This window comes from Streptomyces sp. NPDC007896 (assembly GCF_042959425.1).
Lineage (GTDB): Bacteria > Actinomycetota > Actinomycetes > Streptomycetales > Streptomycetaceae > Streptomyces.
This window is the reverse complement of record NZ_JBIBKX010000003.1, coordinates 54,994-112,664: the sequence shown is the minus strand read 5'-3', so window position 1 is coordinate 112,664 and position 57,671 is coordinate 54,994. Positions and strand designations below refer to the sequence as shown.

The following is a 57,671-nucleotide window of genomic DNA, read 5'->3' as shown; positions in this document are numbered from 1 at the left end:
TCATCGCGGGCGCCGGATCGAGGGGACACCGCCCGCGCCTGTCGATGTCATGGTCCGGAACGTCCCCAGAGGTTTCGCTCGTCGCATTTTCTACTGCGCTGGTCACTGCTTACTCTTCGCTCATCAGGGGCCAGCAAGGAATCGTCGAGTCCGTTGGTTGGTCCGGCCATGCCGGTGCGTACGCCGGAGCAGGCCAACCCGTGGAGCGCGGCCAGGAAACCGCTCACGGCCTGGGCCTCACGCCCGCCGGGAAGGGCGTGTTCGAGATCCGGCCGCCACGGAAAGGCGAGGCAGTCCCGCACACCCTCGTGGTGGCCGAGCGGCCACCGGTGACCGGTCGGCCACCACGCTGTGGTCCACGGTCGCTGCGCCACGGCCGACGCCAACGCACGCCCTGCGCGCGCCGGTTCGGCATGCCCCGGCACGGGCGCCAGGGTCATTCGACTGCCCACGCCAAGGGCTGGTACGAGCCTCGCGCGTCGCCGCCGGCGGCCACTCCGTCTCCTTCGACTCGACGCCCCCGGAGGTCCAGGCAACACCATCCAGCGACTTAAGTCAACCCGTTGATTTAGTTTCCCTGTCGCCTCGCAGCGACATGCCGAAGCGGTCCGGCGGTTACGGCCCGCCTGGTGGATCAGGTCGCAGAAGAGCAACAGCGGCCGGCAAGCGCAGGCGAAGCCTGCTGAAGATCTCGACAACACCCCCGGTTTGCACCGATTCGACCCGATTGGCCAAGCCGGGCTACTGGCGTCAAGAGGCTCCTGGCCGAGCGCGTGACCGGTGCCTGCCGCAAGGCAGCGACGGCGTCGATCAGACTGTGCGCCGTCTCGCGCCAACTGGCGCGGGACGCCGACCCGTTGCCCGCGAGGGCACGCTCACGCTCGGCCGCCATCTGCGTGACGAGACGACGCGTCATGGTCGTACGTTCGGTCTGCACCTCAGCCGGGAGGTCAGGCAGACAGCGCTTCAGACCCTCCAGCAGCTTCTGCATCGACGGCGAGGCGGCCACGAACTCCTCGGTCGTGACAGCGCGCAGGACCGGGTCGTGGTCGCTCACCACCTCGTCCTGGCCAACTTCCGGGCCTGTACCGTTCCTTGGTTGTTGCGCCTGCAACTCGACGAGGCCGATCACATCTCCGCCGGCCTCTCCGTAACCGTCTCCATGGCACTGAGTGAACTCAAGGCCACCGCCGGTCTGCTGCGCGGCGCGGGTGACAAGGACAACGCTCGGGGACCCACTCCCGGAGTTGCCGGACTTCCCGATCTGGTCGACTCGTCCAGAAAGGCCGGAATCCCGTTCACGGTCATCGGCGAAGGAGATCCCCGGCCGTTGAGTGCCCCGACAGACCTCACGTCGTGTCGCACCCTGCGGAAGGCGCTCACCAACGTCACCAAGCACGCGGGCACCGGCATGACCAAGGTGCGGCTCACCTACGACGGCGACCGGTTGCGGGTCACCGTCGTCAATGGCGGTGCGGTCGAATCCCCGGTGCCGGGCAGCGGTATCGGTCTCCTCGGCGTGCGCGAGCGCGCCCCTGCCGTCTCTGGCCGGCAGCACGCCGGCCTCGCCGTGAAGGCGGTTTCGAGGTGGTCACCCAACCTCCGCTGCACTCCCCCGCCGCAGTGGGTGCCGCTCGAAGAAGCGCCACATGACGTCCGTGGCGTCGACCTCGGTGGAGACCTTGCCAAGGCCTGGGAAGGCGGCCGGGTAGGGCGATCCCGGCCAGGTGTGTCCACCGTCCGCTATCACGTACATGCTCACGTCCGTGCCACGACGGCAGGCCCGATAAGTGCGGAGAGTGACGTGTTCGGTAAGCCGTGTGCCCTGCGGTCCGATGCGACAACCGTCGAGTTCCGCCCAGCGGTCGAAGGCCGCGGGAACCGAGTACTGCCAGTACGCGGGGCCACCACCGGCATAGGGATTGACCATGTCCTCCTGCCCGTGGAAGGCCAGGACGGGGACCGGACGCGAAGGGACACCGCCTTCGGGGTCCGGACGGGTCGGATCGGAGGCGTCGGGGTTTCCGGCCCGCAGGCCCGCGACCGGGGCGACGGCGGCGATACGGTCCGCCAGCCGACAGGCGAGGAGAGAGGCCATCCGCGCTCCGCCGGAGAAGCCGGTAGCATACACGCGCTCCGAGGCGACGCAGAAGCCGTCGGAGATCGCGGTGATGGTGTCGGAGAGGAACCGGACGTCGTCGCGGTCGTCCGGGGAGGGCAGCTGACCTGAGGTGTTCGGCACCCCGGGCAGGACCCAGGTGTAGCCGCCCTCCGAACCGGGCTGCGGAGTACCGCCGTTGGGCACGGCCACCAAGAACCCATGCTGATCGGCGGCCCGTTCCATGCCGCTGATGACAAGCTGGTCGTTCCCGTTCGAGCCGCTGCCGTGCAGGTTGAGGACGAGCGGGACGGGGTTGCGTCCCGAGTACCCGCGGGGGATATAGAGCGACACCGGGTAGGTGGTTCCGGCAGAGGCGACAAAGACGGTGGTAAGGCCGGGCCCGGCCGGTGTGCAGCGGGGTCCGGCGGATCGGACCGTCTCCACGGCGTCAGCCGGCGCCGCGACGGCGGTGGGAAACGCGAGAGCGGCCGCGGCGGCGAGGAGGCCATGTGCGCGGCGTACGTGTGCGGGACGCAGGAGCACTGGGATTCCTTCCTTGAGGTCCTGGAGGGGAGAAGTGGAGTGCGGGCCGGGGCCAGGGTCAGGAGGACCAGATGGCGCGGACCTGGCTCATGGGGTCGTCGTCGACATGGGGCTCGGCGGACCAGACCATCGCCGCGCGCTCGTCCGCTGTGAAGCGCGGCCACTCCGTGCCCGGATCCTGATCCCGTACGAAGGCCACCCAGGACCGGTGCAAGGCGTCCGCCAATGCCTGTGGTGGCGCGGCCCCCGTCGCCACCGTGACGCCCTCGGCGCCGAGCAGATCGAAGGCGAACGGCAGGTCCAGGCAGTGGAAAGCCGCCCCGTTCACCGGCGACGCCCAAATGAACTCGTAGAGCCAGGTGGGACGGTCGCGGGCGGCGCGGGCGGCGGCGACAGCCAGCGTCGGGACCCGGAAGGTGGCATCGGTGAGTGCCTGGCCGAAGTACGCATCCGGTTCGAGGTCCTTGTACGCGGCGCGGAAGGTCTCGGCCCGATCGGGCTCCAGGCCGAGGAAACCCAGGAGTTGGGGCAACGGCGGCGTTTCCGGCAGGTCCGGAAGCACGTTGAACTCGTGCGCGGTACAACCCAGCAGGAGCGGTACGTCGGCGCCGGCATCGCCTTCGGTGAGGGCTGTGAAGACGGGTTCGGGGATGAGCTCGCCGTCGGCGAACGGTGCAAGGGTCTGCATCGGGGGCAGTCCCTCGCGGTCCGCCCCCGGTGCCAGGAGCCGGCCCTGGAGGTCGAGCAGTTCGTCGCGGCCGAGCCCGCGCAACGCGGCGGCGGTGGCGGGCACTCCGGTGCGTGCGGTGAACAGGCGCGCGGCGGCACGCGCGACATCAGGCCCGTCCGGCCGCATGAGGACGCCGGACGCGGAGATCACCCCGCGGAACAGCCCCCGGGCGGCGGGGACGGCGAGCAGCGTCTGTACGGCACCGCCGCCCGCGGACTGTCCGGCGATCGTCACCTTGGCCGGGTCGCCGCCGAACTTGGCGATGTTGTCGCGGACCCATTCCAGGGCGGCGATCCAGTCCAACACACCGCGGTTGTCCGGGGCGTCGTCGAGGTGGAGGAAGCCCTCGATGCCGAGCCGGTAGCCCAGGGAGACAAGGACCACGCCGTCCCGGCTGAAGGCAGATCCGTCGTACCAGGGGCTGGCCGCCGAGCCGGCGACGTAGCCGCCGCCGTGAATCCAGACCAGGACGGGCAGCGGCTTCTCGGGGGTGGTGTCCGGCGTGAAGACGTTGACGTTGAGGACCGCGTCTCCGGGGATGGTGGGCTCCGGGACGGTGGTGACCTCGGTGATGGGGCGGCGCTGGGCCGTCGGCCCGTACGCGATGGCGTCGAGGGTCTCGGTCCACGGCTGCGGCGCGACCGGCGCGGCGAACCTCAGCTCGCCGACGGGCGGCCGGGCGTACGGGATTCCGAGGAAGCGCAGGCTGCCATCCGCTCGGCGCTCGCCACAGACCGGCCCATGGACGGTGTTGACCTGGGGATACGACGTACTCATGGGGTCTGCTCCTGATGCTTCGACGGGCACTGGCACTCCTGACCGGCTTGGTGGCGAAACCCGACGCCCCTTCTGTCAGACGGCGGCCCAGCCGTCGTCGACAGGCAGAACGGCGCCGTTGACGAGAGAGGCGGCGTCGGAGGCCAGGAAGACGATGGCGGCGGCCTGTTCCTCCGCAGACCCCCGTCGGCCGATGTTGGCTCCGATCAACGGGCCTATGACGGTGGGGCCGTGTGCTTCCTGACCGGCGTCCACGTGGATGCTGGTCGCGGTGGGACCGGGGGCGACGGCGTTGGCGCGGATGCCCTGCCCCCTATACATGACAGACAGGTTCTTCACCAGGCCGACGATGCCGTGCTTGGAAGCGGTGTAGGCGGCGCCCGCCGCGCTGCCGCGCAGAGAGGCCTCGGACGCGGTGAAGACGATCGAGCCGCGTCCCGCGGCCAGCATGTGCGGCAGAACCGCACGGGTCAGCAGGAACGGCGCCGTCAGATTGATCCGGATGACCCGCTCCCACTCGGCATCGTCGGTCTCACCGAGCGCGGACATGCGGTCCATGATCCCGGCGTTGTTCACCAGAACATCCAGGCGGCCGAAGGCTCCCACGGCCCGCTCAACGACCGTCTCCACGACCTGCTGGTCACTCAGGTCCCCGACGACGGCGAGGGCGACTCCCCCCGTGGCGTCGATCTCCTTGACGGTCTCCTCGGCGCCCACCCGGTCGAGGTCCACGACCAGAACCTTCGCACCTTCCTGCGCGAACTTCAGAGCCGTGGCCCTGCCGATTCCGGACGCGGCGCCGGTGACGACGACACCACGGCCTTCAAGACCCGTACTGATCATGTGCTGCACCATTTCTCTGTGGACTGCTGTGGACTGCCTGCGGTCTCTCCGTGAGCCTGTCTGCGGCGCCGGTCACGCCTTCAACTGCCACACGCTCCCTTCGCCGTTGGCCGCCAGGAGGAGGGAACCGTCCGGGGCGACGGCGAGGCCGGCGAACGGGCGCGGCGAGCCGGTCATGCCCTGGGTGAACAGCGCGGGTTCGGCGCGGGGAACGGTGTCGGGGGGCCATCCGACCGGCAGGTCCTCGGCATCCACCCTGGTCTCGCCCGTGCTCAGCGAGACAGTCCGCAGCCGCCGGTGTTCGACCTCCACCGTGAACAGCTCGTCGCCGCGCACGGCCAGTCCCTGCGGTGCGCCGAGCCCGTCCGCGACGACCTCCGTCGTTCCGTCCTCCTTGATCCGGAGCACCGCCCCGAGCCGGTCGTCGCTCACATAGCAGCGCCCTACGGTGTCGAAGGCCACGTCCACGGGGTGGTCGAGCCCTTCGGTGAGCACGGTGACGGTGTCGCTGTCGTCGACAGCCACGACCCGGCCGGCGCCCGCCTCGGCGACGACGAGCGAACCATCCGGCCCCACCGTGATGCCGACGGGCTGGTCGAGTCCGGTCGCCCGTTCCCGGGTGGTCCCCTGGTCGGGGTCGTAGGTGTGGACATCGCCGTACTGCGACGTGAGGTGCACGAAACCGGCCGCGTTGGTGACCCCGTGCACGAACGGCGGCAACAGGGTGTGGGAGGTGATGTCGCCCTCGTCGGAGGGCACCGGGCTCGCCAGCCGGTAGTGGTCACCCACGTACACCGCGCCGCCGAGGTCGACGGTCACGCCGTAGGGGCCGTCCAGGCCGCGGGGCACGACCTCGCGGGTACGCCCGTCGGGGTGCAGCTCGGTGATGCCTCCGCTGGCGTAGCTGGAGACGAACATGCGGTTCTCCGCGTCGAAGGCCGCGTTGTCCAGGCCCACCAGGCCGCTGCTGACGAGCGTGCGCAAGCCGCTGCCGTGCAGGTCGATACGGGTCACGATGCCTTCCACGCCCCGGGACAGGACATGCAGGACACCGCCCTGGTCGAAGCGGACCGCGACCGGCTCGTGCACGTCCTCGGCGACCACCTCGGGCACCCCGCCGTCCGGCGGGATCCGCCACACCTGGCCCGTCATCATGTGTGGGTAGTACAGCCACCCGTCCGGGCCGAGTTGCATGGCATTGCCGAGCGCGAGCCCTTCGGTGAGGACCACGGCTTCGCCGCCGTCCGAGAACAGCTCCAGCAGACGGCCGCCCGGCCGCATCTCGTTGACGAAGAGCCGGTCGCCGACGCAGGTGATGCCGTTGGGTACCTTCACCTCGTCCGAGACCAGGGTGTACGCGCCCTCGGGACTGCGTCGCCACACCCGGCCGGGGACCAGGTCGGCGATGTACATCGACCCGTCCGCACCGAAGGCGAGGTCGTCCGGCGACTGCACCGGGCCGTCCATCGGCACGATCACGTCGAGGTCCCCGGTGGCCGTGTCGACGGCGCTGATCTGCCCGGCGAGGAACTGGGCGACGTACAGGCGCCCGTCCGGACCGAAGGCTACGCCGTTCGAACCCCACAGCCGGTTGGGCGGGTTGAGCCGCCGCGGCTTCCAACGCCCGCTGGTGGCAGACGGGTTGCCGGGCATCTCGCTGAAGCGAGTGATGTACGTGCTGGTCACGCCCGCTCCGCCTCCACGAGCACCTCGTCCATGCCACCGTCCTGGCGCCAGCGTCGGAGCAGTTCGTGGAAGGCCACCGGTCCGTCGGCGTACGCCTCGTTCCGCTCCCGGGGCATGCCCTCGTTGTTGTAGAAGCCGGGGGTGCACTCGGCCTGGAACATGTGCAGGTCGGGCGCGTTCTTCCGGAGTGTGTCCAGCCAGGCATCCTGGGTCTCGGGGCTGGGCTCGACGTAACGGGCCCGGCGCTTCCGGGCCTGCGCGACCACCTCGGCGACGTGGGTGGCCTGTTCGTCGAGGATGTGGACGAAGTTCACGGACGCCGCGTTCTGCAGCGGGCCCAGCTGGAAGAGGTTCGGGAAGCCGTGGGTGTAGAACCCGTGGAGTGTCTTCGGGCCCTGCGACCACGCCTCGAACAGATGGACGCCTTGGCGTCCGTACACGGGGAGTTGTCCGGAGAGAATCCCCGAGATGCCGACCTCGAAGCCGGTCGCGAAGATGACGCAGTCGACCTCGTACTGCGCGCCGCCGACCACGACGGCGTTCTCGGTGATCCGCTCGACGCCGTGCGTGTCGGCGGTGTCGACAAGGGTGACGTTGGGCCGGTTGAAGGTCTGCAGATAGTTGTCGCTGAACGTGGGCCGCTTGCACATGTAGCGGTACCAGGGCTTGAGCTTCTCGGCCGTGGCCGGGTCCTCGACGATGGCGTCGACCCGGGCGCGAATCTCGTTCATCTTCTGGAAGTCGGCGAGTTCGTAGGCGCGTTCGCGCTCCTCGGCCGGCACATCCTCGTAGGCGTTCGTCGGGATGAGCTTCTCCTGGAGCCGGGCGCTGCTGGTCCAGGCGTCGTTCACCAGGTCCTCGTCCGTCCGGATGCCGGTGACGACCTTGAGGAAGTTCTCCGTGCGGTCCCGCTGCCAGCCGGGCTTCAGTGACCTGGCCCAGTCCGGGTCGGTGGGGCGGTTGTCCCGTACATCGACGGAGGAGGGCGTGCGCTGGAACACGAACAGGTGCTTGGCGTCCTGTCCCAGGTGGGGCACGACCTGGATGGCGGTCGCGCCGGTGCCGATCAGGGCGACGCGTTTGTCGGCCAGCCCGTGCAGGCCGCCGTTCGCGTCACCTCCCGTGTAGGCGTAGTCCCAGCGGCTGGTGTGGAAGGTGTGGCCCTTGAAGGTCTCGATGCCGGGGATGCCGGGGAGTTTGGCCTGGCTGAGCGTGCCGGTGGAGACGATCACGTAGCGAGCACGGATGCGGTCGCCGCGGTCGGTGGTGACGGTCCACTCCGACTCGGCGTCGTCCCAGCGGAGTTCGGTCGCCTGCGTCTGGAAGCAGGCGTTGTCGTAGAGATCGAAGTGTCGGGCGATGGCCTGGGCGTGCTGTCGGATCTCCTCCCCCGGCGCGTAGCGCCATTGGGGGACGTAGCCGACTTCCTCCAGCAGCGGCATGTAGATGTACGACTCGATGTCGCAGTGGATTCCTGGGTAGCGGTTCCAGTACCAGGTGCCGCCAAAGTCGCCGCCCTTGTCGATCACCCGGATCGACTCCACGCCCGCCTGCCGCAGCCGGGCCGCGGCGAGCAGTCCGCCGAACCCGCCGCCGACGATCACCGCCTCGACCTGGTCGTGCAGCGGCTCCCGCGTGAACTCCGGGTCGGCGTGTGGGTCTTCGGTGTAGTAGCCGAACTCGCCGCCGGCACCCTGATATTGGGCGTTGCCGTCGGGGCGGACGCGACGGTCGCGTTCGGCACGGTATCTGGCCCGCAGGGCCTCGGGGTCGAATCCGAGGGCGTCGGGCGAGTGGGGGTGAGTGGCGTTGGAGGAGGTGTGGGGGGCGGACATCAGTGTCCTCTTCCTCTCTGCGGTCCTTAGGGGCTGGCGCCCAGGCCATCGTGGCGGGGCTGTGGCTCGTCGCCCCCGCCGGCCGACGTCGCCGAACGGCTGGCCGGCCTCAGGGCACGAACGGCGCGGTCCACGCTCGTTCGGTCGTGCCTCTGATGGGCCTGTCACTGCGGAATTCGTCGGACGTCGGCTCGCCGTATGTCCAAGACACGTCTCGGCGATCACGTCGCGAGCATCAAAAATCTATCATCCAAAAAATTTAGTGGCTAGGGTGCCCGCAACACCCCTCACGACCGCACATCGAAGGGCCGCCGCACATGACCGCCAACGTCAACCCGATCATCCCCGGCTTCCACCCGGATCCCTCCATCTGCCGGGCCGGCGAGGACTACTACCTCGTGACCTCCAGCTTCGAGTACTTCCCCGGGGTCCCCGTCTTCCACAGCCGTGACCTCATCGAGTGGGAGCAGGTCGGCAACGTCCTCGACCGGCCGAGCCAGCTGCGGGTACGCCGGAGCCGGGAGGGAGCCAACGCAGGCATCTACGCCCCCACCATCCGGTACCACGACGGCGAGTTCTGGCTGGCGACGACGAACCGGGACGACGTCATGAAGGGCCACCTCATCGTCCGCGCGAGCGACCCCGCGGGCGAATGGAGCGACCCCGTCCACACGACCGGGGCGATCGGGATCGACCCGGACCTGGCCTGGGACGAGGACGGCACCTGCTACCTGACGTGGTCGCTCCCGGGCGGCATCGCCCAGGCCACCGTGGACCCGTCGACGGGCAAGGTGCTCTCCGAGCCGCGCATCATCTGGACCGGCACCGGCCTGGCCCACACGGAGGGCCCGCACCTGATCCGGCGCGGCGACCTCTGGTACCTCCTGGTGGCCGAGGGCGGCACCGGCCCGGGGCACGGCGTCTGCGTAGCGCGCTCGGACTCCCCCTCCGGCCCGTGGGAGCCGCACCCGGGGAACCCGATCCTCTCGCACCGCAGCACCCAGCACCCGGTGCAGAACACCGGTCACGGCGACCTGGTCGAGCTGCCCGACGGTTCCTGGGCGATGGTGCACCTGGGCGTGCGCCCGCTCGGGTCGTTCCCCGAGTCCCACGTCAACGGGCGCGAGACCTTCCTCACCGGCGTGGACTGGGTGGACGACTGGCCCGTGATCGTCGAGGACCGCTACACCGTCCCGGAGGCACCCACCGCCTTCACCGACGATTTCGGCGCCCCGGAGCTGCACCCGCGCTGGATCGCGCCGGGCACCGACCCACGTTCCTTCGCACTCGCCCGCCTGGGCGAAGGCCTGCGTCTGCTGGCCGGCCGGGTACCCGCCGCGACGGACGCCGAACGGCTCCTGGGCGTCCGGGCACGTGACGCCTCCTGGACCGCGACCGCGACCCTGCCGGAGGGCGACGCGGCCCTGGTCGTACGGATCGACGACGCCCACTGGGCCGCGGTGGAACGCCGGCGCGGCACCCTCTCGGCCCGCGCGGTCATCGGCCCGCTCGACCAGATACTGGCCACCGCCGACGGAATCGCGGCGGAGTACCCGCTGGCCCTCCGCGCGGTCGCCCACACCGAGCAGTACAGCTTCGCCAAGGGACCGGACGAGATCCACCTGGGCTACCTGGCCGACGACGAGTTCCGTACGCTCGCCACCATCGACGGCCGCTACATCTCGACCGAGGTCGCCGGAGGCTTCACCGGCCGGGTGATCGGCGTCGAAGCCCTCGGTGCGGACGCGCTCCTCACCCGCTTCACCTACGCTCCCGAGCCCGTCCCGCCCACCGCTTCCTGACACCTCCTCTCCCCCGGCGCCCGGCCTGGGCTCGTCACCACCCGGGGCGAGGAGTCGTCCGGCCGACCCGTGGGCGACGTCGGTGCGGGCCGGATGAACTCATCCGGCCCGCACCTTCGGTCGAGGGTGGCTACCTGTCGTAAGCCGTCCCCGTCCTCACTCCCCCGCCTCCAGGACGCCGCCCTTGCGGGCGACATCGCCGAGCCAGGCCAGACTCGGCTTGGGCGTGCGCTCGAAGGTCTCGCGGTCGACGGCGATGAGTCCGAACGTCGGTGCCCAGTGGCCCCATTCGAAGTTGTCCAGTGCCGACCAGTGCAGATACCCGCGGACGTCGATGCCGTCGGCGACCGCGTCGTACAGGTGCCCCAGCGCCTCGGTGGTGTAGGCGATCCGGCGCGTGTCGTCGGTGGTGGCGATGCCGTTCTCGGTGACGAGCAGCGGGAGGGCCCCCTCCGTGGCCTCCCAGGCGTGCCGCAGCGCGATGCCGAGGGCGTCGGGCCGGTATGCCCAGCCGGTCAGGGTGTTGTCGGGGCTCTCGGGCGCGGGAACGATGCCGTCCTTGTCGACCAACTGGCTCGTGTACGACTGCACGCCCAGGAAGTCGTCCCCGCGGGCGCCGTGGTGGTAGAGGTCCTCCCACGCCCATCGCAGTTCGGCGTGCAGCTTCTCGCTGCCGGGCGTGGGGACGAGCGCCTGCTGCGCCACGGTCCAGCCGACCTTCGCCGAGGTGTGCTCGCGTACGACGGCCACGGCGGCGCGGTGGGCCCGCACCAGGGCCTCGCCGATCTCCACGCTGGGGGACGGCATCCGCATGCCCGCGCCGAGGTTGATGTCGACGCCCTCGGCCACGGCCGCCGACATACCGCTCATCAGGGCCAGGATGTTCGGCTCGTTGATGGTGACGACCCAGTTGACGTCGTGGAGGATCGTGCAGGCGCGCTCCACGTACCGGGAGAACCGGTCGACGGCCGTCGGGCCCGTCCAGCCGCCCTCGTCGGTGAACCAGCGGGGGTTGCTGAAGTGGTGCAGGGTGACGACCGGTTCGAGCCCGAGGCCGCGCGCGGTGTCGATCATGCGACGGTAGTGGGCGAGCTCGGCCTTGGAGAACTGCCCGGGCTCCGGCTCGATGCGGGCCCACTCGATGCCGAACCGGTAGGCGTTCAAGCCCGCTTCGGACAGCAGCCGCATGTCCTCGCCGTAGCGGTGGTAGCTGTCGAGGGCGTCACCGCTGAGTTCCAGACGGCCCTCGCTCTGGCGCTCCATCCGCCACCAGTCGCTGTTGAGGTTGTTGCCCTCGATCTGGTGCGGCGAGGTGGACGCACCCCACAGGAAGTCGGGGCGAAGGTCGGGGGTGCGGCTCATCGGGTTGCCTCCAGGATCTCGGTCAGGTCGTCGGTGGTCACGGGGACACCGGGGAAATGCAGGTACTGGCGGGCGGGAATGGACGCCACCATGTCCATGAGGTCGCTGTCGGCCTCCGCCTGAAGGCGCTGTTCCTCGGTCGCCCCGGCCATGAGCGCTTCTTGAAGCAGCGGGCCGGCCACCGGGTGGGCGAACCAGTCGCCGATGGCGGAGTCAAGGGACAGGGGTGTGGCATCGGCGTCGCCGGTGAGAGTGATCGTCTGTTCGGCGACGATGCGGGCGGCGCTCTCGCCGATCTGCACCGTGTACGCGCCCGGGGCGACCGTCCAGCCGCCGCCTTCTATGCCGTAGTAGGCGAACGCGCGGCGCTCCAGCGGGAGTTCAACGGTGCGGGACTCCCCCGGCCGCAGGGCGACCTTGGTGAAGGCACGCAGTTCGCGTGCGGGACGGCGGACCCGGCCGGCGGTGGTGGCCACGTAGACTTGGACGACGTGCTTGCCGGCCCGCTCGCCGGTGTTGGTCACCCGCAGACGGACGGTGGCGGTGTCGTCCCCGGTGACGTCGACCGACAGCTCCGCCGTCTCGAAGGCGGTGTAGCTCAGCCCGTGTCCGAACGGGTAGCGGACGGCGCGTCCGACGGTCTCGTAGTGGCGGTAGCCGACCATCACGCCCTCGCCGTAGCGGACATGGCCCGCTTCACCGGGGAAGGTGAGGTAGCTGGGGTTGTCCTCCAGCCGCAGCGGGATGCTCTCGGCAAGGTGGCCGGACGGGTTGACGGCGCCGGACAGCACGTCCGCGAGGGCACCGCCCGAGGCCTGCCCGAGGAGCCAGCCCGCCACGATCGCGTCGACGTCGTCGTGCCATCCTTCCAGGGACACCACGCCGCCGGTCGACAGCACGACCACCGTACGCGGAGCGACGGCCGCCACCGCGCGCACCAGTTCCACCTGGTCCGCTGGCAGGTCGAGGTGCTCTCGGTCGGCCCCCTCGGTCTCCCCGCGCAGACCGACGAAGACCACGGCGACCTCGACTCCACAGGCGGCCCGTACGGCCTCCTCGCGCAACGCCTCCGCATCCGCTCCCCCGCCGGTCATGAACCCGGCCGCGTACGTGACGGGGTGGCCGAGGGCCTGGATCGCCTCCAACGGGGTGTCGACACGGGTGGCGTTGATGAGCGAGCTGCCACCGCCCTGGAACTGCGGGTCGGCGGCGAACTCGCCGATGACAGCGAGGCGTACTCCCTCCGCGAGCGGCAGGGTGTACTTGTCGTTCTTCAGCAGGACTATGCAGTCCGCGGCCAACTCACGTGCCAGGTCGTGGTGTTCGGCGGGTGCGGCCGCATCGGTCTCCGAGGTGACGGCCAGTTGGGCGAGCCCGGCCACACGCCGTACGCTCGCGTCGACCAATGCCTCGTCCAGGGCACCTTCACGCACCGCCCGCACGATCGCCGCGTCGTGGACGGCGTCCGGACCGGGCATCTGCAGATCAAGGCCCGCGGCTAGCGCCGCCACCCGGTCACCGACGCCGCCCCAGTCCGAGACGACCGCGCCCTCGAACCCCCACTCCGTGCGCAGGACGTCGGTGAGCAGCCATCTGTTCTCCGAGGCCGGGACGCCGTTGATCCGGTTGTAGGCGGCCATGACGGCGGCCGGGTGCCCCTCGGTGACGATGCGTTCGAAGGCCGCCAGGTAGATCTCGCGCAGGGTGCGCTCGTCGACCTCGGCGCTGACGCGCATGCGGTCGGTCTCCTGGTTGTTGGCCGCGAAGTGCTTGACCGTCGCGCCCACGCCCTGGGCCTGGAGGCCCCGCACGAACGCGGCGCCCAGCACACCGGACAGGAGCGGGTCCTCGGAGTAGTACTCGAAGTTGCGCCCGCACAACGGGGACCGCTTGATGTTCACGCCGGGGCCCAGGACGACTCCGACGCCCAGCGCACGGGCCTCCCTGCCCACCGCCTCCCCCACCTGTGCGGCGAGCTCGCCGTCCCAGCTGGATCCGACAGCGACGGCCGGGGGGAAGCAGGTGGCCGGCTCGCTCGCGTGGAAGCCCAGGTGGTCGGCGCCCGCCTTCTGACGGCGGATCCCGTGCGGACCGTCGGTCAGCACCACCGCGGGCACACCCGCCTCGTCGAGCGGCTGAGTGGACCAGAAGTCCCCTCCTGAGAGCAGGGACGCCTTCCTCTCCAGGGGGAGGGTGGCCGGATCGGGCTGCTGCATGTGCGGGATCCCTTCCGAGGGTGCGACGACGGCATCGCAGGTCTGGGGGGCGAGAGGGCTCGGGTTCAGCCACCCGAAGGTCACAGAAATGTTTCCGTGTCGAAAATCTATCACTCAAAAAAATTAAGAGCTAGCCTGCGCGCTGGGAGCAAAAGGGCTCCACCCGCACGAAAGGCCGGGGTGCCGCATGACACTCAACGTCGAGTCACCGCACCAAGAAGACAATGCCGGGAAGGCCGGTTTCGGCGCGCGGTTCGCACTCATCCTGATCGCTCTACTGTGGGCGTCCCAGCTGAACGGCCTCATCGGCCTGATGAGCTCGAACGCCCAGTCCGAGATCGCGATCCACTACCACACCACCCAGATCGCATGGTTCGGCCAGGTCGGCCTGCTGGTCGGCGTCTTCTCCACGCCGTTCATCGTCAAGGCCGCCGGAATGTACGGCAAGAAGCGCGTGCTGACCGTCATCACCGCGCTCGGCCTGGCCGGCGACCTGATCGCAGCCTTCTCCACGAACTATGAGACCTTGCTCATCGGGCGCGCCGTCTCGGGCTTCTACGGTCCCTCTATCGCGCTCGTCTACGCACTGGCCCGGGACGTGTTCCCGCCCAAGCTGGTCGGTCCGGCCAGCGGCCTCCTCGGCGGCGGTATGGGTGTGCTGGCCCTGGGCGGACCGTTCCTGTCCGGCTGGGTCCTCGACGACTTCGGCTACCGCGGCGTCCTGTGGTTCATGGTGATATCCACTGCGATCAGCCTTGTGGCTCTGCTGCTCATCGTGCCCGAGAGCCCGGTGCGAGAGGCCCGCACCCGCATCGACTGGCTCGGCGGGATCCTGCTGGGCGGCGGTCTGACGTCCGTCATCTACGGCGTCGGCAAGGGCGAGGAGTGGGGCTGGACGAGCGGCGAGACCCTGGGCTTCATCGGAGCCGGCCTCGTGGCCGTTCTCGCGTTCGTGCAGGTCGAGCGCAAGATCGCCCATGCGATGTTCCCCATATCCCTGCTCGGGCGTCGCCGGGTGTGGTCCACGTTCCTGGTCACGGGCCTCGCCATGGGAGCGGTATTCGCCCAGGGCACCGTGCTGAACCTGCTCCTGCTCATGCCGAACATCCCGGGTCTGTCCGACGGCCTGGGCTGGTCCGCCACGAAGGTGGCCTGGGTCGGTGCGCCCAACAGCATCATCCTCATCGCGGTCTCGGTGGCGACCGGCGTTCTCGTCCGGCGCATCGACTCGCGGGTGCTGCTCGCCGTCGGCGGCACCCTGGTGGCCGCCGGTGTCACCCTCACGTCCCAGTTCCACCACAGCGTCGGCCAGGTCATGGCGACCGGCGCGGTCGGCTCGATCGGCATGGGCATCGTCGTGGCCCTGGTCCCCATCATGGTCATCGAATCGGTGAAGCCGGAGGAGCAGGCACTGGGCAACGGCGCGCAGAACATGATGCAGGGTGTCATGCAGGGCGTGCTCACCCAGGTGGCGTTCGTGGTCGTCGCGCAGAACAGCAACGTGATGAAGGGAACCGCCTTCTACGTCGATGAGAGCTTCACCAACGGGTTCCTGCTGTTCGCCGGCGTGATCGCCGTCGCCACCCTGCTCGTCGCGCTGATCCCCAAGGCCAAGAGCCTCGACGAGGCAAAGGTCGGCCAGGCCGTCTGACCTCCTCCCCGACCACGGTCTCCTTTCCCCGGTCTCGGCCGGCTCCGACTCCCCGTCGGAGCCGGCCGAGACCGCGGGGATCCGCGCTTCCTCCAATGGGACGGACCCGGCGGGTGAGCCCGCTTCATGCCGTACTCACCCTGCCGAGCCCCGACCGGACCTGCCTCGTTCATCTCGACGGGAGACCCATGTCCCGCAATCCCGAATCCGCTCCCCGACCGGCGACAGAGACGGCCGCGGCCGTCCCGCGCTCGTCGGCCGGCGCGGCCCCGCCGGCCCTCGGAGCAGAGGACACGGCTGGCCGCCTCTCGCAGGTGCCGGAGGAGGTGACGACACACGAGTTCGACGCCACGGCCCGGTGGATCGGCCGGGACAATCCCGTCCCTCGCCCGTCTCCCGGCGGGCAGCCTCCCGCGCCGTTGCTGCGGCGGGACTTCCGGCTCGCGGACCGGCCCGAGCGGGCCGAACTGCACATCGCCGGCCTGGGCTACTCCGTGGCCGAGATCAACGGCCGCGCGGTGAGCGACGCGTTGCTCGATCCGCCGCCCTCCCACTACGACAGGACGGCGTACTCACGCACGATCGACGTCACGGAGCTGCTGCACGAGGGCGAGAACACCCTCGGTGTCGTGCTCGGCCGTTCCTACGTCTCCGGCGTCGGAGGCCCCGACGCGGTATGGGCCTGCGAACCGCGCCTCCTGGCCCAGCTCGACATCGTTCTGAGCGGACGGTCCTGCGGACTCGCTGACCGTGGCACACCCCACCACGAGACGACGACGCCATGGACATCAACTGCCCGGCCCGCCCACCGACGGCGGCTGCCGAAGCGCTCAGCCGCCCGCACGGGACAGCACGCGGTCCACCGCGGACTCTCTTGCGTCGAGGCCCAGCGCTACCTGACACCAACCGAGGACAGCACATGCCCACTCAGCTCCGGACAGCCGATACAGCGCACACGGAGGAGGTGACCTGGATCGTCACCACGTCGCACGCGCCCTGGCGCAGACAGCGCGGGCCGGTGACAGGCGCTGTCACGGCACCCCCCGACGTCATCGTACGGACCAGTGAGACGCGGCAGACGATCGAGGGTTTCGGGGCCTGCTTCAACGAGCTCGGCTGGGCCGCACTGACAGCTCTGGGGGAGTCGGCCAGGAGCGAGGTCCTTCGCGAGCTCTTCGCGCCCGGCGTCGGAGCGAGCCTCACCCTCTGCCGCGTGCCGATCGGTGCCAACGACTTCGCACGCGACTGGTACTCGTACGACGAGGTCGACGGCGACCACGCACTGGAACACTTCAGCATCGAACACGACCACGAGACGCTCATCCCGTTCATCCGCGGCGCCCTGGAGCACCAGCCCGGTCTACGGCTTTGGGCATCGCCGTGGAGCCCGCCGGCCTGGATGAAGACCAACAAGCACTACGCGGGTGCGGTCGTGCCACCGTGGCTGCCGGGCGTCGAGAACGGTCTGCGGCCTGAGCAGGCGTGCACCGAGGGCACCGACATGTTCGTGCTGGAGCAGCGGTACCTGCAGACGTACGCCGCCTACTTCGGCCGCTTCGTCGACGAGTACCGCGAGCAGGGCATCGCCGTCGAGATGGTCATGCCTCAGAACGAGTTCAACTCCCCGCAGGTCTTTCCGAGCTGTACCTGGACGCCGAACGGTCTCATACAGTTCCTCCGGCACCTTGGGCCCGAGATGAAGAAGCGAGACGTCGCGGTCTTTCTCGGCACCCTCGAACGAGGCGACGCCGGCCTGGTCGAGGAGGTGCTGCGGGACCCGGAGGTGAGCGAACTCGTCCGGGGTGTCGGCTTCCAGTGGGGCGGCAAGCGCGCCGTCGCGGCCGTCCACAGCAGTCACCCGGAGCTGCGGATCTACCAGACCGAACAGGAATGCGGCGACGGCCGCAACGACTGGCGTTACTGCCGCTACGCCTGGACTCAGCTCAAGCACTACCTGGACAACGGTACGAGCGCCTACACGTACTGGAACATCGCGCTGTCGGAGGGCGGCCGGAGCACCTGGGGCTGGACACAGAACTCGCTCGTCACCGTGGACCCGACGACGGAGTCGTTCACCTACAACCACGAGTACTACCTGCTCAAGCACGTCGGCGGCTTCGTGGCACCGGGCGCGCGCGTCCTGGAGACGTTGAGCCTGAACGGCTACGAGAACCAGGTGGCTTTCGTCAATCCGGACGGGAGCGTGGTGCTCGTCGTTCACAACGACATGGCCGAGGAGATGCCCGTGCGTCTCATGGTCGACGACCGGATGGTCGAAGTGACGCTCCCGGCCGACTCGTTCAGCACCTTCCTCGTGACACCGGGCGACTGAGGAGGTCCCGCTCCGCGGATCCCTCCGACCTCCGCGCCCCCGCCCGCTGGGGGTGCGGCCGGTATCCTCGCGTCGGCGTCGATGACCTACTGGGCCGACTACGTACCCGTGGTCGACTCACCGCCATGCGTCTCGCGACTCGTCGCCCGCGCCCTGCCCGCCGCCGACACGCTGTGTCGGCCGGCACGACGCTGAAGCATGCGGATAACGGGACCAGAGCCCCAGGTTCTGGCCGAGGCCGATCCAGCCGACCGCGGCGGCCAGGACGGAGTTGACGCTCATGAACAGCTTGAAGGCCTGGGCCGGTACGCGGCCCAGGGTGAACGGGTCGGCGTGGTGCAGCGTCTGGAACACCGGTATGTCACTCCGGGAATCCGCTCCTCCACGGGTATTGGACGGCATCGGCGCGTTCCTGCCCCGCTGCCGGGTTCCACTGGAACCCGCTACGGGCCACCACTCCCTGCTTGAGCCGCTCGTCGGGGCCGTAGTCCTCGGCGGGGTGGAAGAACAAGGTCTCGGTGTCCTCCAAGGTCAGCAGACGCTCGGCGTAGCCCTCCAGGTACGCCGCCCGCTGCTCCGGAGACACCCTGCCCGGCATCCAGGCGACGAACGGCGGCAGCACGTCGAAACCGAGGTAGCGGAAGATCCCGTTGTGGACGGGCCACAGGATGTGGTTGATGTCGCCGTCGATACCGTCGGGCTCGTACAGACTGGAGGCGGTGCCCGTCGTCACGCACGCCATGGCACGGCGGCCCCTGAGCATCCCGGTGTCGTACTTCCGCCCGGCCCCGTAGGCGAACCCACGGGCCATCGTCCGGTCGACCCAGCCCTTGAGAATGGCCGGCATGCCGAACCACCACATCGGGAACTGGAAGATGATCAGATCCGACCGGATGACCTTGTCCTGCTCCGCCCGGACGTCGGCCGAGGTGAGCCCGGACGCCGACACGCGTTCCTGCTCCTTGGAGACATCGAGGAAGCCGGGGTCGAGGCGCGTTCCGGGAAAGTCGTCGGCGTCGACTGCGGCCTTCCAGCCGAGCCGGTACAGATCACTCACCACGACCTCGTGCCCGGCCTGTTCCAGTACCTGCACGGCTCTGTCCTTCAGCGCCCCGTTGAACGAGTGGGGTTCCGGGTGGGCGAAGACGATCAGCACGTTCACGAGGGATTCTCCGCGGTTGGGGCGTAGGCCGACGTCGAGCAGGGGCGGAAGGCCAGCGAAGCCCGGCCGTGCGTCGCCCTGGACCTGTACCACCGACTCACGGAGTGAGCCGTTCCCCGCCGCTCTTCGACCGGTCAGCCGGAGAGCGTGCTCACGAAGAAGTCGAGCGAGCGGTCGACCTCCTTGAGGGACGGGCCCCGGTTCAGGTGTCCGTGTGGCATGCCCGCCGCGAGATACGTCCGGACAGGGACACCGGACTCCTCCAGCTGCCGTGCGAGCAGGTCGCCGGACGGCCGGAGGTCGTCGAACTCGGCGAGGACAATGCCGGTCGCGGGAAGGCCGTCGAGGTTCGCCGCCCCGGGCATCGCGGCCGCGGGAAGGTCGGTCAGGCGGCCCACGTAGTTGCGCACCATGTGTTCGATCGACTCGGTGGTGAACCGCAGGAGCGACGGCAGATCCCGCATCCCGGCCGCGGTCTCGTCGTCCAGAGCCGGGGTCGGGAAGTGGACGAAGGGATAGGCGAGCAGCAGGGCGTCCGGGCGGGGTTCGTCCTGGTCGCGGAGCCGGATCGCCGTGGACAGGGCGAGGGCGGCACCCGCACTGGCACCCCCCAGACCGACGGGAACGGACTGCGGCCGGACAGTTTCGGCGAGCCAGAGCCAGGCGGCATGCGCGTCGTCGACGGGAACCGGATAGCGCGTGCCATCCACGGCCAGGCGGTAGTCGACGGAGACCACCAACGCCTCGGCGCGGGCGGCGAGTTCGGCGGACACCACATGCGCTTCAGGCATCTCGAGGTTGCCGCCCGTGAACCCGCCGCCATGCAGCCACAGCAGTGCACGGCGGGGCTCGTGGCGCGGGGTGTAGATCCGGACGGGGACCTCCCCGTGGGGTCCCGGGACGGTGCGGTCCTCGACCGAGACGTCCGGCATGCTCCACTCGCCGGGATCGCTGAAGTACTCCATGAACCGGGCCATGGCCTCCGGATCGGCCTGCGCGTCCTCCCAGTTGAGGCCGTCGAGAAGGCGCGACTTCTCAGCAAGGAAGGGATCGAGTGGCATGGAGGCTCCCAGAGGATCGAGTCGCTAAAATCTATCACTTGAAAAAATTCAAAGCCAGAGACCGTCGGGCAGCAGCCGGGAAGGGTTGAGCACCGTCAGTCGGCCGGCCTCCCCTCCTGCCTGGAACCAGCCCAAGGCGCCAGCATCCGCGTGAACGTCTCGGCGATCGCGGCGATGTCCACCGTGGGGTCGTGCATCCACTGGATCTGCAGGCCGTCCAGCACCGCGAGCAGCGCCCTGGCCAGGTGGTCGGCCGGTTCATCGGCCCGGATCACCCCGGTCCGCTGCTGTTCCTCGAAGTCCCGCGTGACCTCGCCCGCGAGACTCCGGTAGCGCTCGGCGAAGTAACTGTGCGCGGGACTGTCCGGATCGGTGGCCGCCGCCGAGAGCGTGACGTACAGCTTGGCCAGCCCCGGATGGTCGGTTGTGTGGCGAGTACTCGCCACCATGCCGTCGATCATGGTCTCGCCCTCTCCGGCAGCGGTACCGGCAAACGCCTTGCCCAGCACATCCCGCCGCTCCAGGACCGCGAGCAGCAGGTCGTCACGCGTGGGGAAGTAGTACGTCAACGCCGGCTGCGTCACCCCGACCCGGTCGGCGATGTCCTGCAGGGAAGCCCGTTCGCCGAACTCGTCAACGGCCTCGTACGCGGCCTGGAGGATCTGCTCCCGTCGCTCCGCGCTCTTGCGGTACGGGCCTCGCGGCTTTCGCTGATTCGTCACTCGTCAGACCGTACTTCACCCTGTTCGTCGGCGAGTCGGCGTATGGCCTGCGCCGTTGTACCGCGGGCCGCACCGTGCCCTCGCGCCACCGGCGCGAGGGCACGGCAGGGCGGACGCGCTCACCGATGGCGGTGACGCGCCTGCCCTGCCTCCCCGGCGCGGCCGGCTGCCGGTGTGTCAGGTCACCGGTAGCCGGCCGGCCGTTCTAACCGACCGTGATCGTCGCGGCGCAGGGGAGTGCGTCGGCGGCGAGTCCGGCCAGTACGGTGACGTCGCCGGGCTCGATGCCGCGACGTCCGTCGGTCAGGGTGTAGTGGAGTCGCTCGACGGGTGCTTCGAGGACGACGCTCCTTGTCTCCCCTGCGGCGAGGCAGACACGGGTGAACGCGATCAGCTGCCGCACCGGGCGGACGACGGAGGCGAACTCGTCGCGCGCGTACAGCTGCACGACCGTCTCGCCGTCCACCGCACCGGTGTTCGCCACCGTGAGCCGGGCCCGGATCACGCCGTCGGCCAGTTCGACCGCCGGGCGGTCGTCGCCGTGGTCTCGCTCGTCTCGCTCGTCGAGCCTGACCTCGAAGGTGGTGTACGACAGCCCGTGGCCGAAGGCGTAGAGCGGGCCCTGGGTGCCGAGGTCGCCGTAGCCGTGGCGGGTGCCCGTGGGGTGTTCGTAGCCGCTGCCGTGGTGGTGGCCGTGGTAGAGAGGGATCTGGCCCAGGTGGCGCGGGAAGGTGCTGGGCAGCTTGCCGCTGGGGTTGATCAGGCCGAACAGGGTGTGCGCGATCGCGGTGCCCGCCTCCTCGCCGAGCAGCGGCGCGAGCAGGACGGCGTTGGAGGCCCGAGCGGCCTGCTCCAGGAGCAGCGGGCGGCCGGAGACGACCACGGTCACCAGCGGCTTGCCCGTGGCGGCCAGGTACTCCAGGAGGTCCTCCTGGTCGCCGGGCAGGGACGGGGATGCCGTCGTCTGGTTCTCGCCGGCGGTGTTGTTGCCGACCCACCCGGTGCGTTCGCCGAGGACCGCGAGGACCAGGTCGGCGTCCGCGACGGCAGCCCGCACGATTCCGGCGTCGAGGGAGCCGTCCGCCTCGAACCGGCCCAGCGACACGTACTCGATCTTCGCGTCCAGCTCCCGCACGGCGTCCAGCACCGTCGGGGCCTCGGGGTGCAGGTCGCGGGTCACGCCCTCGAAGGTGGGGTCGATGCCGGGGATGCGCGTCGTGAAGATGTCGGTGAAGTTGAAGGTGGCCGGGTCGATACCGGGCACCTTGCCCTCCATGACCGTCATCATGCCCAGCGGCATCTCGGCGCCGGCCACCGAGGTGTACGCGCCGAAGTGAATACGCAGTTCGTCCGCGGCGGGCCCCACCACGACGATGCGGCGCTCCCCCGGTGTCAGGGGCAGGATGCCGTCGTTCTGGAGCAGGACCGTGCTGCGGGCCGCCATGGCGCGGCGGACCTCGGCGGCCTCCGCGCGGTCCGGACGCACGGCCGGGGCGGGTCGCGGCCCGAAGTCGGGGATGAGTCCGACGCGGGCCTTGGTGGTCAGGACGCGGGTCACGGCGAGGTCGATGACCTTCTCGTCCAGGCGCCCGGCGGCCACCTCGTCCGTCAGGGACGCGAAATGGCTGTTGCCCGGAAGTTCGACGTCCAGTCCGGCGGACAGCGCCTGCACCGCTGCCTCGCCCTCCGTGCGGGCGGTGCGGTGGTGGGTGCGCAGCATGGTGACCGAGTCGTAGTCGCTGACCACCAGGCCGTCGAACCCGAGGGTCTCCCTCAGGAACTCGGTGAGCAGCCAGCGGTTCGCGGCCACGGGCACGCCGTCGATCTCGTTGTACGAGTTCATCACCGACGACAGGCCCGCCTCGGCGATCGCGCGGCGGAACGGCTCGGCGTACTCGTCGGTCAGGGCCCGGCGCCCGAGCTGGGTCACCGCCTGGTTCAGGGCGCCCTCCGAGGCGCCGTAACCCAGGAAGTGCTTGCCGGTCGCGAGGACGCCGGGCTCGTGCTGCGCGCCTCGCACGAACGCTACGGACATCTGGGCGGCGAGCTCCGGGTCCTCGCCGTACGTCTCGTGCACACGGCCCCAGCGCGGGTCGCGGTTGATGTCCATCACCGGGGCGAACATCAGCTGGATCCCGGCGTCGAGCATGTGCGCGGACGTCACCGCCGCGGCCCGCCGGACCAGCGCTGGGTCCCACGTCGCGGCCTGCGCCCAGGCCGTGGGGAACTGCGAACCGGAGGCGTGCAGGAAGCCGTTGATGCCCTCGTTGTGGACCAGCGCGCCGATCCCGAAGGGCGAGACCTCGCGGACGACGTACTGGATCTGGGCGAGCAGTCCGCGCATGCTGTCGGCGTCGTGGCCCAGGAACCACGCCAGGGACAGGTGCCCCACGCCGTGCGGTCGTACGTCCAGGATGCGCCGCGCGTCGACGGCCGGACCGCTGCCCTCCGACTGTGCTGTGAACAGGTCGGCGGCGCTCAGGCCGCTGATCTGGGCGACCTTCTGTTCCAACGTGAGCCGGGAGACCAGACGCCGGATGTCGTCGGGGTTCCATTCACCAGTGGCCATGTCAGGTTTCTTTCGTAGCGGGTGGTCGGGCGGGGGCGGATCGTCAGGGCCAGACGGTGAAGCCCTCGTGCTGGACCTGCCAGCTGCCGTCGCGCGGGAAGCCGGGCGTGTCGGGGCAGTCGGTGCCGGCGGATTCCCAGCCGGCTGCCATGAGGGACACGGCGGCGAGCAGGCCGCCGTTGGCCGGGTTGTAGAGCGGCAGAAGGCTGCCGAACTGCGGGTTGTGACCGACCGCCGAGTACGTGTTCCTCGAGGTGTCCGTGAGCAGGGCGTCCACCGCGAGGTCCGGGCGGCCGACGCGGGTGGCGGTCATCGCCATGGCCGGGAAGTCCCAGCCCCAGGCGGAGTCCCACTGCCAGTCGCCGAGAACGTCGAGCAGCGTCGCCTCCATCACGCCCGCGTCGATGAGCGGGCCGGCGGGGACGACACCGAGGGCGGACAGCAGCGAGGGGTGGTCGTCTCGGCGGAGGTAGGGCTCGGTCGCGACCGCCGTGTAGATCCCGCGGTCCGGGTCCCGGTGCGGTGCGGCCAGGTTGTCCTGGATGTGCTGCCACTGCTTGTTGCGTTCCTGGGAGAGGCGTTCGCGCCAGGACTGGGCGATCTCCAGCCCGTACCACCAGTAGGCGAGTTCGAAGGTCGGGTCCTCGGTGGTCTTGGCGTCGTAGAACTCCTGCGCCGGCATCACGGGCGCGGGCAGGTGGTAGGTGCCGGAGCGCTCCTCGACGAAGGAGGCCATGAACCGGGCTGTCTCCTCGACGAGTTCGGCGAAACGGGTGACCAACTCTGTGCGCTGAGCCTCTGGTTGGGCGCGGTAGAGCAGTTCGAGCAGGTAGAGGGGGTGGGGCTGCTGCCAGACGAGCAGTGCGCCGATGTCCGACGGGCTCTCCCGGCCGTCCGGGCCGACGTGCTTGGGCCAGCGCGCGCCCTCGTAGCTCTGCCGCCGGGCGGTCTCGCGCGCGGAGTCGAGGATGGACAGGTACCAGTCCATGCTGCGGGCGAGCAGCTCGGGGCGCCCCCAGGCGGCGAAGTGAGCCGCGTGCCACCAGTGCATCTCCAGGTGGAACTTGCCCTGCCAGGAGTTGGCGACGAGTCCCGACTCCTGGGGCGGAAGCGAGCCGGAGCTGTTCACGGCGGTCACATACTGCGACAGCACCACGCGGCGCTCCAGCTCCGCCGCCCGCGGGTCGGTGCTGCCCGCGAAGTCGACGGCGGCACCGGAGGTCCAGAAGTCGCGCCACCAGGCCGCGGCCGCGCCCGCCACGGACGCGAACGTGTCGCTGCCGAGTCCCTCGTCCGACTCTTCCGACTCGTCCGGAGCGAAGCCGGCCACGAGCTCCAGCGTGGTCGCCGAACCGGTCAGCTCGAACTCGTGCGGCTCCCCGGTCGCGGACAGCGTGCCCTCGGTCCAGGCCAGCCGTACCGCGTAGGCCGTGTCGTCGAGCACCCGCCGGATACGGGCCGCCTCCTCCCCCAGCCCCTCCAGTGTCGACTCGTGCCGGTCGGGCGAGGCCCAGTCGGAGGTCTGGAAGAAACCGTCACTGGCGTAGGGGAACCTCAGGACGACACCTGCGAGGCCACTCGCCACGAGATCCGACTCGATACGGAAGGCGACCCGTGCGTGGTGCGGGTGGGCGACCGTGGTGACCCGCACCTCCTGTCCGGCGTACTCGAAGCTGCTGGTGAGCGTGCCCGACCACAGGTCGAGCCGCTGGCGGGGGTTCGTGAGTGCCTCGGGGTGGGTCTCCGGCTCCGCACCGGCGGCGGTACGCAGCCGCAGTCCGATGCGTCCGAGGTCGATCCGGTGCGGATTCATGTGCAGCCAGGCCCCCGCACGGAACTCCTCGGCCAGTTCGCCGCCCATCATCGAGGCGGTGTCGAACTTGTCCGGGTACCGCACCGGCCCGCGTGCCGTCTGATACGTCGACATCGCGTCGTCGAGGACGAACCCGTCGGGGTTGGGCATCGAGTGCCATCCCCAGTTCGACATGGTCGCGTTGGTGACGGCGAGCCGCTGCTCGGCGAAGGCCGTGGACTGGTCGTGGTAGGAGACGAAGGTCTGCATGCCGGTGATGTCGGCGGTGTAGGCGAAGTCGCCGTTGCCGACCGTCAGGACGTGGGAGGGATCGGGTCGGGTGATCTCGACGGTGTGGCGACGGACGAGGGATTCACGGTCGATCATGGTCACCGTTCCTGGGAGTTGCGGCTCTGCGTGTGCTGTTCGGCCGTGACGACGACCTCCACCGGATCGCATCCCGGCGCTGTCGCGACGAGGCGGATCTTTCCGACGGCGGTGGGGCGCAGGACGGCCAGCGCGCGTCCCTCGTACGTACGGCGTTCCGTCGCGTCGAACCGCTCCTCGGTGGACGGGCCGGCGCTGCCGAACCCGATCAGTTCTCCCGCTCCGGAGACCTCCAGGCTCACCGGGCGGTCGGCGCCGGTGTGACAGGTGCCGGCCGCGTCGGTCAGGGTCAGGGTCACGTAGGCCAGGTCGCCGCCCGACGCCCGCACGACCTGGCGATCGGCCTCAGCCGTCAGCCGCACGGGGCCGTCGGCCCACGGCAGGCTGGTACGGCCCGTCTCGACGCCGTCCCGATAGGCGACGGCGACCAGTTCCCCGGGCACGTGGACGATCTCGAACTCGGTGCGGAAACGGTGCTCCGCACCAACAGGCCGCCGCCCGAAGGAGTTTCCGTTGCCGAGCAGCTCGACCTCGTCGGCGTCGCTGTACACCTCGACCGTGACCGGCTCGCCCTCGAAACCGGGCCAGGTCCAGCTGGAGACGCTGTCGCTCCAGGCCCACGGCGACCCGGCCCAGGTCTTGCCGTGGTGCTCAGGCCTGCGGACCGCGATGTACGGCTCCGCCCGCAGGCCGAAAACGATCTCCCGGTAGTAGGAAGCGGGCCGGCGGTGCCCCGTGATGTCGATGTCACCACACCCCGCGACCAGGTAGGGGTACGGCGCGTTGTGCGCGTGCTGAGGCCCGTCCTCGGTGACGTACTGGGGTCGGCCGATGCCGACCTCGCCCAGGTAGTCCCAGCCGGTCCAGGTGAAGTCGCCGATGACGTGGCCGTACTGTCCGACCAGCCGCCAGTTGCCGTCGATGCGGGCCGGGAAGGTTTCGGTGCCGAGGATGATCCGGTTGGGGAACAGGTCGCGGTCGAGGGCGTAGCGGGCCTCGGCGTAGTTCATGCCGGCGACGTCGAGGACGGCGAAGGATTCAGCCGTGCGCTCGGTGACCAGCTCGGAGGAGCTGACCGCGTTCATCGCGTCGCCGGCGTCGGCCATGAGGGTGTTGATGCCGGCGCCATCCTCGGCCGCCTGCTCCAGCGCCTGCTGCTGGAGCGCGCCCAGCTCGGACATCACGGCGAGCATGCCGTTGACGGCGTTGGTGACATACCGGGTGGGGTCGAGGGAGCGGACCTTGTCGGCGAGTCGGCGCCCCCAGGCGGCGCCGAAGGGCGAGCCGGTCTCGGGAATCTCGTTGCCGATCGAGTACATGATGACACTGGGGTGGTTGACGTCCTTGGCGACCATCGCCCCGATGTCCCGCTCCCACCACTCGGGGAAGTTCAGGCTGTAGTCGAACTCGCTCTTGCCGGACGTCCATACGTCGAAGGCTTCATCCACGACGAGCATGCCGAGGCGGTCGCAGGCGTCCAGCATCGCCTTGCTCATCGGCTGGTGGGACATGCGGATCGCGTTGAACCCGGCCTCCTTGAGGATCTCCACCCGGCGTTCCTCGGCGCGGGCGTAGGTCGCCGCACCGAGGACTCCGTTGTCGTGGTGCACGCAGGCACCGCGCAGCTTGACGGGCTCGCCATTGATCCGCAGGCCCTGCTCCGGGTCGAGTTGCAGCGAACGGATACCGAAGGCGACCTTCTCCTCGTCCACGTCCCGCAGGGCCACATGGCACTCGTAGAGGGCCGGCGACTCCGGACTCCACGGGGCCGGGAAGGGTACGTAGAGGCGTTGCCGGACGATCGCGGGCTCACCCGGCAGCAACGTCAGCTTCGAGAAGTCGTTCGTGACGACGGTTCCGGAGCCGTCCCGTATCTCCGTGACGACGTCGACCGTGCGGACCTCGATCGAGTCGTTGGCCACCTCCGTCGCGACCTCGACGACAGCGCGCGAGCCGTCGATGTCGGGGGTGGTGACCCGGACACCGTCGGGGGCGATGCGGACCACCTCGCCGACGAGCAGCCAGGTGTCGCGGTAGATCCCCGCACCCGTGTACCAGCGCGAGTCGCGGTGGGCGCGGGCCTCGACGCGGATCTCGTTGTCCTCGCCGAAGCGCAGGAAGCGGTCCGCGTCGATGCGGAAGTGCGAGTAGCCGTACGGCCGTTGCCCGGCGTAGTCGCCGTTGATGTACACGGTCGCGTCGCGGTACACGCCCTCGAACTCGACGAGGATCCGCTTGCCCCGGTACTCCTCGGGCACGGAGAAGGTCTTGCGGTACTCGAAGACCCCGCCGGGGAAGTAGGCGCCAGCGGCGCCCTCCATCGTGACCTCACCGTCCGGAGCCGCCCGCCGCTGATCGATCAGCGCGTCGTGCGGCAGCGTCACGGGCCGGAAGGGGACCACCTGACCGGACAACTCGGCGAAGGGATTGACCTTGGGCCGGACCTGCCAGTTGTCGTTGAAGGACGTGCGGATCATGTGGACTCCATGAGTTGTCGGCTCGCCGCAGCATGAGGCCGCGCACGCAGCCCGGCACGACGCGATACGCCGGCTCGGCGACCTCGCCTTGAGTGACCGCGATGTTTCGGCTTTGAAAATCTATCACTCAAAAAATTTGGGGACCAGGGTGAGCGCAAGCTCTCGTGAACAGCGCGCCCGGAGCACACTCAGGTGTCCTGCTGAAGCACTCAGGGCCCTTCGGGATCGCACGCGAACACCGCTACGGCGGTCCGGCCGACCACAACCGCGATCGCGGATCGCTTCGCCGGGCACCACACCCTGGTCACCAGCGCGGGCAGTGGGATCGGCGCGGCCGCCGTGCGGCGGTTCGTCGCCGAGGGCGCGCACTCACCGGGATCGCTGTGAACCGCGACGCCCTGAGGGCCGTCCGGCAGAGCATGGGCGAGGGCGCCGACGCGATCTCGGTCTCACCTGCCTTCCCGACGGCCAGGAAGCGATGGGCACCCAGGACCGCGGCCGCGCCCCCAGCGGCGACGGCCTGGCGGCAGGCGGACCGGCAGCAGCTATGGCGGTGGAGCGATGGGCGCGACGCGTGCTTCATGACTGACCAGAGTTGGCACGCAAGGCCACCTGGTCAGTCGGTGCCGTCGCCGCGGAGGAGCAGGTCGAGCAGCCCGGGAAAGCGCGCCTCGAACTCCTCGCGGCGCAGCCGGTTGACCCGCTTGGGACCCTGGTCGCGCTGTTCGACCAGGCCGGCGCCGCGCAGGACCGAGAAGTGGTGGCTGAGTGCCGCTTTACCGACCGGCACGTCGAAGCTGCCACAGCTGCGCGTCCAGTCGGCGGAGCCCGCCAGCTCGCGGATCAGCTGGACACGCACAGGATCGGCGACCGCGGACAGCGCGGTCAGGACGGAAACCTCGTCGGGATCCGTGTGCACCGGCGCCGCACGGTGACTGCCGCCTGCAGCCTGCTTCGTCATGCCCCGCTCCCCGCCATGCGCAGCCCCTATGGGACACCCCACAGGAGTGCCCCAGCGGCTTGCCGAGTGTTCAATGAGTATCTTACAGTCCCAGTGTTCGCTTTCCATTGAACACTTGATCGAAGGGTGCGTTCCGCTTATGCGTGCAGTCGAGTTCCAGGAGTACGGCGGTCCCGAGGTGCTGAGGGTAGTGGAGACCGAAACGCCCGAGCCGGGGCCAGGCCAGGTGACCATCGACGCCGCCTATGTGGGCGTGAACTTCGCGGACCTCAAGGCCCGCGCCGAGGGGTACAGGGTGGAATCGCTGCCCTTCCGTCCCGGCCTGGAGGTCTCCGGACGGATCCGCGCCGTCGGCCACGGCGTCGAGGGGCTGCGCCCGGGGCAGGAAGTCGCCGCCCTCGTCAACAGCGGCGCCTACGCCGAGGTGGTCGTCGCCGAGACCGCCACCGTCTTCCCGCTCCCCGAGGGCCTGGACCTGCGGACCGCGGCCACGCTTCCCACCGTACTGCCGACCGCGCACGCCCTCCTCCACGAGGTGGGACGACTGCGCGCCGGAGAGACCGTGCTGGTGCACGGCGCCGCGGGAGGTATCGGCACGGTCGCCGGACAGTTGGCCCGGGCTGCGGGCGCCGGCGCGGTGTACGGCGTGGTCTCCTCCACGGCCAAGGCCGGGCACGCTCTCAAGCACGGCTACGACGAGGTGTTCACGACCGACTCCTTCCCCGACGACGTCCGCCGCGCCACCGGCGGCCGGGGGGTCGACCTGGTGCTCGACCCGGTGGGCGGCGACAGCCTTCGCCGCGGCCTCGACACGCTGGCGGTCTTCGGTCGCCTGGTGTCCTTCGGCAACGCGAGCGGGGCCGAGCCGTGGCACGTCGGGCAGCCCGAGCTCTACGCGCAGGGCCGTTCGGTGGGGGGCTTCTCCATCCTGGCTCTCGCGCAGTCGGCGCCCAAGGCGCTGCGCTCGCTCGTCGAGCGTGCCTTCCGTACGGTCACCGACGGCACCGTGAACCTCCCGGTCACCGCGGAGTTCCCGCTGGCGGACGCGGCCGGGGCCCATGACCTGATGGGCGGGCGCACGTCAACGGGCAAGCTGCTGCTGCGGATCGCCTGACTGAACACAACCGCTCCGGAAACAGTCCGGACGTGAGTCAGGGCGGAACGCCGACGCCAGGCGCCCCAAGAGCACCCGCACCTTGAACGCACCGGGACAACGTCGGCCCGCAGCGGCGTCCGTGCCACCGGCCTGCCCCTGGACGCCGCCTATGCGAGGGGGATCCAGACCGAACTCACCGGCCGCAACGCCCGACAGGAACTCGGACAAAGTAATGCATGAGAGCAACGCGACGCGAGGGTTTGCCGAGGTCGTGGGAAAAGTACCCGCCCCTGGACTTGTGCTGGGAGGCGTGTGCGGAATCCAGTTCGGCGCAGCCTTCGCGCCTCAGGTGTATCCGCAGGTGGGTGCGGCGGGCGTCGTGTTCCTCCGGTTGCTGATCGCGGGTGTCCTTCTCTGCCTGTTGTGGCGCCCTTGGCGGCAGGCGTTGAACTCGATGAAGGGTGCCTGGGGGACGGTGATCGGTGCCGGTGCCCTGTTGGCGGCGCACCATCTCGCGTTCTACGAGGCGGTGAAGCACATCCCCCTGGGGGCCGTGGCGACGATCGAGTTTCTCGGCCCGTTCGCCATCGCCCTGGCCGGATCACGACGGGCGGCCGACCTACTGCCGGCATGCCTGGCGGCCGGCGGCGTTCTCCTGCTCAGCGGGGGCGGCGTTCCCCTTGACCCGGGTGGCCTCGCCCTGGCCGCGGTAGCAGCGTGCTGCTGGGCCGGTTACATCCTCGTCTCCTCCCGCATGGCGCGACGTCTCAGCGGTGGCCAGGGCCTGGCACTCGCGGTGCTCTGGGCCGCACTGCTGAGCGCCCCGTACGGCATCGCCCACGCGGGAAGCGCGCTCCTGGACCCGCATGTGCTCTGGGTGGCCGCAGTGGTGGCGGTGGCGTCCAGCGTGCTGCCGTACTCGCTCAACCTGGAAGCGCTGCGCCGGATTCCCCCTCGCGTGTTCGGCGTGCTGACGAGCCTGGAACCGGCCGCCGGCGCCCTGTTCGGGCTCCTCATCCTCGGGCAGCGGCTTGCCTGGCCCCAGTGGCTGGGTATCGCTGCGGTCGCCTGCGCCTCCGTGGCCGCCACGTTCCTGGGAGCCGGGAAGCGGCGCACTTCGCAAGTGAGCGCCAGGGGAGAACCGACGCAGGCTGAAGATCCTTCCCGGACCGGGACAAGCACTCCGCAGTCCCGGTCGAGTAGCGCCCAGCGGGTGTCGGGCCGGACCGCGGCGCACCCCGGCGGCCTCACCCCGAGTGGGGCGCCGTGTTCCGTCGATGAAAATCTATCGCTCAACAAAATTGACGGCTAGGGTCGCCATAGCTCTCGTCATCCGTCCCGACCAGGAGCCGAGCACCATGGAGACCCCTCACGCCTCGCGCCCCGCCTGCTGCGCGCCCCCGGGCGGCAGGATGGCCGCCCAGCCGGTGACCGTGCCGTCGGCCGACCACCGGGGCTCCCTGGACGGCATGGTCCGCGTCCCCGGTGGCAGATTCCTGATGGGCGCCGACGACGCCGAAGGGTTCCCCGCGGACGGCGAAGGGCCGGTGCGGTCGGTGCACGTCAGCGCCTTCCACATCGACGCATTCGCCGTCAGCAACGAGAGATTCGCGGAGTTCGTCGACGCCACGGGCCATGTCACCGAAGCCGAACACATCGGGTGGTCCTACGTGTTCGCGGGCTTCCTGCCCGCCGCACTGCGACGCGGGGCACCCCGCCCGGCTCGCACCCCCTGGTGGTGCGGGGTCGCCGGCGCCCGCTGGGACCACCCCGAGGGCCCGGGCAGCACGCCAGAAGGCCGCGAGAACCACCCGGTGGTGCACATCTCGTGGAACGACGCCGCCGCGTACTGCGCCTGGGCGGGGAAGCGGCTGCCCACCGAGGCCGAGTGGGAGTACGCGGCACGCGGCGGCCTGGAACAGAAGCGCTACCCCTGGGGCGACGAACTCGACCCCGACGGCGAGTACCGCTGCAACATCTGGCGGGGCACCTTCCCCACCAAGAACACCGCAGCCGACGGCCACCGGGCCACAGCACCTGTCGACGCCTTCGCGCCCAACGGATTCGGGCTCCACAACACCTCGGGCAACGTGTGGGAATGGTGCGCCGACTGGTGGGCCGTGGACCACCCGACCGGTACGGCGACCGACCCGAAGGGCCCCGCCACCGGCCAGGAGAAGGTCATCCGCGGTGGCTCACACCTGTGCCACCAGTCCTACTGCAATCGGTACCGCGTCGCCGCCCGTACCGCGAACACGCCCGACGGGGCGAGCGGTCACACCGGGTTCCGCTGCGCCCGGGACGCCGACACCACCGGGTGAACAGCCGCATGACCGGCCGTACGACCGACCGACGAAGGAGCACCACGGCATGAAAGCCATCATGGTGATGTTCGACAGCCTCAACCGGCACATGCTGCCGCCGTACGGCTGCGACTGGACCCACGCCCCCAACTTCACGCGGCTGGCCGAGCGGACCGCCACCTTCGACAACTGCTACGCGGGATCCATGCCCTGCATGCCGGCCCGCCGGGAGATCCACACCGGGCGCCACAACTTCCTGCACCGCAGCTGGGGCCCGCTGGAGCCGTTCGACGACTCGATGCCCGAGCTGCTCAAGCGCAGCGGCGTGCACACACACCTGGCCAGCGACCATCCCCACTACTGGGAGGACGGCGGGGCGACCTACCACGGCCGGTACAACACCTGGGAGTTCTTCCGCGGCCAGGAGGGCGACCCGTGGAAGGGGCATGTCGCCGATCCGCCCATGCCCGACGAGGACGTCAAGGAGCTACGGCTGGAGGGCTACCGGCAGGACTGGGTCAACCGGCTGTACATGCAGACCGAGGACCGTCACTCCCAGACCCTCACCTTCGACGCGGGGCTGGAGTTCCTCCGCACCAACCATGCTGAGGACCGCTGGTTCGTGCAGATCGAGACCTTCGACCCGCACGAGCCGTTCTTCAGCCACCAGCAGTACAAGGACCTCTACCCGGAGGACTACGCCGGCCCGCACTTCGACTGGCCGGACTATCGGCAGGTCACCGAAACGAACGCACAGGTCCAGCACGCCCGCCACGAGTACGCCGCGCTGCTGTCCATGTGCGACCAATCCCTCGGCCGTGTCCTGGACGCGATGGACGAACACGACCTGTGGCGCGACACACTGCTGATCGTCTGCACCGACCACGGTCTGCTGCTCGGCGAGAAGGACTGGTGGGGCAAGTCCGTACAGCCCTGGTACAACGAGCTGGTCCATCTCCCGCTGTTCGTCTGGGACCCCCGGGCGGGCATCGCCGGCGAGCGCCGCGAGGCGCTCGTGCAGACCATCGACCTGGCCCCCACCCTGCTGGAGTTCTTCGGCGTGGAACGGCCCGCCGACATGCAGGGCTCCCCGCTGCCGGTAGCCTCCGACGAACCGGCGCGTGAGGCAGGGCTGTTCGGCATCCACGGCGGGCACGTCAACGTTACCGACGGCCGGTACGTCTACATGCGCGCACCCGTCTCGGCCGACAACACTCCTTTGTACGAGCACACGTTGATGCCGACCCACATGCGCGGGCGCTTCAGCGTCGAGGAGTTGTCCGGCCTCGAACTGGCCGAGCCCTTCACCTTCACGAAGGGCGTCCGCACGATCCGGGTGGACGGACGGACCTTCTTCAACCCGTACCGGTTCGGCACGCTCCTCTACGACCTGCGGACCGATCCGGAGCAGCGCGCACCGGTGATCGACGACGCCGTGGAGCTTCGTATGGCGAGCCTGCTCGTCGACCTCCTGCGCGCGAACGACGCCCCCGCGAGCCAGTACGAGCGCCTGGGCCTGCCTGCCGACGGGCTGGTGACCGCCGCTCATCTCCTGGTGCGCGCGCAACGCCACCAGGCCGAACTGGCCGCCGAGCCGCTCCCCAGGCCGGAGGACTTCCCCGCGGGCCGCTTCTCACTGCGCACTCCGATCACGGCCCTGGTCTCCGATCCGAAGGCCGTCGAGGTCCTGCGCACCCACGCCCCCACCCTCGTCGACACCGAACTCCTCCAGACGATCGGTTCGACATCTCTGATCTCCCTGGCCGCACTGTCGGGCGGCGTGTTCCCGACGGAGACGCTGCGCGTACTCGCGGAGGAACTTACGGCGCTCTGAGGCGGCACCCCCTACCCTATATTTAAATCAATCCGTTGATTGAATTGTGTTGCTTCAGGCCCCGACCGCCGACGGAGACCGCATCCGATGAACCTCAACAGTCACCTCTTCCAGCGCATGTTCCACCTGCCCCCACCCGTGACCAGGGATCTGGTCGTCGAGCACGATCTGCGCGTGCCGATGCGCGACGGGGCCGTCCTGCTGGCCGACCGCTGGACCCCGAAAACCGGAGGGGACGGCCTGCCCACGGCGCTCATCCGCGTCCCCTACGGCAGGGCGGGCACGGCCGTGGGCCCGATGGTCCGGCCGCTGGCCGAACGAGGCTTCCAGGTACTCATCCAGAGCACCCGCGGCACCTTCGGCTCCGACGGCCCCTTCGACCCCCTGCGGTGCGAGCGGGACGACGGCCTCGACACCCTCGACTGGGTGATCAAGCAGCCCTGGTTCGGCGACTCGATGATCCTCTCCGGGGGCAGCTACCTCGGCTTCGTCCAGTGGGCGGTCGCCGACGCCGTGCCACCCCAGGTCAAAGCCATGATCCCACTGGTGTCCGAATCGGCCCTCACCCTGGAATTCCTCCGCTCGGACGGCTTCTCCCTGGAAACCCCGTTCAACTGGGGCGTCATGGTCGCCGGCCAGGAAGGACGGTTCGCGATGCCGCGCCAACTGCTGGGGGCGAAGAAGACCCTGCGTGCCCTGAGCACACTGCCATTGAGCCAGGCCGACACCGCCGCCCTGGGGCACCGCTACGAATACATCCAGGACATCCTCACCCATCCCACCGACGACCCGTTCTGGTCGGCGGCCGACCACCGCCACCGCGTCGCCGACATCACCGTGCCGGCCAGCGTGATCGGCGGCTGGTACGACATCTTCCTGCCCGGCCAACTCCGTGACTACCGCGTCCTGCAGGACACCGGGCGCTCCACCCCCGTCCGCCTCACCGTCGGCCCCTGGCCCCACACCTCCCTCGAGGTGGGCGGACTGTCGGCCCGCGAGGCGGTCGACTTCGGGCTCGCCCTGTGCCGGGGCGAACAGCCCGCCGAACGCGCCCCGGTACGCCTGTTCGTCATGGGCGAGGGCAAGTGGCGCGACTTCCCCTCCTGGCCGCCGCCCGGATACGCGCCTCAGCGCTTCCACCTCCGGCCGGGCGCCGCTCTGGCCACCGAACCGCCGCCCGCCGACGCGGCCCCCGACGGCTACCGCTACGACCCGGCCGACCCCACCCCCGCCCTCGGCGGCGCCCGCATGTCCTTCGCCGCCAAGGCGGGCTCCGTCGACCAGACGAAGCTGGAGGCCCGGCCCGACGTCCTGACCTACACGACGTCCGTCCTGGACCAGGACGTCGAGGTGATCGGCGAGGTCAGCGCGGAGATCTTCTTCCGCTCCAGCCTGCCGTACGCCGATGTCTTCGTCCGTCTGTGCGACGTCGACGAGAAGGGCCGTTCCGTCAACGTCTGCGACGGCCTGATCAGCCTCACCGATGCCGACGAACTCACCCGCGCGACCGTACGGTTGTGGCCGACGGCGTACCGCTTCAAGCGCGGTCACCGCATCCGCGTCCAGATATCCAGCGGAGCCTTCCCCCGTTACAACCGCAACCCCGGCACCGGCGAACCCCGCGCCACCGCGACTACCCTCCGCGCCGCAGACCAGCAGGTATTCCACGACCCGGAACGCCCCTCCGCGATCATCCTCCCGGTCCGGCAGGCGGCATGACGTCCCGCACTTGCACAGATGCCACCCTTCCTCTAGGGTTAAATAAACTGGTTGATTTAATAGGTCGCAGTACAACGCCCGAAACGTGCGACACCTGACGGAGAAATCGTTGCCGTACGCATTACACGCCCAACCGCTACCGGCGTTCACCGACAGTCGCCCCGCAGGCGACACGCCGCAGCATCCGGTCCGAGGCGACTGGAGGACGCTGCGCGAGGGCGAGTCCGGCCCGGCCGCCCTCGATTCGATGAAGCCCGAGCAGCACGACGCATCCAGAGCCGGCCGGGCCGTCGTCCACGTGCACGGCGGCATGGTCGCGGGGCGGGTGGCACTGTTCGACCGCGTGGCCGCCGACTGCATTGCCGGTAGCGGCGTTCCACTGCCCTCCGCAGACCACCGCCACTCCCCGGAGCACCCCCACCTCACGCCGGTCGAGGATGCGTGCGCGGGCTGCAGCCCGGCCTCATGGGCGGCGCTGCCGGCCCAGGACCGCGCCCTGCCCGTGGCCAGGCAGATCCACGTCTCCCCAATGCTGGACAACCGCACCGGTCGGCATGCCCTGCTCGGGGACGCCGTCGATGGCCCGACGCACCCGGTCACGCAGCCCCGGCACAGGCGAGCGACCCCTCCGGGCTGCCGCCCGTCTACTTCGAGGTCGGCGAACTGGGCATCTCCCGCAACGAGGACCTCGCCTGCGCCCGCCGCGTGGCTGCCACCGGTACCCCCGTCGAACTGCACACGCGCCCGGGCTACCCGCACGTGTTCGACGACACGGCTCCGCAGATCGATGTCACCCATCGCGCCCGGGCCGACCCGCTGCGCACTCTGACCAGCTGCTGACGTACGGCCACCGCCTGGACGGCCACGGCCTCTCAGCTGCTCTGCGGCGCCCGCGCACGGGTGCTGACCACCACCGCTCCCCTCCCCCCACCATGAGGAGTGACATGTCCAACCCCCTCTCCGGCACCTCGGCCGAGGCGATTCCCGACTTCCCGATGTCGAGGGATGCCGGGTGTCCGTTCGCCCCGCCGCCTCAGCTGCGGCAGCTGCACGCCGAGCAGCTGCGTGCCGATCAGCCGCTCACGAAGGTCCGGCTGTGGGACGGCAGCACGCCCTGGCTCGTCACCCGCTTCGAGGACCAGCGGGCCCTGCTCGCCGACCAGCGCTGCAGCGTCGACCTCAGGCGGCCCGGCTTCCCCTACATGAACGCGGCCTTCCGGGAGTCGGGCCAACGTGGCACCCAACCGTCCTTCCTCAACATGGACGACCCCGAGCACGCCCGAATCCGCCGCATGCTCAGCGGCGCGTTCACCATCAAGCGCGTCGAGGCCCTGCGGCCCGCCGTCCAGCGCATGACCGACGAGTTCATCGACGCCATATTGGACGGCCCCAAGCCCGCCGACCTCGTACGGGCCCTGGCACTGCCTCTGCCCTCACTGGTCATCTGCGAACTGCTCGGGGTTCCATACGAGGACCACGAGTTCTTCCAGCACCAGAGCGAGGTGGGACTCCGCCACGATGTCTCACCCGAAGTGTCGGGAGCGGCCAGGCGCGCGCTGCTGGAGTACGTCTCCGGCCAGATCAACCAGAAACTGACCCACCCCGCCGACGACCTGCTGTCCGAGCTGGCCGCCCGCGTCCGCGACGGCGACCTCACCCACCAGGAGGCCTCTGCGATGGGCCTGCTGCTGCTCGGCGCCGGGCACGAGACCTCCGCCAACATGATCGCGTTGAGCACCGTCGCCCTGCTGGAGCACCCCGACCAGCTCGCGATCATCCGTGACACCGACGACCCGAAGATCCTGGCGAGCGCGGCGGACGAACTGTTGCGCTACTTGACCATCATCCACATCGGCAACCGCCGGATCGCCCTGGAGGACATCGAGATCGGCGGCCGGACGATCCGCGCCGGAGAGGGCATGGTCCTTCCCAGCATCACCGCCAACTGGCAGGACGACGTCTTCCCCGATCCCGACCGGCTCGACATCCACCGCGACGCCCGCCGCCACCAGGCCTTCGGCTTCGGCATCCACCAGTGCCTCGGCCAGCCGCTGGCCCGCCTGGAACTCCAGGTCGTCTACGGCACCCTCTTCCGGCGCATCCCCACCCTGCGCCTGGCCGTCGAGCGGGACAAGCTCCCGTTCAAGGAGGACGGTCTCGTCTACGGCGTCTACGAACTGCCGGTGACCTGGTAGCCGCCGACCCATCAGCGCCGTACGGGCTTCACCGCGCTCGACACCGTCGACGCCCTTCGGCTCTTCTCCGTCGCCGGCACAGCGCCGTGCCGGCGACGGCCACCTGGCCCATCTCGACGTTTCCCCTGGCAGGATCGGCGTTCTGCCCCCGACGGCCGGCCGGGTGGCGTGTCAGCCGACGGACCCCATCCGGCCACACCTCCAGCGCCCCTTGAAGAAAGATCCCTGTGCCGCTACTTTAAATAAGTCCCTTGATTTAAATACGAGGCTGCCCCCCATGATGCTCAGCCGTCACCTGGTCCAGCGCATGCAGCACCTTCCCCGCCTTCCCCAGAGTCGGGCGGGCCGACCGAACCATGACGCGAAGGCCACAACAGCAGCGAGCCCCACCCGCCCCGCCGGACGGCTACCGCTGCGCGAAACGCACCCTCCCCCCATGGAGATGCCAGATGAGTCAGCACGCCCCCCTCGTTCGTCTGCCACTGCCCACCAATGGGCCCCTGGAGCCCCCGGCCGACTGGAAACGGCTGCGCGAGCAGTGCCCGGTGGCCACCGCCGGACTCCCCAGCGGAGACACGGGCACCCTCCTGACCCGCTACGACCACGTCAAGGCCCTCCTGTCGGACCCCCGCTTCTCCCGCCCGACCGCAGAGGACGCCGGCGCCCGGATCGCCCCGGAAGGGGCTGGCGGCGTGTCGACCAACAGCGACATGTCGCTGCCCGTCCCGCTCAAGGGCGACGGCCATCTGAGGTGGCGCCGCCTTGTGACCAAGTACTTCACCGCCAAGCGCATGACGGCGCTGCGCCCCCGCATGGTGGACATGACCGAAGCCCTCGTCGACGACATGGTCAGGAGCGGTTGGCCCGCCGACCTCAAGGCCGCACTCGGCTTCCCGCTGCCGGTCTACGTGATCTGCGACCTCCTCGGCGCACCCGCCGAGGACCGGGACCGCTTCTCCTACTGGTCCGACGCCTTCCTGAACGTCGACCGTTACACCAAGGAGGAGACCAAGGCGGCCTACACCGAGTTCGTGACCTACATGTCCGACCTCGTCGTAGCCAAGCGTGCCCAGCCCGGTGATGACGTGATCAGCATGCTGATCGAGGAGAGCCGGGCGGAGGGCCAGGGACTCAGCGACCCCGAACTCGTCGGCACCGGCATGGGTCTCCTGGTCGCGGGCCACGAGACCACCGCGAACATGATCGGCAAGATGATCGCCATGCTCCTGGCCGACCGCACCCGGTGGGAAGGGCTGCTGGCCAACCCCTCCCTGGTGCGCACCGCGGTCGACGAGGTGCTGCGTTCCGACGCCAACCTGGGCGGCTTCGGCGCCCGGCGCTACCTGACCGAGGACTTCGAGGTCGGCGGGACGGTGCTGCCGGGCGGCACCACCGTCTTCTGCGCCCTGTCCGCCGCCAACCGCGACGAGCACGTCTTCCCCGACCCTGACGAGATGGACCTCACCCGCAGCCCCAACCCCCATCTCACCTTCGGCGCCGGAGCCCACTCCTGCCTGGGCCAGTCTCTGGCCCGCACCGAACTCCAGGTCGCCCTGGAGGTCCTGCTGCACAAACTGCCGAATCTCGAACTGGCCGTACCCGTCACGGAGTTGCAGCAGATCGAGGGGCTGACCGTCGGCGGGCTCCGAGAGGTGCCCGTGCGATGGTGACCCGCCCCGACGAGACCTCCGTACCAACCGAACCGACCGAGAAAACAACCAAGGGCACGGCTGAGAGGCCGGCCACGCAGAAGGGAGCGACCATGAAGGTCATCGTGGATGAGGACAAGTGCTGCGGCGCCGGGAGTTGCGTACTGGCCGCACCGGAGGTCTTCGACCAGCGGGACGAGGACGGCATCGTCGTCCTGCTCGACCCTGAACCCGTCGAGGACCAGCATGCGGCCGTCCGGGACGCGGCTGCCGTCTGTCCCGCCGCCGCCATCACGCTCAGCGACGCATAGGGCGCCGGCCGCTCCCGCGGGACCCGTGGCAGGGCACGTTCAGGCAGCTTCTGCGTGTGTGTGCCCTGCCTCTCCACGTCGTCACTCCGCCGGGATACCGAAACCGAAGACGCCGGGCTGGTTCGAGGCGCAGTCATCCCGCCGGAGTCGTTCAGGTGGAACTCGGCCGCATCGCCCGGCGCCGACCGGCGGCACGGGACCATCGCGCCCCCTGCGCCGTCCGGTCCGTTCCGTCCAAGCACCATGATGGCGTTCGCCGCGTCGATGTCCCGTCCGGACAAGGGCGTATGACGACACCCCTCACGGGGCGTGGCACGTCTGGCGACGGTCATCGGAATCCGCCGTTCCTCGTACCTGCCGGTCGGGGCGTCGCGCCGTGCGGGGGTGGCACAGGGCTGGATCAGCGTCGAAGACACAGGCTGTGGGCCAACCGCTTGGATGTGGTTCCTCACCCGCGGCAAGGCACTTGCGCAGCGGCGACTTCTTGACCCTGTGGGCGTCGAGCGCACAGTCGGGCTGGACGAACTGCCGCTTGCCGCAGGTCGATTGCTGCTCTCCTGCCGTTCCGGAGGATCGGCGACGGGGTCAGGATGCCTGCGACGGGTCGGTGAGGAGCTTGACCTGGTCGGGCGAGTCATAGGCGACGTGCTCCACGCCCCACTTCTTGAGGATCTTCACGTAGGTCCCGTTGTCGACGATTTCCTTCATCGCCGCCTGCACGGCCGGGCCGAGCTTGCTGCCCTTCGGGAGCACGATGGCCTGCTCGACCGGCTCGTAGACGAACTTCTGCAGGACCAACGGAACGTTCTGGCTGGCGATCGCGTAGGCCATCGTGTCCTCGTTGGTTCCGGTGATCTCCACACGCCCGTTGGTGACGGCGAGGACCCGGGCCCCGTCGGTGGGGTAGGTCTTCAGCGTGATGTCCTTCAGGCCGGCTGCGGCGCAGTCTTTGTTCGCGTCCCTGAGTTGGTCGATGTAGTAGGTGCCCGCGACCACGCTCACGCTGTGACCGCACAGGTCGGTGGCCTTGTTGATCTTGATGTTGGTTCCCTCCTTCACGGCGAAGCCGGTGCCGATCGGGAACTGGGTCACGAAGTCGATCTGCTTGAGGCGGTCCTTGGTCACACCGAAGTCGGCCGTCGACGTCTGGTAGCGACCGCTGACGATGCCCGGGATGAGGGAGTCGAAGTTCCCGACCGACTGGTTCGTGAACTTCACGCCCATGACCTCACTGATCGCCTGGGCGAAGTCGGGCTGGATCCCGACGAGCTTGCCGTTCTGGAGGAACTCCTCAGGAGGGAAGTCGTTGTAGATCGCATTGGTGATCGACTTCCCCTTGTACTCGTCGGGGACCAGTGCCACCACGGAGTCGACGGGCTTCAAACCCCATGTGTCGGTCGCGGCGGAAGATCCGGAGCCGGACGCGGCGGTCTCGGCCCTTTCGCCGTTTGCGATGGGCTCGGGGTCGGCACACCCCGCCAGCACCAAGCTGGTCACCGCAGTGAAAGCGAGCGCGGCGATCGGGAGTCTGAACGCGGGCCGCCTGAATGTAGGCATGGACATGACGGGAACCTCCTGTGTAGGTCCGCGACGGTTGGCGAACGAGTGATAGGCGCGGGACTGGGCACGTGGAAAAAGCGCGCGAAACGGAGGGCCGCGGATCACAGGACCTTGGAGAGAAAGTCCTTGGTCCGCTGCACCTGCGGGTTGAGCAGCACATCTCGCGGATGGCCTCGTTCGACGACGACGCCACCGTCCATGAAGAGCAGCGAGTCGGCGACCTCACGGGCGAAACCCATCTCGTGGGTCACCACCACCATCGTCAGTCCGTCGCCCGCCAGGCCCTGCATGACGTCGAGGACCTCCCCGACCAGTTCGGGGTCGAGCGCGGAGGTCGGCTCGTCGAAGAGCATCAGCCGCGGCTTCATCGCAAGGGCACGAGCAATGGCGACTCGCTGTTGCTGACCTCCCGAGAGCTGCCGAGGGTAGGCGTCGGCCTTGTCCGCGAGCCCCACCCTGGCCAGCAACTCCAGTGCAGCTGCTTTGACCTCGGTCACCGGCTGCTTGAGCACCCCCACCGGCGACTCGATGACGTTCTGCAGCACGGTCATGTGCGGGAACAGGTTGAACGACTGGAAAACCATGCCGATCCGGGCCCGCTGGGCCGCCAGCCGCTTCTCCGGCAGCGTCACATAGCGGTGGCCCCGCTGGCGGTAGCCGATGAGCTCCCCATCGAGTTCGACCCTCCCCGCGTCTATCTCCTCAAGGTGGTTCAGGCTGCGCAGCAGCGTGCTCTTTCCGGAGCCCGAGGGACCGATGATGCACATGACCTCACCGCGCTCGACGGTCAGATCGACGCCCCTGAGGACCTCGTTCGCACCGAATCGCTTCCGGATGCCGATGGCCCGGAGCACGATCTCGCGCTCGGCCGGCCGATCGGTCGCACTTGTCGTCATCATGCCCTCCTGGTCTCGGGGGCCCGCATCCTCGCCTGGAGGCTGCCGAATGTTCGCTGAAGCCGCTGCCAGGGCGTCAGCGGCAGCTCACGGCGTCCCCCGCGGGCGTAATGGCGCTCGATGTAGTACTGCACGACGCTGAGCACGCTGGTCACGATCAGGTACCAGACGCTCGCGACGATCAGCAGCGGGATCGTCTGGAAGGTCTGCTGGTAGATGAGCTGGGCCGAGTAGAGGAGTTCGGGCATCGAGGTGACGCTGACCAGCGCCGTCGACTTCAGCATGCTGATCAGCTGGTTGCCCGTGGGCGGGATGATCACGCGCATCGCCTGGGGCAGGATGATCCGCCGCAGCGCCCGCCTGTTGCGCATACCGAGGGCTACAGCCGCCTCCTGCTGACCGTGGTCGACGGATTGGATGCCGCCGCGGACGATCTCCGACATGTAGGCCCCCTCGTTGAGGGCAAGGCCCAGCAGCGCGGCGACGAACGGAGTCACCACGACGTTCGCGTCACCGGACCACAGCACCGGGCCGACCAGGGGAATCCCCAGCTCGATCCTCGGGAACAGTGCGGCGAGGTTGTACCAGAAGATGATCTGGACGAGAAGCGGCGTCCCCCGGAAGAACCAGGTATAGGCCCAGGCCATCGACGAGAGGATGGGGATCGGCGACAGCCGCATCACCGCGGTGAGGATGCCGATCAGAATGCCCAACGCCATCGACAACGCGGTGAGCTCAAGGGTGCGCAGGAGGCCCTTCATGATGCTTTGGCTGAAGAAGTACTGGCCCACGACGTCCCACTGGAGATTGGGGTTCGTGAACAGCATCTTGATGATGCCCCCGGCGCACAGCGCGACGAACACGACCAGAACCCACCAGCCGGGATGTGCACGGTGCGCGACGCGCGCCTCGGCCTGGCGTTCCGACGCGCGTGAGGTATCGCTGACCGTGGCACTCATGGGGCGGTCCCCCGTTGCGAAAAAACGTGCATCGTTCTCTCCCATCACTAGAGCTGTTCCGGCGCTGACGAATCATCAGGAGTACGTCGAGTCCAGGGCAGACCCCTACGCGCTTCGGCACGCGTACGAGAACGGCCGGCACGGTGCCGGCTCGGCGCGCTACCGCGCTCTTCTCAGCCCCTGCGGGTGGTGATCTCCTCGGTGAGCTACGGGACGACGTCGAAGAGGTCGTCGACCATGCCGTGGTCGACGAGGTCGAAGATCGGGGGCTCGGCGTCCTTGTTGATCGCCACGATCGTCTTCGAGGTCCGCGTACCGGCGCGGTGCTGGATCGCACCGGAGATGCCGGAGGCGATGTACAGCTGCGGCGAGACCGACCTGCCGGTCCGGCCGACCTGGTTGGCGTGCGGATACCAGCCGGCCCCCACCGCGGCGCGCGAGGCACCCACGGCCGCGCCGAGGGAGCCGGCGAGGGCCTCGACGCAGTGGGTCGGTGGAGGCTGCGGCCATCGGAACACCCCTCTCAGCGTTGGGCGTGGGTAGGCGCAGGACCAGGGCGCCGGGGAGGTCACTGCCGGATTCCGCGTTCTGGAAAACCGCGGCGAGTTGGAGACCATCGTGGAGCAGTGCGTCCGGTCGCGACATCTACGGACGATGGAGATCTGCGCCCTGGTTTCCACAATTGTCGAAGGCTGCTCGAAACGAGCTCGGTGGTATTCATCCGGAAACAAAGGGGTTACCGACGTCGCGGCCTGGGGCCGCCGTGCAGAAGCGCAGTCGGGTCAGCGCATCCCCGCTCAAGGTCCGAGGATCATGCCGCCGTCGTGGGCGCTTCCGGTCGCACAACCCCGTCCACTGCCTGCGCTACCTCGCCTCGCCGGTGCCGGTGCCGGTGCCGGGGACGCGGTGGGCGTGGGCAGTCGGGCTCGTCACGTCCATGGCGAACGGCAGGTGGTGGAAGTCCGCGAACCTCTCCCGCAGTGCTCGTGGCGGGGCTCGGCTCGACGGGCAGCCGCATGTCGGCCCTGGCCGACAGGTCCTACATCCAGGCACCGGCCGCGTTGACGACGTACTCGGCGGCCCGTACTCCGGCAGCGACCCCTCCTGGAGGCCGAGCCGGCCGTCCCGAGGCGAGAGGACCGCAGCAGCCAGATCGGTGGGGTGCGGCTCGGGGTGGGGGTCGGTCGCGTTCGTATGGCTCGATCCTGTGCGCGTCCGCCCTGTGCTGCCGCTGGGTGCCGAAGTGCGCGGCAAGGTGGTCGACGTCCTCCGGCCCGGCGCCGAGCGGGTAGTGCTCCCGCCAGCCTCCGCGTCACCGCCTGTCTGCCGGCCTACGTGAGCACCGCCCGCGTCGCGGCCGCGTCAGAAAAGGGGCGGGCCCCGGCAGTCCCGGAGGAAGGGACTGCCGGGGCCCGCGCCGGTGCGGCGGCCGGATCAGGCCGCCGGCCAGGGGGCACGCTCCGGCCGCTCAGGGCGCTTGACGGTCAGGGGGCTGGTGAACCGGATCAGGTTCCACACCGTGCCCACCTTGTCGTTGGTCCCCGAGGCGCGGGAGCCTCCGAACGGCTGCTGTCCGACGACGGCACCGGTCGGCCTGTCGTTGATGTGGAAGTTGCCGGCGGTGTATTTCAGGACATCGGCGGCCTGGGCGATCGCTTCCTCGTCGTCGGCGAAGACCGCGCCCGTGAGCCCATAGGCAGTGGACTCGTCGACGAGCCGCAGGGTCTTCTCCCAGTCGGCGTCCTCGTACACGTACGCGGCCGTGACGGGTGCGAAAAGCTCCTCGGTCATGAACGGCGAGTGCGGGTCACCGACCTCGATGAGGGTGGGGTCGACGAACCAGCCCACCGAGTCGTCGGTGGTGCCGCCCACGACCACCAGGTTCTGGGCCCGTGCCCTCGCCAGGGCCTCGGCATGCTTGGCATGCTGGCGGGCGTTGATGACGGCGCCGATGTGGGTCCGCGGCAGGGTCGGGTCACCGACCACGAGGCGCCGGGTCAGCTCGACGAGCCGCTCCTTGAGGGCGGGCCACAGGCTGCGCGGGATGTACAGCCGCGACGGTGCGGAGCACTTCTGCCCCTGGTAGTCGAATGCCCCGTGGACGCAGGCCACCGCAAGGGGGTCGACGTCGGCCGAGGGGTGGGCGATGATGAAGTCCTTGCCGCCGGTCTCACCGACCACACGCGGGTAGTTCCGGTAGCCGTCGACGCTCTCGCCCACGGTCCGCAGGATCTGCCGGAAGGTGGCGGTGGAACCCGTGAAGTGGACCCCGGCGAGGTCCCGGTGGGTGAGGGCGGCCGGACCGAGCTCGGCGCCGCTCCCGTGGACGATGTTCACGACCCCGTCGGGCAGGCCGGCCTCGCGCAGCAGTTGCAGGGACAGGTGCGCGGTCAGCGCGGCGCTCTCGGCCGGCTTCCACACGACCGTGTTGCCAAGGAGAGCGGGCGCGAACGCGAGGTTGTTCGTGGAGACGAAGTTGAACGGCGAGACTGCGAGGACGAAGCCCTCCAGGGGCCGGTAGTCCACGTGGTTGCGGACGCCCTTCGGCGAGAAGGGCTGTACGTCGTACATCGCCCGCATGTTCTCGACGTTGGCACGGATCAACTCGGCCGTCTCGGCGACCGCGTCGCCCTCGGCCTGTTCCCGGGTCTTGGACAGTTCGAGCATCGCCGCGGCGGTGAGCCGCTCGCGCCACGGCCCGCCGCTCTCCAGCATGTCGGCCGCCCGCAGGAACGGTGCCGCGCGCTCCTCCCGGCCGAGCCGGCCCCACCAGCGCGAGGTGTCGGTCGCCGCCGCGACGGCCTCGGCCACGTGCTCGACCGAGGCATAGTGCACCTGCCCGAGTCCGACGGCATGCTCGTGGGGGGTGACGACGGGCAGGGTGCGTCCGGTGCGGACCTCACGGCCTCCGATGAGGTTGGGCACGTCGTAGTCGGCGGCGCGGACCTCGGCGAGAGCCGCGGCGGGTTCGGTCATGGCAGGGCTCCGATGGCGGTGTCGATCCGGTGTGGCTCGACCCTAGGAGCGTCGTACGCCTCTGGGCTTCGGCGGCGGTGTGGAATCTTCGACCGGCCTTCATACACTTGTCGAATCGGCCAGGTCCCCGGGTTGTGAAGCCGGTGCACGGGCCGACGGAGGAAAAGAGGAAGCCTTGATGGAACCGGTCAACATGCAGGCCGTGGTGGACGACCTGGCGTCCGCGGTCGGCCTGTCGGTGCTCATCGAGGACATCGACCAGCACCCCGTCTGGTGGAGCACCCGCGGTGCGGTCGACGGCACGCGGATGAGGACGATTCTCGACCGGCGCGTGGAGCCACCCGCCGCCGCGGTCGTGCAGCGGCTCAAGCTCACCCAGGCGACGAAGCCGGTGCACACGCCCGCGATACCCGAGGCGGACATGTGGGCGCGGTGGTGCATGCCGGTCCGGCACGAGGGCAGGGCGATCGGCTTCCTGTGGGTCCTTGATCCGGACGGCACCCTGACCGAGAACGACCTTCCCGCGCTGGTGGACTGCGCGGAGCTCGCCGCCGAGGCGATGGCGAAGACCCGCCGGTCGGCCGAGCAGCGGCACCGGCAGCGCGACGAGCTCATCGATCGCCTGCTCCGTGCCCCGGACGAGGACGCCGCACGTGAACTCACTCGTCTGGAAAATCTGCCGTCCGATGCGCGGGTGCAGGTCGAGGCTCCGCCGGCGGCGGGCGGCTGGCCACTGCCCGGTGCCATGAGCGCACACGTCGTGGGCAGCCGCGTACGGAACGCGACGAGCGGCGGCGCGGTGCCGCTGGCTGAACTCGGTGAAGCGGTGCGCCGGGCGGCGGCCACCCGCCGGGCCGCCGCCGCCGGCGCGCGACTGGACAGCGCCTCGTGGGACGAGCTGGGAGCCTGGCGGTTCATTGTGGAGGCTTCCGACTCCCTGACCGTCGCGCAGGTGCACCCCGGCGCCGAGGCGCTCCTCGACCAGCCGCGCGACGACCTGATGACGACGGCCCGCGTCGTCCTCGACCACGGTGGAGAGGTCACCGCGGCGGCCGAGGAGTTGCACGTCCACCGCACCACGCTCTACTACCGCCTGAACCGGATCACGGAGCTGACGGGCGTCGACCTGCGGTCCGGGGCCGGCCGGACCAGCCTGCAGCTGGCACTGTGGCTGGCCGCTTATCGCAGCGTCGGCGAATAGGGCGCCGCCCGGCTTCGTCATCGGCTTCGGCTTCGACACGGGATTCGACAGAAGTCGAACACCCTGGAAATCTCTCCTCTCCGCCGTGGATGCGGCCGCCGGACGGCCCGACCTACCGTCAGCTGGCATGAGAACCGACATCGTCGTTATCGGCGGCGGAGCGATCGGTGCGGCCGTCGCCTACTACACGAAGATCCTCGATCCAAGCGCCGAGATCACCGTCGTGGAACGCGATCCCCGCTACGACCTGGCGTCGACCCCTCGGGCGTCGGGCGGAGTGCGGCGGCTGTTCCACCTCCCGGAGAACATCGAGCTGTCGAAGTACAGCATCGACTTCTTCGAGGAGTTCCCCGAGACCATGGCGGTCGACGGCGTCGAGGCCGGCATCGGCTTCAAGAAGAACGGCTACCTGTTCATCGTCCCGCCCTCCGAACGCGCCACGCTGCAAAGGAACTTCGACACCCAGCTGGAGCAGGGCTGCAACGTGGTCTGGCTCGAACCGGACGAGCTGAAGCAGAAGTTCCCGTCCATGTACGTCGACGACCTGGGCTGTGCCGTGCACTCCCCCGACGACGGCTGGCTCGACCCGCACAGCGTGCTCATGGGCTTCCGCAACAAGGCGAAGTCGCTCGGCGCCGAGTTCGTGGCGGACGAGGTGACCGGCCTGATCCGCGAGGGCAGCCACGTCACCACCGCCGTACTGAAGTCCGGGCGGCGGATCACAGCGGCCCAGTTCGTCAACGCGGCCGGCGCCTGGGCGAAGGACGTCTGCGCGATGGCCGGCGTCAAGGTGCCCATCGAGCCGCTGCGCCGCTTCGAGCACTACTTCGAGTCCCAGGACCCGATCGAGCCGCTCCCCTACCTCAAGGACACCCAGCGCCTCGCCTTCCGCCCGGAGGGCGGCGGCTACTCCGGCGGCGTGCCCACGCTCGAAGAGCCGCGCGGCTACAACTTCGACATCGACCGCGGCTACTTCGAGCACGCCGTGTGGCCCGCGCTGGCCCACCGCTTCCCGCAGTTCGAGCGCACCCGCTGCACCAGCACGCTGCCCGGCCTGTACGACCAGAACGACTTCGACGGCAACGCGATCATCGGCCCAGGTGCCGACGGCCTCGCCAACTTCCACCTGGCCGCCGGCTTCTCCGGCCACGGCCTGATGCACGCGCCCGGCTGCGGCCGCGCGATGGCGGAGCTGCTGGTGAAGGGGTCGTACCAGACGATCGACCTCACCCGCTTCGGCTGGCAGCGCCTCGTGGACGGAACCCCGCTCCGCGAGCAGGGCATCATCTGAATCGCCAAAGGAGTCAGTGAAGTTGAAGTTCGACTACATCGTCGTCGGCGCCGGCTCCTCCGGCTGCATCCTGGCCGCGCGCCTCACCGAGGACGCCACGACCAGGGTCCTGCTGGTGGAGGCCGGCGGCTCCGACCGGACCCTGTTCATCACCATGCCGGGCGGTCTCCCCTTCGTCTACCAGAACAAGCGCATCGGCTGGGGCTATCAGTCAGGCCCCGAGCCGCACCTGCACGGCAAGGTGATCGACGAGAAGGCCGGCAAGGTCATCGGCGGCTCGTCGTCGATCAACGCCATGATCTTCAACCGCGGCAACCCGATGGACTACGACGGCTGGGCGGCCGACGGCCTCAAGGACTGGGACTACGCCCACTGCCTGCCGTACTTCCGCAGGATGGAGACGTTCGAGGACGGCCCGGACGCGTTCCGCGGCGGCGACGGCCCACTGCGCATCAGTCGCGCCAAGGCCGAGCACAAGCTGTACGACGCGTTCCTGCGCGGCGGCGAACAGGCCGGCTTCGACGTCACACCGGACCACAACGGCCACCGGCAGGAGGGCCTGCACATCGCACAGTCCTTCATCCACGACGGCGTACGGTGGAGCGCCTCACGCGCCTACCTCCGCCCGGCGCTGCACCGCCCGAACCTCACAGTGCTGCCGAAGGCCCTGGTGACGCGAGTGCTCGTCGAGAACGGCACCGCCGTCGGCATCGAACTCGCCGGACCGGACGGGCCGCGCCGGGTCACCTGCGAGCGCGAGGTCATCCTGTGCGCGGGCGCCGTCAACACGCCCAAGCTGCTGATGCTTTCGGGCATCGGTCCTGCCGACGATCTGCGCGAGGTCGGCGTCGACGTGGCCGTGAACATCCCCGGAGTGGGCCGCAATCTGCAGAACCACCCCGGTGTGGACCTTCAGTACGGCACCCGCCACGAGGACTCCCTCACCGCCGAGTTGGGCATGCTGGGGCGGGCCAGACTGGGCGCGGAGTGGCTGCTGCTGCGCAAGGGCCTCGGCACCACCAACTTCTTCGAGACCGGGGCGTTTCTGCGCACCCGCGACGACGCCGACTTCCCCAACATGCAGTACGAATTCCTGCCGCTCACCCGGCAGTTGAGGAGCGGCAGGCTGGTGCCGGTGCCCGGCTTCCAGTTCTGGATGGACCTCTCCCGTCCCAAGAGCCGCGGCTACGTGAAGCTGTGTTCGAAGAACCCGGCGGACGCGCCCCTGACGGTGTTCAACCACTACGAGTCCCCAACGGACCTGAAGGACATGATCGACGGCGTACGGCTCGTCCGGGAGCGGTTGGTCCGCCAGCCCGCTTGGCGGAAGTTCGCCCCGGTGGAGCTCAACCCAGGCCCGGAGGCGACCAGCGACCGCGACATCGAGGCATTCGTCCGAAGGGCCACGGGCACCTCCTACCACCCGTCCGGCACCTGCCGCATGGGCGTCGACGCGGACGCCGTCGTCGACGGCGAGGGCAGGGTCAACGCCGTGCCGGGCCTGCGCATCGCCGACGCGTCGATCATGCCGAGGGTCATCACCGGCAACCTGAACGCCCCCGTGATGATGATGGCCGAGAAGATCGCGGACCGCATACGCGGCAGGCTCCCGCTGGCGCCGTCCGACGCACTGCCCTACCGGGCGACGCGATAGGCAAGGGCGGTCGGACGACAGGCCGGGGCGGCCGGGCGGCGTTCCGTTTGATCGGGTAGCCGCCCTCCGCTACGTTTTAAATCAACCAATTGATTTAAGCGTGCCCGAACCCGCTCAGACCGGAGACCTCGACATGCCCCACGCCGTCACCCGGCCCGCGGACAACACAGGTGCCGCCCCGCCGAGACCGAACGCCACCGTGACGGTACTGGCACCGGCCGGGATCTCTGTCTCGCTCATGCAGACGCTGGTGATCCCGCTCCGTCGCCGTGTTTTCCGGGGGAACGGCCCCCAAAGGGCCGCTCGCCCCGGTGGAGACCTCCGGAACGAAGGCGTAGACCGGCCTTCCCCCCTCGGGGCGTCTCAGGCGACGCCGGATGCCCCGAGTCGCCGGCGGGCATGCGACATTCGCAGGTGAGCGACATGACTACGAGCGACACCCGCAGACACATCCAGCAGACGGCCCTGGAACTCTTCACCGAGCAGGGATACGAGAGGACTTCCCTCCGGGAAATCGCCGAGCAGATCGGTGTCACCAAAGCCGCGCTCTACTACCACTTCAAGGCCAAGGAGGACATCCTCGCCGCCCTCTTCGAGGAGTGGATCGGGCCCGTCACGGAGGTGATCGAGTGGGCCGAGGCCGAGCCTCCCTGTCTGGCGACCAAACAGGAGGCCCTGCGCCGATACGAGACCGCCCTCGCTCGGACAGCGCCGCTCCTCAAGGTCTTCCATGCGGACTGGGCGGCCGTCCGCGACCTGCCCGTGGGCGCGGCGTTCCAGGACACGATGCGGCACGTGGTCGCACTCTTCAGGGATACCGAAGCAAGCTTCAGAATGAGGTTCGGAGTCGGCGCAAGCAGATGATGCTGCAGGCGAGTTGGAGGAGTCCGAGGTGGAGGTCGGCGCGTATCTCGTAACGGGTCCGTAGGCGTTTGAACTGGTGGAGCCAGGCAGTTGGGTCGGCCGCGCGGTGAGGTGCCTGCCGTAGCAGGTTCTGTTCCGCGCGGCCTCCCGCCGAACCGGACATGACGGTTTCACTGGAGGGGGCACCCTACGGCCTGCGGAGATCGTGTCGAGTACCCGCCGGCTTCGCCAGGCGGAAGGAAGACTTGCACCCGGCGTTTGCCCGGACAGGCGCGGTGGGCGCCGGATATCGGAGGCCGCAGCGCGGGCATCCCCGGATTGGCCATGGGTGCGGCGGAGTTCGGGATCTCGGGACCTGGTCATCGCGGAGTTGTCGATAATCCCTGACCGGTAGGGCCCGAACGCCGACGGGCAGCCCGGATGGCAGGCAGACCGTTCGTCGGGGTCGTGCTCGACATGCGGGGCGTGACGTTCACGGACTCCTCCGGGATCAACGCCTTCACCAACGCCTACCACGCCCTGAACGCGGCCGGTGGATGCCTACGCCTGGCCAGCACCACCGACCCGGTCATGTTCGTCATCAAACTCGTCGGCCTCGACACCGTCCTCGCGTGCCACACCACCCTTCGCGAGGCCCTCACCGCCTGACACCACAGGCCGGCCCCGTCACCCCGCACCGGGTCCGCAGCAGCACGGGGCGGCCAACCGCTCCCCCGCGGCAACGCGACTGTGTCCCCGGCCCAGCGCCCCGGGCTCAGGGGTGGATCTGAGCGGAGGGCACGCCGTCGGTGTGGTGGAACTCGATATACAGCCACGTGCCCGACGAGAAGCGACGGTTGAGTTCCCAGTCGACGCTCGACATGCGATGCAGGTTGACAGTGATCGGGGTGGCGTCCTTCCAGTGGGTCAGAGTTTGCCGCTCACCGTGGTCAACGGTGAGCGGGCACGGCCCCCAATTTCCAGGCTGTCGATCCGGCCGACCGCATGCCGGACACTCAAGCCGTGACCCTCCACCATCAGGCTGGCCTTTCGGCTACCGCGGTACTGGGTTGGCGATCCCGCACCGTCGCGAACGCGGCCAGGAAGTGCTTCCGGCCTGGAAGGAGGAGCACAACCGCTCACATCGCAAGGTCCGCGCCCGGGTGGAGCACGCCTTCGCCCGGATGAAGAGCTGGATGACCCTTCGCGACTGCCGCTTGAAAGGCGACGGCGTACATCACGCCACGCTTGGCATCGCCTGCCTCCGCAACCTTGCCCTCGCGGGGTAGTCAGGCCGAACGCGGACGCCCCGACCACCAGAACCAGTTGATCATTGCGGGACAGCCTTTAGGTCGCCTTTAGGTCGGGCGTCTCGCCGGTGGCGAGGGTGGCCAGGGCCTGGGGGATGTTGATGCCGGTGGCCCGCTCGACGAGGAGTGGTATGAGGTCCCCCGCCGGCCGACCGTTGACCTCGATCACGCGGGGACCGCTCGCCGTCAGCCGCAGCTCGACGCGAAGCACCCCCAGCTCAGGCCCAGAGCCCGGCCCCCGGCGGCCACGACCCCTTCAACAGGCCGCTCGATCTACTCGGCATCGCCTGACCGGCACGATCACCCGCAACCCGACTTTGGAAACAACCCTGCCTCATGCCTCTCGTGTCGGGCACGAGAAGACACCGCGGGAGAAGCAGTACCTGCGAATGCCCTCTGTCCTGCATGTTCCTTGATCACGACCTGGTGACTCAACGTGTTACCAATGAGGGAGACAGGACGGTCGACGAGACCGTCTGGCCCGGCGGCCTGCGCCCGCTGATCGACCATGTCCGTACGCTCGGCATGGAGTTCGGCCTGTGGGTCGAACCCGAAATGGTCAACCCCGACTCCGACCTGGCCCGCGCCCACCCCGAATGGATCCTGGCCACCGGCGGCCGCACCCCCGCCGACCGCCGCTCCCAGCAGGTCCTGGACCTCACCCACCCCGAGGCGTACACCTACATCCTTGAACGGCTCGACGCCCTGCTCACCGAGTACGACATCGCCTACCTCAAATGGGACCACAACCGCGAACTCGTCGACGCCGGTCACTCACCGGGCGGTGAACCCGCGGTCCACCGCCAGACCCTGGCCATCTACGCCCTGCTGGACGAACTGCGCCGACGCCATCCCATCCTGGAGATCGAATCCTGCTCCAGCGGCGGCGGACGCGTCGACCTCGCCATCCTGGAACGCACCGACCGCGTCTGGGCCAGCGACTGCAACGACGCCCTGGAACGCCAGTCCATCAACCGCTGGACCCAGCTGCTCCTGCCGCCCGAACTCGTCGGCTCCCACATCGCAGCCGCCCGCTCCCACACCACCAGCCGCACCCACGACCTGACCTTCCGCGCTGGCACCGCGCTCTTCGGTCACCTCGGCATCGAATGGGACCTGACCCGCGCGAGCGAGACCGAACGCACCGAACTCGCCCGCTGGATCACGTTCCACAAGCAACTTCGCGGACTGCTGCACACCGGCCGCGTCGTCCGCATCGACCACCCCGACCCGGCCCTGTGGGCCCACGGCGTCATCTCCCACGACCGCACCGAGGCCGTCTTCGCCCTCACCGCCGTCGCAACCCCGGTCGCCGCCCACCCCGGCAGGCTACGGCTGCCTGGCCTCGACCCGAACACCACGTACCACCTGTGCCCGCCGCCTCCGGCCGACCAGGCCTGACCTTGCCGGAAATTCATCCGTCCTGGTGGGAGCCGATGTGTGGGTGTACGGGACCTCACCGGTGGTCGCTCGGAGCCGATGTCCTCGCGCGGCTGTCGGTTGCCGCGGCATGATGATCGACCGTGCTGCTGCGACTCGCCTACCTGACCGTGTCGAATGCGTTCGCCCTACTGCGCCTGCTGTCAATGAGCGATCGAGAGAAGGACGCAGAAATCCTGGCCCTGCGTCACCAACTCACTGTGCTGGAGCGCCAACTTGGTAAGGACAAGGTGCGGTTCACCCCGAGTGACCGGGCCTTCCTGGCAGTCCTGCTCCACTGCCTCCCGATGGATGTGCTGCGCAGGCTGCGCCTGCTGGTGCGTCCGGACACGCTGTTGCGTTGGCATCGCGACCTTGTCGCGCGCCGCCACGCGGCCGTCTCCCGGCCGAGGCGCCCGGGCAGACCGCGGACCGTCCACTCCGTCCGAGCCCTGGTGCTGCGCCTGGCACGGGAAAATCCCACGTGGGGCTACCGGAGGGTGCACGGTGAGCTGCTTGTTCTGGGCGTGAAGGTGGCTGCCTCCACAGTCTGGGAGATCTTGCGGGAGGCCGGGATCGACCCGACGCCCGAGCGGACCTCCAGCACGTGGGCGGACTTCCTGCGCTCGCAGGCCGAGGCCCTGCTGGCGTGCGACTTCTTCGAGACGGTCACCTTGTTCGGGGCGCGGCTGTACGTGTTCGCTGTGATCGAGCACGCCAGTCGACGGATCCGGGTGCTGGGCGCGACCGCGCATCCGACTGCCTCGTGGGTGGCGCAGGCCGCCAAGAACGTGGTCATGGATCTCGAGGACGCCGGCTGTCGGGTGCGGTTTTTGATCCGGGACCGGGACGGGAAGTTCCCTGCCCTGTTCGACGCGGTCCTCGCCGATGCGGGGATCGAGGTCGTGCTCAGCGGCGTCCGGATGCCGCGGATGAACGCGATCATGGAAAGGTGGGTGCAGACCTGTAGGCGTGAGCTGCTGGACCGGACCTTGATCTGGAATCAGCGGCATCTGCTCCACGCCCTGCGGGAGTTCGAGCGTTTCTACAATGTGCACCGGCCTCATCAGGGCATCGCGAACGCCCGCCCGCTGAACGCGTTGCCCGCGCCGATCGCCGATCCGGACCAGATGGCCTGCCTCGAGGTACAAAAACGCGATCGCCTTGGCGGCATTCTCCACGAGTACGAACATGCCGCATGACCTGCCCGGACGAGGATCTCGGCAAGGGCAGGGTCAGTCAACTTCTAGCCCCTCGTGTGACGGTGAGCCCCCCTGGCCCAGGCAGCTCAGGGCAAAGGGCGGATCAGCGTCGGCGGGACACGTACCGGCCACTACTCGATCAGCATGAAACAGCAAGCGCCCCGCCAGGCTTCGGCCTGGCGGGGCGCTTGTGCGAGACGATCAGTCTTCACGAGCGGACAGGCCGTTCTCAGACCTCCTGGGGATCTTGCCGGTCGAGCGCAGCCAGCACGCGAGTCGGATCGTCGATCAGATCGAACAGGCCGCTGGTCCGTCGCGCCCACTGCTCTGGATCCTCTCCCTCCGCGAACGCCGCGGCCGACGCGAACTGGTCCTGGAGGTTGACCGGCAGTCTGCCAGCCAGGAACGCACCGAGCTCTCGGCCCAGGACGGCTCGCGACGAAGACGGCCGCATGAAGCGGGCCGGCTTGCCGGTCGCCGGGACGGCGATGCCGCTCACTCCCTCGAGGGCCGCAACGGCATCGCGCACCCAGCCGCCATCCCAGGTGTCGGGGAGCGGAACAGCGATCCGCTGAACGCCGGCGATCGCGTCCCTCCCCAGCGCGAGCGAGAGCCCTCCCGGATCCTCGTGGTAATTCAGGTAGCGGGCGACGTCGACGCCCGGCGGGCAGACCTCGTCGAGCCCGACGTCGCCGACGAAGTTGCTGGGGTCGACGAGCCACCCCTCCCGCACCACGACGGATGGCTTCAGACGGACCCGATACAGATAGAACTGGCTGCGCTGGTCGGCCTGGTCGCGGATCCGACGCAGCATGTTGTGGATAGCGGCCTCGTACGTGCGCGTGGAGGGCCTTCGCCCGCTGGCGCGCGGCCCACGCGGCAACCCGCTGCTCTCCGCCCATCACCCTGCGGGTCTCGGGAGTCAAGACGGCTGCCGGGTCGAAGTCCCGCGTCGGCCAGTCCGCCTGCGTGCTCGTGTGGTACCAGGAGAACTGCGCGACCCTGTCATCGTCGAGCGCCGGGTCGCCGGAGTCGAGCGTCACCCGAGGCGAGTCCTCGTGCTCGCAGGCCATGCCGCAGCCGGGGCAGGTCTCCTGCGCCTGCTCCCACCGATCGATCCAGTCCAGATCGACGCGCCACCGATGATCGCAGCGCCCACAGAGCATCTGCCGCTCGCGCCAGAAGTCAATCCGCCGTTCCACGGCACCATTCTCCGGAAGCGTCCGACACATAACCAGCCTCAGCCGAACTCTCGACTCCGGAACTCTGCTTCCGCGGCATCTGCTTCGTCGCGGAGCAGGTCGACGATCTGCTCCGCGGACCTGCTGGGATCCTCGGAGCGCAGCTCAGCCGCGCGGCGGGCAGCATACCGCTTGCCCGCGAAGGCCATCTCGGCGTTGAGCAGGGACTCGGACATGGCTGCGAGAGAACTGCTCATGCTTCAACCCTACGGGCGGACGCGCCTGATGCGACGAGGCCCCGGCGGATTCGTCGGGGCCTCGTCGCGCTCCGAGGATCGGTTCCCTACAAGACCTTCGCCGTCTTGACGCTCGTGTTGCTGACCGGCACGTCGATCCGGTCCCGAGCGACGACGACCCCGTCCTTGACGACGTAGCACTCGACGACGTGCTCGCCCTTGAAGTCCGAGTGCTCGATGCGGACTCCCCGCTTGCTCGAGTCGACGATCTGGCCGCGGATCTTGTCTCGCCGCTCGGCTTCCGGACCACGATTGAGCACCTTCCACTTCAGCGTGTAGGGCTCCCCGACCGAGCAGCTGGTGACCACGAACCTCAAGCTCTTGTCGGCCTTGAGCAGGATCCCGCCGCGACGCATCGCGCGGAGCCAGGTCGGACGCCATCCAGCCTGCGTGACCTCGCAGTCGATGGACACGCTCTCGGACACGTCGACCGGGAACTCGTCCTCAATGAACTCCTCGGTGTCCCTGAACGACCGGGACGACTCACTCGCGCTCTTCGCCAGCGGCACCGACGTGCCGAAGACCTCGCGCCACTTCTTGTTGGCGGACGTCTTGCCTTCGTCCGCGATCGCCTCGAGGCATCGGTTGTACGTCTTCTTCGCCTTCGGCTGGAACTTCGCCTTGACGTGGACCCGCTGTCGGCTGCCCAGCGCCAGGTAGTACTCCTGCTCTGGCTGATCTTTGAGGAATTCGAAGAAGTCGCGGGCCATGAGGTCGAACGAGCCTGTGCCCGCCGCGTCGTAGTCGTCGGTCTGGTCGAAGAAGTT

At 69.3% G+C, this 57,671-nt stretch carries 45 protein-coding genes and 4 pseudogenes (2 of these 49 only partly in view); 21 read left to right on the top strand and 28 right to left on the bottom strand.

Translation table 11 applies throughout. The features are described 5' to 3' along the window. The 7 genes from ACFZDJ_RS11685 to ACFZDJ_RS11655 form a co-directional block, all read right to left on the bottom strand. Positions 1 to 106 carry the start of a hypothetical protein gene (locus tag ACFZDJ_RS11685; RefSeq protein WP_391058044.1) on the bottom strand. 221 nt of this gene lie to the left of the window's left edge, so only the first 106 of its 327 coding nucleotides appear in the window; the start codon lies at positions 104 to 106; its stop codon lies beyond the left edge, outside the window. 528 nt (positions 107 to 634) lie between these two features. Further along, entirely contained in the window at positions 635 to 1,558 is a 924-nt protein-coding gene (locus ACFZDJ_RS11680; RefSeq protein ID WP_391058037.1) for a hypothetical protein, read from the bottom strand. Between the two features lie 33 nt (positions 1,559 to 1,591). Next, on the bottom strand, positions 1,592 to 2,644 hold the full coding sequence (locus ACFZDJ_RS11675; RefSeq protein WP_391058034.1) for a PHB depolymerase family esterase: 1,053 nt from the start codon (positions 2,642 to 2,644) through the stop codon (positions 1,592 to 1,594). 58 nt (positions 2,645 to 2,702) lie between these two features. Beyond that, complete coding sequence (locus tag ACFZDJ_RS11670; RefSeq protein ID WP_391058030.1) at positions 2,703 to 4,151, bottom strand: carboxylesterase family protein; 1,449 nt, start codon at positions 4,149 to 4,151, stop codon at positions 2,703 to 2,705. Between the two features lie 75 nt (positions 4,152 to 4,226). Then, positions 4,227 to 4,994, bottom strand: coding sequence for an SDR family NAD(P)-dependent oxidoreductase (locus ACFZDJ_RS11665; RefSeq protein WP_390931038.1), 768 nt, complete (start codon positions 4,992 to 4,994; stop codon positions 4,227 to 4,229). A 72-nt stretch (positions 4,995 to 5,066) separates the two neighbouring features. Next, entirely contained in the window at positions 5,067 to 6,647 is a 1,581-nt protein-coding gene (locus tag ACFZDJ_RS11660; RefSeq protein ID WP_391059120.1) for an SMP-30/gluconolactonase/LRE family protein, read from the bottom strand. 29 nt (positions 6,648 to 6,676) lie between these two features. After that, entirely contained in the window at positions 6,677 to 8,515 is a 1,839-nt protein-coding gene (locus ACFZDJ_RS11655) for an NAD(P)-binding domain-containing protein (RefSeq protein WP_390931037.1), read from the bottom strand. Positions 8,516 to 8,832: 317 nt separating this feature from the next. Here ACFZDJ_RS11655 and ACFZDJ_RS11650 point away from each other — a divergent pair, with 317 nt between their 5' ends. Further along, on the top strand, positions 8,833 to 10,317 hold the full coding sequence (locus ACFZDJ_RS11650; RefSeq protein ID WP_391058027.1) for a family 43 glycosylhydrolase: 1,485 nt from the start codon (positions 8,833 to 8,835) through the stop codon (positions 10,315 to 10,317). A 156-nt stretch (positions 10,318 to 10,473) separates the two neighbouring features. Here ACFZDJ_RS11650 and ACFZDJ_RS11645 read toward each other — a convergent pair whose 3' ends face one another. After that, positions 10,474 to 11,679 (bottom strand): family 1 glycosylhydrolase, encoded by a 1,206-nt coding sequence (locus ACFZDJ_RS11645; protein WP_390931033.1) that lies wholly within the window; start codon positions 11,677 to 11,679, stop codon positions 10,474 to 10,476. Continuing rightward, positions 11,676 to 13,895 (bottom strand): glycoside hydrolase family 3 C-terminal domain-containing protein, encoded by a 2,220-nt coding sequence (locus tag ACFZDJ_RS11640; RefSeq protein ID WP_391058024.1) that lies wholly within the window; start codon positions 13,893 to 13,895, stop codon positions 11,676 to 11,678. Before ACFZDJ_RS11640 ends, ACFZDJ_RS11645 begins: the two co-directional genes overlap by 4 nt. A gap of 187 nt (positions 13,896 to 14,082) precedes the next feature. Here ACFZDJ_RS11640 and ACFZDJ_RS11635 point away from each other — a divergent pair, with 187 nt between their 5' ends. From ACFZDJ_RS11635 to ACFZDJ_RS11625, 3 genes are all read left to right on the top strand, one after another. Then, entirely contained in the window at positions 14,083 to 15,546 is a 1,464-nt protein-coding gene (locus ACFZDJ_RS11635) for an MFS transporter (RefSeq protein ID WP_390931029.1), read from the top strand. Positions 15,547 to 15,872: 326 nt separating this feature from the next. Beyond that, entirely contained in the window at positions 15,873 to 16,514 is a 642-nt protein-coding gene (locus ACFZDJ_RS11630) for an alpha-L-rhamnosidase N-terminal domain-containing protein (protein ID WP_391058021.1), read from the top strand. Continuing rightward, positions 16,466 to 17,878: a glycoside hydrolase family 30 beta sandwich domain-containing protein gene (locus ACFZDJ_RS11625; RefSeq protein WP_391058018.1), complete on the top strand. Its 1,413-nt coding sequence runs from the start codon at positions 16,466 to 16,468 to the stop codon at positions 17,876 to 17,878. The genes ACFZDJ_RS11630 and ACFZDJ_RS11625 overlap by 49 nt, the downstream gene beginning before the upstream one ends. A gap of 117 nt (positions 17,879 to 17,995) precedes the next feature. Here the strand turns inward: ACFZDJ_RS11625 and ACFZDJ_RS11620 are convergent, their stop codons facing one another. The 8 genes from ACFZDJ_RS11620 to ACFZDJ_RS11585 all read right to left on the bottom strand — a co-directional run bounded on the left by ACFZDJ_RS11620 (position 17,996) and on the right by ACFZDJ_RS11585 (position 29,009). Beyond that, positions 17,996 to 18,232: a hypothetical protein gene (locus tag ACFZDJ_RS11620; protein ID WP_390931022.1), complete on the bottom strand. Its 237-nt coding sequence runs from the start codon at positions 18,230 to 18,232 to the stop codon at positions 17,996 to 17,998. Between the two features lie 7 nt (positions 18,233 to 18,239). Further along, positions 18,240 to 19,040, bottom strand: a complete 801-nt coding sequence (locus tag ACFZDJ_RS11615; RefSeq protein WP_391058015.1) for an NAD(P)H-dependent oxidoreductase — start codon at positions 19,038 to 19,040, stop codon at positions 18,240 to 18,242. A 134-nt stretch (positions 19,041 to 19,174) separates the two neighbouring features. Further along, positions 19,175 to 20,101 (bottom strand): alpha/beta hydrolase fold domain-containing protein, encoded by a 927-nt coding sequence (locus ACFZDJ_RS11610; RefSeq protein WP_391058012.1) that lies wholly within the window; start codon positions 20,099 to 20,101, stop codon positions 19,175 to 19,177. A 95-nt stretch (positions 20,102 to 20,196) separates the two neighbouring features. Continuing rightward, a complete protein-coding gene (locus tag ACFZDJ_RS11605; RefSeq protein ID WP_390931009.1) occupies positions 20,197 to 20,823 on the bottom strand; it encodes a TetR family transcriptional regulator in 627 nt (208 codons plus the stop codon). Between the two features lie 205 nt (positions 20,824 to 21,028). Next, entirely contained in the window at positions 21,029 to 23,392 is a 2,364-nt protein-coding gene (locus tag ACFZDJ_RS11600; RefSeq protein ID WP_390931007.1) for a glycoside hydrolase family 3 N-terminal domain-containing protein, read from the bottom strand. Positions 23,393 to 23,435: 43 nt separating this feature from the next. Beyond that, on the bottom strand, positions 23,436 to 25,571 hold the full coding sequence (locus ACFZDJ_RS11595) for a hypothetical protein (RefSeq protein ID WP_391058009.1): 2,136 nt from the start codon (positions 25,569 to 25,571) through the stop codon (positions 23,436 to 23,438). 2 nt (positions 25,572 to 25,573) lie between these two features. Beyond that, positions 25,574 to 28,048 carry a glycoside hydrolase family 2 TIM barrel-domain containing protein gene (locus tag ACFZDJ_RS11590; protein ID WP_390931004.1) on the bottom strand — a complete coding sequence of 825 codons (2,475 nt, stop codon included), beginning with the start codon at positions 28,046 to 28,048 and terminating at the stop codon, positions 25,574 to 25,576. A 616-nt stretch (positions 28,049 to 28,664) separates the two neighbouring features. Continuing rightward, positions 28,665 to 29,009: an ArsR family transcriptional regulator gene (locus ACFZDJ_RS11585; RefSeq protein WP_390931002.1), complete on the bottom strand. Its 345-nt coding sequence runs from the start codon at positions 29,007 to 29,009 to the stop codon at positions 28,665 to 28,667. A 139-nt stretch (positions 29,010 to 29,148) separates the two neighbouring features. Between ACFZDJ_RS11585 and ACFZDJ_RS11580 the strand changes: the two genes are divergently transcribed. The 9 genes from ACFZDJ_RS11580 (at position 29,149) to ACFZDJ_RS11540 (ending at position 40,116) form a co-directional block, all read left to right on the top strand. Next, positions 29,149 to 30,123: a zinc-binding dehydrogenase gene (locus ACFZDJ_RS11580; RefSeq protein WP_390931000.1), complete on the top strand. Its 975-nt coding sequence runs from the start codon at positions 29,149 to 29,151 to the stop codon at positions 30,121 to 30,123. A 292-nt stretch (positions 30,124 to 30,415) separates the two neighbouring features. Beyond that, positions 30,416 to 31,417, top strand: coding sequence for an EamA family transporter (locus ACFZDJ_RS11575; RefSeq protein ID WP_390930998.1), 1,002 nt, complete (start codon positions 30,416 to 30,418; stop codon positions 31,415 to 31,417). Between the two features lie 46 nt (positions 31,418 to 31,463). Further along, positions 31,464 to 32,426, top strand: coding sequence for an SUMF1/EgtB/PvdO family nonheme iron enzyme (locus ACFZDJ_RS11570; protein ID WP_390930996.1), 963 nt, complete (start codon positions 31,464 to 31,466; stop codon positions 32,424 to 32,426). Positions 32,427 to 32,475: 49 nt separating this feature from the next. Continuing rightward, the gene (locus ACFZDJ_RS11565; RefSeq protein WP_391058005.1) at positions 32,476 to 34,242 is read left to right on the top strand and encodes a sulfatase-like hydrolase/transferase; all 1,767 of its coding nucleotides are present in this window, start codon (positions 32,476 to 32,478) and stop codon (positions 34,240 to 34,242) included. Positions 34,243 to 34,329: 87 nt separating this feature from the next. Beyond that, positions 34,330 to 35,961, top strand: a complete 1,632-nt coding sequence (locus ACFZDJ_RS11560) for a CocE/NonD family hydrolase (protein ID WP_391058002.1) — start codon at positions 34,330 to 34,332, stop codon at positions 35,959 to 35,961. Positions 35,962 to 36,426: 465 nt separating this feature from the next. After that, positions 36,427 to 36,801 (top strand): alpha/beta hydrolase fold domain-containing protein, encoded by a 375-nt coding sequence (locus tag ACFZDJ_RS11555; protein WP_391059117.1) that lies wholly within the window; start codon positions 36,427 to 36,429, stop codon positions 36,799 to 36,801. Between the two features lie 104 nt (positions 36,802 to 36,905). After that, complete coding sequence (locus ACFZDJ_RS11550; protein WP_391057999.1) at positions 36,906 to 38,156, top strand: cytochrome P450; 1,251 nt, start codon at positions 36,906 to 36,908, stop codon at positions 38,154 to 38,156. A 449-nt stretch (positions 38,157 to 38,605) separates the two neighbouring features. Beyond that, positions 38,606 to 39,826 carry a cytochrome P450 gene (locus ACFZDJ_RS11545; protein WP_391057996.1) on the top strand — a complete coding sequence of 407 codons (1,221 nt, stop codon included), beginning with the start codon at positions 38,606 to 38,608 and terminating at the stop codon, positions 39,824 to 39,826. 92 nt (positions 39,827 to 39,918) lie between these two features. Continuing rightward, the gene (locus ACFZDJ_RS11540) at positions 39,919 to 40,116 is read left to right on the top strand and encodes a 4Fe-4S domain-containing protein (RefSeq protein ID WP_390930983.1); all 198 of its coding nucleotides are present in this window, start codon (positions 39,919 to 39,921) and stop codon (positions 40,114 to 40,116) included. Positions 40,117 to 40,701: 585 nt separating this feature from the next. On the opposite strand, the gene ACFZDJ_RS11535 is transcribed toward ACFZDJ_RS11540, so the two are convergent. From ACFZDJ_RS11535 to ACFZDJ_RS11515, 5 genes and pseudogenes are all read right to left on the bottom strand, one after another. Further along, positions 40,702 to 41,673 carry a transporter substrate-binding domain-containing protein gene (locus ACFZDJ_RS11535; protein WP_391057993.1) on the bottom strand — a complete coding sequence of 324 codons (972 nt, stop codon included), beginning with the start codon at positions 41,671 to 41,673 and terminating at the stop codon, positions 40,702 to 40,704. A 104-nt stretch (positions 41,674 to 41,777) separates the two neighbouring features. After that, the gene (locus ACFZDJ_RS11530; RefSeq protein WP_391059114.1) at positions 41,778 to 42,572 is read right to left on the bottom strand and encodes an ATP-binding cassette domain-containing protein; all 795 of its coding nucleotides are present in this window, start codon (positions 42,570 to 42,572) and stop codon (positions 41,778 to 41,780) included. Next, a complete protein-coding gene (locus ACFZDJ_RS11525; RefSeq protein ID WP_391057990.1) occupies positions 42,572 to 43,531 on the bottom strand; it encodes an ABC transporter permease subunit in 960 nt (319 codons plus the stop codon). The genes ACFZDJ_RS11530 and ACFZDJ_RS11525 overlap by 1 nt, the downstream gene beginning before the upstream one ends. Before the next feature lie 206 nt (positions 43,532 to 43,737). After that, a pseudogene (locus ACFZDJ_RS11520) lies at positions 43,738 to 44,013 on the bottom strand (electron transfer flavoprotein subunit alpha/FixB family protein); the annotation flags it as partial. Positions 44,014 to 44,965: 952 nt separating this feature from the next. Continuing rightward, positions 44,966 to 46,507: an aldehyde dehydrogenase family protein gene (locus ACFZDJ_RS11515; protein WP_390930976.1), complete on the bottom strand. Its 1,542-nt coding sequence runs from the start codon at positions 46,505 to 46,507 to the stop codon at positions 44,966 to 44,968. Between the two features lie 178 nt (positions 46,508 to 46,685). Here ACFZDJ_RS11515 and ACFZDJ_RS11510 point away from each other — a divergent pair, with 178 nt between their 5' ends. The 3 genes from ACFZDJ_RS11510 (at position 46,686) to ACFZDJ_RS11500 (ending at position 50,653) form a co-directional block, all read left to right on the top strand. Then, a complete protein-coding gene (locus ACFZDJ_RS11510; RefSeq protein WP_391057987.1) occupies positions 46,686 to 47,708 on the top strand; it encodes a helix-turn-helix domain-containing protein in 1,023 nt (340 codons plus the stop codon). Positions 47,709 to 47,835: 127 nt separating this feature from the next. Further along, positions 47,836 to 48,999, top strand: a complete 1,164-nt coding sequence (locus ACFZDJ_RS11505; RefSeq protein WP_391057985.1) for an FAD-dependent oxidoreductase — start codon at positions 47,836 to 47,838, stop codon at positions 48,997 to 48,999. A gap of 16 nt (positions 49,000 to 49,015) precedes the next feature. Next, positions 49,016 to 50,653 (top strand): choline dehydrogenase, encoded by a 1,638-nt coding sequence (locus ACFZDJ_RS11500; RefSeq protein ID WP_391057982.1) that lies wholly within the window; start codon positions 49,016 to 49,018, stop codon positions 50,651 to 50,653. 114 nt (positions 50,654 to 50,767) lie between these two features. Here the strand turns inward: ACFZDJ_RS11500 and ACFZDJ_RS11495 are convergent, their stop codons facing one another. After that, on the bottom strand, positions 50,768 to 50,893 hold the full coding sequence (locus ACFZDJ_RS11495; protein WP_391057980.1) for a hypothetical protein: 126 nt from the start codon (positions 50,891 to 50,893) through the stop codon (positions 50,768 to 50,770). Between the two features lie 183 nt (positions 50,894 to 51,076). Between ACFZDJ_RS11495 and ACFZDJ_RS11490 the strand changes: the two genes are divergently transcribed. Beyond that, a complete protein-coding gene (locus ACFZDJ_RS11490; protein ID WP_391057977.1) occupies positions 51,077 to 51,517 on the top strand; it encodes a TetR family transcriptional regulator in 441 nt (146 codons plus the stop codon). On the opposite strand, the pseudogene ACFZDJ_RS11485 reads toward ACFZDJ_RS11490, so the two are convergent. Next, a pseudogene (locus ACFZDJ_RS11485) lies at positions 51,483 to 51,605 on the bottom strand (IS5/IS1182 family transposase); the annotation flags it as partial. The gene ACFZDJ_RS11490 and the pseudogene ACFZDJ_RS11485 sit on opposite strands and share 35 nt — an antisense overlap. A 332-nt stretch (positions 51,606 to 51,937) precedes the next feature. Here ACFZDJ_RS11485 and ACFZDJ_RS11480 point away from each other — a divergent pair. After that, a complete protein-coding gene (locus ACFZDJ_RS11480; RefSeq protein ID WP_391057974.1) occupies positions 51,938 to 52,165 on the top strand; it encodes an STAS domain-containing protein in 228 nt (75 codons plus the stop codon). 383 nt (positions 52,166 to 52,548) lie between these two features. After that, positions 52,549 to 52,785, top strand: a pseudogene (locus ACFZDJ_RS11475) (transposase); the annotation flags it as partial. A gap of 58 nt (positions 52,786 to 52,843) precedes the next feature. Here ACFZDJ_RS11475 and ACFZDJ_RS11470 read toward each other — a convergent pair. Further along, positions 52,844 to 53,017, bottom strand: coding sequence for a hypothetical protein (locus ACFZDJ_RS11470; protein WP_371649638.1), 174 nt, complete (start codon positions 53,015 to 53,017; stop codon positions 52,844 to 52,846). 239 nt (positions 53,018 to 53,256) lie between these two features. Between ACFZDJ_RS11470 and ACFZDJ_RS11465 the strand changes: the two are divergent. Both ACFZDJ_RS11465 and ACFZDJ_RS11460 read left to right on the top strand, forming a co-directional pair. Then, positions 53,257 to 54,198: pseudogene (locus ACFZDJ_RS11465) on the top strand (alpha-galactosidase); the annotation flags it as partial. A gap of 131 nt (positions 54,199 to 54,329) precedes the next feature. Further along, a complete protein-coding gene (locus ACFZDJ_RS11460) occupies positions 54,330 to 55,427 on the top strand; it encodes an integrase core domain-containing protein (protein ID WP_391057970.1) in 1,098 nt (365 codons plus the stop codon). Between the two features lie 229 nt (positions 55,428 to 55,656). On the opposite strand, the gene ACFZDJ_RS11455 is transcribed toward ACFZDJ_RS11460, so the two are convergent. From ACFZDJ_RS11455 to ACFZDJ_RS11445, 3 genes are all read right to left on the bottom strand, one after another. Further along, positions 55,657 to 56,241, bottom strand: a complete 585-nt coding sequence (locus ACFZDJ_RS11455) for a hypothetical protein (RefSeq protein ID WP_391057967.1) — start codon at positions 56,239 to 56,241, stop codon at positions 55,657 to 55,659. A gap of 426 nt (positions 56,242 to 56,667) precedes the next feature. Next, on the bottom strand, positions 56,668 to 56,865 hold the full coding sequence (locus tag ACFZDJ_RS11450; protein WP_391057964.1) for a hypothetical protein: 198 nt from the start codon (positions 56,863 to 56,865) through the stop codon (positions 56,668 to 56,670). Between the two features lie 86 nt (positions 56,866 to 56,951). Then, positions 56,952 to 57,671, bottom strand: partial view of a nucleotidyltransferase gene (locus tag ACFZDJ_RS11445; RefSeq protein WP_391057961.1) — the 3' portion only. Its footprint extends 594 nt past the window's final position; the window shows 720 of its 1,314 coding nt (coding positions 595–1,314); its start codon lies off the right edge, out of view; it ends in the stop codon at positions 56,952 to 56,954.

Bases quoted from the DNA above. Each gene is read 5' to 3' on its own strand.
- ACFZDJ_RS11670 (WP_391058030.1), bottom strand. From the start codon at position 4,151: ATGAGTACGTCGTATCCCCAGGTCAACACCGTCCATGGGCCGGTCTGT.
- ACFZDJ_RS11665 (WP_390931038.1), bottom strand. From the start codon at position 4,994: ATGATCAGTACGGGTCTTGAAGGCCGTGGTGTCGTCGTCACCGGCGCC.
- ACFZDJ_RS11660 (WP_391059120.1), bottom strand. From the start codon at position 6,647: ATGCCCGGCAACCCGTCTGCCACCAGCGGGCGTTGGAAGCCGCGGCGG.
- ACFZDJ_RS11655 (WP_390931037.1), bottom strand. From the start codon at position 8,515: ATGTCCGCCCCCCACACCTCCTCCAACGCCACTCACCCCCACTCGCCC.
- ACFZDJ_RS11650 (WP_391058027.1), top strand. From the start codon at position 8,833: ATGACCGCCAACGTCAACCCGATCATCCCCGGCTTCCACCCGGATCCC.
- ACFZDJ_RS11645 (WP_390931033.1), bottom strand. From the start codon at position 11,679: ATGAGCCGCACCCCCGACCTTCGCCCCGACTTCCTGTGGGGTGCGTCC.
- ACFZDJ_RS11640 (WP_391058024.1), bottom strand. From the start codon at position 13,895: ATGCAGCAGCCCGATCCGGCCACCCTCCCCCTGGAGAGGAAGGCGTCC.
- ACFZDJ_RS11635 (WP_390931029.1), top strand. From the start codon at position 14,083: ATGACACTCAACGTCGAGTCACCGCACCAAGAAGACAATGCCGGGAAG.
- ACFZDJ_RS11625 (WP_391058018.1), top strand. From the start codon at position 16,466: ATGCCCACTCAGCTCCGGACAGCCGATACAGCGCACACGGAGGAGGTG.
- ACFZDJ_RS11610 (WP_391058012.1), bottom strand. From the start codon at position 20,101: ATGCCACTCGATCCCTTCCTTGCTGAGAAGTCGCGCCTTCTCGACGGC.
- ACFZDJ_RS11600 (WP_390931007.1), bottom strand. From the start codon at position 23,392: ATGGCCACTGGTGAATGGAACCCCGACGACATCCGGCGTCTGGTCTCC.
- ACFZDJ_RS11595 (WP_391058009.1), bottom strand. From the start codon at position 25,571: ATGATCGACCGTGAATCCCTCGTCCGTCGCCACACCGTCGAGATCACC.
- ACFZDJ_RS11590 (WP_390931004.1), bottom strand. From the start codon at position 28,048: ATGATCCGCACGTCCTTCAACGACAACTGGCAGGTCCGGCCCAAGGTC.
- ACFZDJ_RS11585 (WP_390931002.1), bottom strand. From the start codon at position 29,009: ATGACGAAGCAGGCTGCAGGCGGCAGTCACCGTGCGGCGCCGGTGCAC.
- ACFZDJ_RS11580 (WP_390931000.1), top strand. From the start codon at position 29,149: ATGCGTGCAGTCGAGTTCCAGGAGTACGGCGGTCCCGAGGTGCTGAGG.
- ACFZDJ_RS11570 (WP_390930996.1), top strand. From the start codon at position 31,464: ATGGAGACCCCTCACGCCTCGCGCCCCGCCTGCTGCGCGCCCCCGGGC.
- ACFZDJ_RS11565 (WP_391058005.1), top strand. From the start codon at position 32,476: ATGAAAGCCATCATGGTGATGTTCGACAGCCTCAACCGGCACATGCTG.
- ACFZDJ_RS11560 (WP_391058002.1), top strand. From the start codon at position 34,330: ATGAACCTCAACAGTCACCTCTTCCAGCGCATGTTCCACCTGCCCCCA.
- ACFZDJ_RS11555 (WP_391059117.1), top strand. From the start codon at position 36,427: ATGGGCGGCGCTGCCGGCCCAGGACCGCGCCCTGCCCGTGGCCAGGCA.
- ACFZDJ_RS11550 (WP_391057999.1), top strand. From the start codon at position 36,906: ATGTCCAACCCCCTCTCCGGCACCTCGGCCGAGGCGATTCCCGACTTC.
- ACFZDJ_RS11545 (WP_391057996.1), top strand. From the start codon at position 38,606: ATGAGTCAGCACGCCCCCCTCGTTCGTCTGCCACTGCCCACCAATGGG.
- ACFZDJ_RS11540 (WP_390930983.1), top strand. From the start codon at position 39,919: ATGAAGGTCATCGTGGATGAGGACAAGTGCTGCGGCGCCGGGAGTTGC.
- ACFZDJ_RS11535 (WP_391057993.1), bottom strand. From the start codon at position 41,673: ATGCCTACATTCAGGCGGCCCGCGTTCAGACTCCCGATCGCCGCGCTC.
- ACFZDJ_RS11530 (WP_391059114.1), bottom strand. From the start codon at position 42,572: ATGACGACAAGTGCGACCGATCGGCCGGCCGAGCGCGAGATCGTGCTC.
- ACFZDJ_RS11525 (WP_391057990.1), bottom strand. From the start codon at position 43,531: ATGAGTGCCACGGTCAGCGATACCTCACGCGCGTCGGAACGCCAGGCC.
- ACFZDJ_RS11515 (WP_390930976.1), bottom strand. From the start codon at position 46,507: ATGACCGAACCCGCCGCGGCTCTCGCCGAGGTCCGCGCCGCCGACTAC.
- ACFZDJ_RS11510 (WP_391057987.1), top strand. From the start codon at position 46,686: ATGGAACCGGTCAACATGCAGGCCGTGGTGGACGACCTGGCGTCCGCG.
- ACFZDJ_RS11505 (WP_391057985.1), top strand. From the start codon at position 47,836: ATGAGAACCGACATCGTCGTTATCGGCGGCGGAGCGATCGGTGCGGCC.
- ACFZDJ_RS11495 (WP_391057980.1), bottom strand. From the start codon at position 50,893: ATGAGCGAGACAGAGATCCCGGCCGGTGCCAGTACCGTCACGGTGGCG.
- ACFZDJ_RS11490 (WP_391057977.1), top strand. From the start codon at position 51,077: ATGACTACGAGCGACACCCGCAGACACATCCAGCAGACGGCCCTGGAA.
- ACFZDJ_RS11480 (WP_391057974.1), top strand. From the start codon at position 51,938: ATGGCAGGCAGACCGTTCGTCGGGGTCGTGCTCGACATGCGGGGCGTG.
- ACFZDJ_RS11455 (WP_391057967.1), bottom strand. From the start codon at position 56,241: ATGCTGCGTCGGATCCGCGACCAGGCCGACCAGCGCAGCCAGTTCTAT.
- ACFZDJ_RS11450 (WP_391057964.1), bottom strand. From the start codon at position 56,865: ATGAGCAGTTCTCTCGCAGCCATGTCCGAGTCCCTGCTCAACGCCGAG.